The organism is Paenibacillus thiaminolyticus (genome assembly GCF_003591545.1).
GTDB classification, from domain to species: domain Bacteria; phylum Bacillota; class Bacilli; order Paenibacillales; family Paenibacillaceae; genus Paenibacillus_B; species Paenibacillus_B thiaminolyticus_A.
The window spans coordinates 1-57,671 of the sequence record NZ_QYZD01000019.1 but is presented as its reverse complement, the minus strand read 5'-3'; the positions used below and the strand labels follow the sequence as shown (position 1 = coordinate 57,671).

Below are 57,671 nucleotides of genomic sequence, written 5' to 3'. Positions count from 1 at the left end.
GAATGAGGGCGCAGAAGTCATCTCCGCTTCGATCCCTTCCGGGCTGAGCGCAGGCAATTATGTAGCGCCCACCCTTATTCTGAACGCCAACAATCATATGACGGTGGCCCAAGAGGAAATATTCGGCCCCGTGCTCACCGTCATTCCCTTCTCCACCGAGGAGGAAGCGCTCAGAATGGCCAATGATTCCAAATACGGGCTGGCCGGTTATGTATGGACGAACGATATGAAGCGCGGACACCGGATGGCACAGCAGCTGGAGTGCGGGATGGTCTGGGTCAACTCCCAAAATGTGCGGGATTTGCGCACGCCGTTCGGCGGGACCAAAGCAAGCGGAATCGGCAGGGAAGGGGGCCACTACGGGTTCGACTTCTATACGGAAACCCAGATCATTCACGTCGCGCTTGATGAACAGCATATCCCTGCTTTCGGCAAGAAGGCAGCCAGATAGTTATCTGACAGGTAGATTGCCTGATCGGAATGAAGCCAAGGAGGTCATTCTATGCCAGCCAAGACAGGTCAACAATATATTGACCGTATTGATGCAGCGAAATCCAATGTCTGGATCGACGGACAGCAAGTCCAAGGAAAAGTGTCCGAGCACCCGGCGTTCCGGGGGGTGATGAGAAGTCAGGCCGCTCTGTATGATATGCAATTCGACCCTGGCAAGATTGAGATCATGACCTGCGTATCGCCAACAACAGGGGAGCGGGTAGGAACATCCTTCCTCCAGCCAAGCACCAGAGAAGATCTGGAGAAACGAAGAAACATGATACAGGAGTGGGCCAGGTTCAATGGCGGAATGATGGGACGCTCTCCTGACTACATCAATTCAGGGATGATGGCCTATGGCGCGGCAGCAGATATATTCGGTGCACAAGATACGATGTATGCCGACAATATGCGGCAATATTTTGAATACATTCGTGAAAACGATCTGTCGCTTACCCATACGTTAATTCAGCCGCAAGTGAACCGGGGAGTTCAGACTCATCAGTTGTCCGATCCTTATATCGCGGCTCGAATCGTAAGGAAGAATGACGATGGCGTAGTGATTCGCGGCGCCCGTCTGCTTGCGACCCAGGGCGGGATTACGGATGAAATTATGGTATTTCCGTCAACGGTATTGAAGCAATCGGAAGAGGAGAATCCGTATGCGTTTGCATTCTCGATTCCGAACAACACGCCGGGATTGAAATTTATATGCCGGGAATCGTTCGATTACGGCAAATCACCTTTTGATCACCCGCTCGGTTCACGTTTTGAAGAAATGGACGCGATCGTTGTCTTTGATGATGTGACGGTGCTATGGAATCGAATCTTTGCCCTGGGCAATACCGATATTTGCAACCGCGCATATGCGGACAGCAACGCCGCGGTTCATATGACTCACCAGGTCGTCTCGAAGAACGTAGCGAAAACAGAATTCATTCTTGGCATCCTTCAGCTGATGGTGGAGACTATTAATATCGGCCAATACCAGCATGTGCAGGAGAAAATGGCGGAAGTCATTATTGCCTTGGAAACATTAAAAGCGTTCGTAACCGCTTCGGAGGCCAACGCCAAGCTCGATCGTTGGGGCGTGATGACCCCTGACTTTGGGCCTCTTAATGCCGCGCGGAACTATTTTCCGAGGATGTACCCTCGTTTTTCAGAGATTATGCAGCTTCTTGGCGCAAGCGGGCTCATGGCGCTTCCGAACGAGGCGGATTTTCGATCTGTGCTTCGGCCGGATCTGGACAAATACTTGCAGGCTGCGAATCAGGACGCATACCATCGCGTCAAGCTGTACCGGCTGGCATGGGACGTGTGCATGAGCGCCTTTGGAAGCCGCCAAACCTTGTATGAACGGTACTTCTTCGGCGATCCGGTAAGAATGGCCGGAGCGTTATACAATGGCTACGATAAGCAGGAATATGTCGATCGGGTCAAGGAGTTTCTGGAGCGTTCCGAGCAGCTTGTTACTCATTAATCCATTCAGGTGAGGAGGCGATAGATTTGGATTTCTCCATTATTCGAATCGGAAATGTGATTATGAATGTTACGGATCTGGAACAGTCGCGGAAATTTTATGTGGATGCCTTGGGCTTCATTGAAACGGAAAGCGACGAAAACAACTTATATCTCCGCGGTCTGGAAGAGCATAACCATCACTGCTTGCATCTGGTCAAAGCGGACAAGCCGGGAATCGTCGCTCTAGGCTACAAAGTCATGCGGGAAAGCGACCTGGAAGCACTGGAAAGGCTATTTGCGTCCCGGGACCTTCCGACCCGATGGATACCGCCAGGGACGCTGCATGCGATGGGCCGGGCTTTGCATGTGCAGGATGTCAGCGGACTTCCGCTGCAGTTCTACGCGGAGATGGATAAGGTGGAAAGATTGCTGCAACGGTATGATCTTTATACGGGGGCGCGAATCCAGCGCATTGACCATGTCAATTGCTTTGTTCCCGATGTGGCCCGGGCCTATGATTTTTTCGTCAATGAACTGGGCTTCGCCTGCTCCGAATATACGGCGCTCGAAGATGACAGTTTGTACGCAGCTTGGCTGCACCGCAAGCAGAATGTACATGATCAAGCCTTCATGAATGGACCGGGTCCAAGACTGCATCATGTTGGCTTCTGGCTTCCGGATCCGTTGGCGTTGATTCATGCGTGCGATGTGCTGGCATCGCTTGGTTATCAGGGCAGCATTGAGCGCGGACCCGGCAGGCATGGATTATCTAATGCCTTCTTCCTCTATTTGCGAGATCCCGATGGCATCCGGATTGAACTGTATAATGGAGATTATTTAACAAGCGATCCTGATCTGGGGCCTATTAAATGGGACATCCACGATCCGAGACGGCAGACGTTCTGGGGAAGCGCGACACCGGAATCCTGGTTCAATGAAGGAACCCCATTCGTCGATATCCGGACCGGCGAGCATGCTGAGCTGCTGACGGCGGCGCTGCCTTCCCGGCAGCCGCAGCATCTGATCTAAGGATAGTCAGGTGACGAAGATGAAGAGAAGACTGTTCATTAACGGTGCATGGGTGGACACGCAGCATTACAGTATGCTGCGTTCTCCCTATTCAGGCGAAGTGATTGCGGAGATTCCCGTCGCCGGGGAAGAAGACATCGAGCAGGCTATCCAAGCTGCTTATGAAGCCGGAATCGTCATGGCCAGGATGCCTGCACATCAGCGCGCGGCAATACTTGACCGCTTGTCAAGCTTGATCGAAGCACGCGCGGGCGAGGCAGCCCGGCTTCTCGCGCTCGAGGTGGCCAAGCCGATCAGGACCGCCATGCTTGAAGTGGAGCGTACGATTGAGACGTATCGGTTCGCGGCGGAAGAGGCGAAGCGGATACACGGGGAAACACTGCCGCTGGACGCATCGAAGAGCGGCGAGGGGAGATTGGCCTATACGCTGCGAGAACCTCTTGGAGTGATAGGGGCGATCACCCCGTTCAACTTCCCCATGAATCTGGTCGCTCATAAAGTAGGCCCGGCGATCGCAGCGGGCAATGCGATCGTGCTCAAGCCTGCATCGCAATCGCCCCTGTCGAGCCTGTTCATCGCCGAGTTGCTGCAGGAGGCCGGACTGCCGGCCGCTTTGAACGTCGTGACCGGGAGCGGCCGCCTTATTGGCGAGCAATCGTGACAGACGACAGGATTCGGATGATTACGTTCACCGGCAGTCCGGCGGTTGGCATCGGGATTCGCAATCAGGCCGGTCTCAAGCGCGTAACCCTGGAGCTTGGCTCCAATTCGGCGCTTATTGTCGACAAAGGCGTTCGGATAGACGATATGATCGAGCGTTCGTCACAGGCGCTTTTGCTTATCAGGGCCAAGTATGTATTTCGTTGCAGCGTGTGTATGTCCATGAAGAGGTGCATGATGAATTTGTGGACAAATTCATTCAGCGAACGCGGCAGCTGCAGATTGGCGATCCGCTTGATCCTGCTACGGATGTATCGGCCGTGATCTCGCCTGAAGATGTCCGGCGATTGCTGGATTGGATTGAAGAAGCAAGGCAGGCCGGAGCGACGATTGCGGCTGGCGGCTATGCCGACGGCAATGTGCTGCATCCGACGGTGATTCTGGAGGCGGGGTCTAAGCTGAAGGTCTCTTGCCAGGAAGTGTTCGGACCGATTGTCGTGATCAATCAGGTGAAGTCGGTTGACGAGGCGATTCAACAGGTGAATGAATCCCGCTTCGGCCTGCAAGCCGGCATATATACGGAACATGTGCATACAGCGCTGCATTCTGCTGACCAACTGCATGTCGGCGGCGTCATGATTAACGACATCCCGAGCTTCCGCGTTGATCATATGCCGTATGGCGGCGTGAAGGAGAGCGGGATCGGTCGTGAAGGAATTAAATATGCCATAGAAGAGATGACAGAAATGAAGCTTGTCGTCTGGAAGAAGTAAAGTAAACTTACGCAACAGGGGACGGATTTAACAGGGTAAGCTGAAGGAAAGTCTCCAAATCCGAAGTAGAGTCTCCAAGGCCGAACGAGAAAGGGGGTGTCCCACAAGTAGTCTTTCACTACAGTGAGACAGCCCCCCTGATTCTCAACGCTCGACTCGCCGAAAAACTGCAAAAATGCACCTTTCCTTTATGACGTGTACTCTGCCTACAGGGAATCCTGCAAAACGGCCTCAATTTCAGACTATCAAATAGAGAAAAGACAAAAATCGATGAAAATAATGTACTATTGCAGTAATTTTGTAAAATAACGGCTTAAAGAGCAGGAATTGCTGTACTGGCGCAGCATTTCACTGCCTCATTCGCTCCACGGCTTTGCCTCATCCATCTTCCAGCGCTTTGCCTCATACCACTTTATACCACCCCTATTCTCTGTTGACCCGTTACCCCCAATCATGATGCAATGCCTATGAGACACCCTCTTTTGATTGGCCGAGCCAGGCTATGTTGCATATCTTGCGTGAATATTATTATGCTTGTAGGTGCCGACTTCGCTAAATTCCGCTAGTTCCAGCGACAGCGCCAAATATCGTTGGTCGAACAGCGGGGCAAAATGGGTCTTGATCGCATCGAACAGCGCGTCGCATGTGTTTCTCTTGACCTGTTCCGAACGGCCGGAGCCAATTTTTAAGGTGATGTGAACGAAGGCGTCATCTTCCGCGCCATCGGCAACGAGGTAATCATGCAGCTCGATCGCCCGCGAACGAATCCCTCCGATAGGGAAACTATCGCGCCGTGCGAGGAGCACATGGTGGATCGTTTGTAATAGGGATGGAATATTGGCTACCTCTTTAATGTTACTCGTATATTCCACGATAATGTGCGGCATACGCTACCTCCTCCAAGCGTTGTCCATCGGGATCAGGCCCGTATATGAAAAACATCATCGCCTGCTATCGTATTCACTAGCCGGCCAATGCCTTCGATCTCGGTCACCACTTCATCCCCAATCTCGGTGTTGACCAAGCCCTCGGGGGTGCCGGTCAGGATGATATCGCCTTGCTTCAGCGTCATGAAGCTGCTCAAATATTCGATAAGTGCAGGAATTCTGAAGATCATGTCGGCGGTAGAGCCTTCTTGGGTCAAGGTGCCGTTCACGTAGGTGCGAAGAGTCAAATTCATCGGATCGGGCACATCGCCTGCATCAACGAGCCAAGGGCCGATTGGGGTGCATGTATCCCGGTTCTTAACCCTCAGATTCGGCCGATAATAGTTCTCCAGATAATCGCGGATGGCATAATCATTGGCTACCGTATATCCAGCTACATAATCGTAGGCTTCTTCTTGCTTCACGGCGCGTGCAGTGCGGCCGATCACGACGGCAAGTTCGCACTCATAGTGCATATAAGCGGCGTCAGCGGGACGGCGAGTATGCCCGCGATGACCGATTAATGTGTTGGGTCCCTTCAGGAACACAAGCGGTTCAGCCGGAGCGGCAAAGGAGAGTTCTCTGGCATGATCCGCATAATTCAAGCCGAGCGCGAATATCGTACGGGGCTGCAGCGGTGGAAGCCATACGACGTCAGACTTGCTAACTTCTCGTCCGTCATCAAGCTTCAGCCGTCCGTCCATGTCTATCGCGTGATGAATCGATCCTGAATAAGCGACGCGCGCATGTCTCATATCGCTTCTCCTCCTTCGGCTCTCCCCTGCTCAGGCACAACGGGATTGTCCAGGCAGCCGATTCCATCGATTGCAATCCGAACATCATCTCCCGCTGCAGCGAGCGGCGGGTTCTCGGGAATGCCGACATGCAGCATATCCCCTGCGTTCAACGTCATAAAATCCGTAACCTCCGCAAGCAAGCGGGGGATATGGCGAATCAGATGGGCCGTCCTATGTTCTTGCTTCAGTACTCCATTCACATATACGCGGATCTTCAGATTATGCGGGTCGCCGATCGCTTCCGGCTTCATTACCCAAGGACCTGCGGGGCAGAAGCCATCTCGCGACAGGTGGCGGATAGCGGGCCGGAACAGATGCTGATGCGGGATCTGGACATCATTCACGATCGTGTAGCCTGCCACATAATCAAGCGCTTCGGATTCGCTTACCCGGGTTGCGGTGCGGCCGATGACGACGCCTAACGCGGCGCCGATGGCTACCTGTTCGGCATCTGCGGGAAGAGGAATGGCCGAGCCGTACCCGATGTTTGTGTTCGCGGGCTTTATATACAGGACCGGGCCGATAGGGGGCGCGTTATAAGGCGATTCATTCACCGCATTCCCCAGTGCTTCAAGCACTCCCTTGTAATTGAGCAGCGTTCCGTAAATCATGCCAGTTACGGGAGTATCCAACGCCAGCTTGGAGGAGTGAATGCGCTTACCATTTTGTTCGACCGTATTATTCTCCGGATATACCAATGCCTCCGCCCACTGTTGCATGCCGCATAGCTTAATCATTGCATTGACCATGTGCTTCTCCTCAGTTCTATTCGTAATCGTTTTCATATATCATATCATATATGATTTATAGAGAGCAATATGGTTTCATTGTTCTGCAGGTGAATATGCCCCCTAAACACAACACCGCCCCGAGGCTTACTGCCCCGGGGCGGCTTCTGATTACGATTCAGCTAATGGCACGGAAGCGCCGGCGCTTGCTTGATGAGCGGCCGCCGCCTTGCCGCGGAACGGGCGGGTCAAAGAATAGACGGCCACGGCCAGCGCTATCAGAACGATGGAGCAGCCGACCCAGGCGTTGTAGGTGACGGCGCTCTTCTCGATCACAATCCCGCCGACGACCGAGCCGGTCGCGATGCCCATATGCAGCACCGAGGAGCTGAGGCTCAGCTGGATGTCTGCGGTATCGGGCGCGCACTGCATCAGGTAGCTCTGCTGCCCCGGAGTCAGCGCCCAGCTCAGCGCGCTCCACATCATGACCACGGCCATGAACAGGTAGAACGGCAGATGGGCCGCGAAGGGCAGGATGAACATGATGCAGGCGAAGCTGGCTACGACGGTCAGGATGGAGCGCTTCGTGCCCCATTTGTCCGCGATCCAGCCCCCGATTCCCCCGCCGGCGACGGCGGCGATGCCGAACAGGAAGTAGGCGACGCTCGTCATCTCCGGACTCAATTGATAGGTTGCCTGGAGGTATGGCGTCAAGTACGCATACAAGGTCAGATGGCCGGTCAGCATGAAATAGGCCAGCAGATGCCCGCTTACCAGCTTGGCGTTCTTCAGCGAGGCGAACTGGGCGCGAAGCGGCGCCGCCGGCGACGGCGCGACAGGCTGCAGCGAGAAGAAAATCGCAATCATGGCGACGACCGTGAGCAGCGCGACGAACAGGAACGGCGCTCTCCAGCCGTAAGCATGACCGATAACCATGCCGATCGGGACGCCCAGCACGAGCGAGCCGCTGACGCCCATATAGATAATTCCGATCGCCCGGCCCTTATACTCGGGCTTCACCAGCTTCGACGCGATTGTGACCGAGAGGACGATAATGAGCGATCCGCTGGCGGCGGACAGCGCCCGCGCGGCCATCAACGCCCCGTAATCGGAACTGAACGCGACGATCAGATTAGACAGCAGAAAGACGAGCAAAAAGATTAAGTACAGCTTCTTCCGTTCGAACCGCGCGGTCACGTTCATCAATATCGGCGCGGATACGGCGAAGGCGACGGAGAAGATCGTGATTAACTGGCCTGCGGCACTGACCGTAATGCCCAGGTCGGTTGCGATCTGGTCAAGCAGCCCTCCGATAATCAGCTCCACCGTACCGACGACGAAGGCGGCGACCGCCAACATGTATACCCGGAAATTCAAAGGAAACAACTCCAATCTACAGGATTAAAAAAGTTACTACCATTATAGTAACCTTGAAGGAGGAACACAACAATTAATTTTTTTCCACAGGCGGACTTATGCGCCTGTCGCCGGAGGCGTCAATGATACTGCGCACACCCATGGCTTCAAATCGCAAAAAAAGCCGACGAAGAAATTATTGCAGGTAGACGTGCAGGGCTCCTTTTTTGGTCCATGGAAAAGCAAACTGACATACTGAGAAAACAAATGACCGCTCAGGACGTCACAATACACATTTTTATAATTAAAGGACAATGCTTGTTTCATCTCTTTTCAATCTTTCAAATTATGTATCATCTACGAGAAAGGAGACCCCAACATGAAAATTTCCGAGTCGCTTTGTAACCGCCTTGCAAAGATCCTAGGTGGAAAGGGAATGTCCGATGGGAAGAGTTGTACCATTATGGTCGAGCGAAAATTAAATGCAAGAATCCTTGGGAGAAGATATGAGACGGAGCATGAAATCACGATTCAATCGCTGAAAAATGGAACAACGCTTAATACCGGGGAAATTACACTGCTCCAATCGGAAGTCCAGCGCTTTATCAATGCCGCTCGCAAAGGGGCTTCAAAATCACCGCTATACACAACCACTGGTTATTTGACAAGCCACGCTTAATGTACCTGCATCTTGAAACAATCGAGAACCCTGTTGCTTTTGCCAGAAAATTAAGAGCGGCTTTAAATGTCTTAAAAAGATAGTTTTATAACTAACGCACGAAAAACGAGCCGTTAAAAGAATCTCACGGCTCTTTTGTGATAAAATCCGAGATCATTTCCCGCACTGATCCAATAACTACGTATAAATGCTTTTTCATATATGCCTCCTATCTCGCAAAGCCGCGTCACTACAGCGTTATTGCAAAACGTGTCCATCGTTGCCTAACCGTTACGAAGTTTCTTCGAAAATTCAAAAATAGCGCAGGCCTGACCCCGATCCAGTACCGGAACGCGGTTCGGGAAGGATGACCGGCGATAGACGACCAGCTTCCAGCTACCCATAGCGGAAGCTTTTTTTGAAGGCAGACTCCGATTCAGCGGTTGACCAACATGTATATACATGATATCATTTCCCTGTAATTTGTATATACAAGTTTTGCTGAGAGAAGAGATTGTAAGCGTTACTAGGGGGATAGATGAGATGATGTGAGTGAAAAATGGAAGACAGAGTGAGGCAAGGGAAGTGAAATGATTCACGTAAGATCGCGGAAGCGATAACGATGAAAAAACGATGCTCCAAATTGGACAGTTGGATATTTTTGCAGCAATATATATACCGCATCATAGAGTTTTGGAGGAGCTAGCGATGGCAATAAAGAGAAAGTCCGTGGAACAGATTATTGAGGCTGTTGGAGGCTCGGACAATATTTCAGATGTTATACACTGTATTACCAGACTGCGATTTTCCTTGAAGGATGAGGGGAAAGTCAATAAAGAAGCGCTCGACCGGAATGACTTAGTGAAAGGCAGCTTTTCCACGAATGGTCAGTTCCAAGTTGTCATTGGCCAGGGAATCGTGGATAAAGTGCATAAGGAATTGGTGCACATCGCAGGAATGGCCGGGACTTCCGCACCCGCTCCGGCACAGGGGACAGCCCAAGCCGGCGAAGCGAGAAAAATAAATCCGCTGCAACGATTCGTAAAGGTGCTGGGAGATATTTTTATTCCGCTCCTTCCCGCCATTGTCACATCCGGTTTGCTGCTTGGACTCAATAATTTGCTGGTGGGACCGGGTATTTTTTACGCGGAAAAGTCGTTGATTGAAGTTTATCCGGCCTGGGAAGGATTCGCCGACATTGTCAGCTTGATTGCAAGCACGGCATTTACCTTTTTGCCGGGACTGATTGGATGGTCTGCAGTGAAGCGCTTCGGCGGAAGCCCGCTGCTCGGGATTGTGCTGGGGTTGATGCTCATTCACCCGAGTCTCGCCCCTGCCAGCGATGCGTTAAGCAGCGGAGACATTCCTCGCTGGGATCTGTTTGGATTGTCTATCAATAAAATCGGTTATCAGGGTCAAGTCATTCCTGTCTTGCTCTCATCCTATTTGCTTGCCCGAATTGAACTCTTGTTACGAAAACGCATTCCTGATTCGATTCAATTGCTGCTGGTGGCGCCCATTGCGCTGCTCGTTACCGGATTTATTACATTTGCGGTTATCGGGCCGGTTACGTTTCAGATCGGCAACGCCATTAGCGATGCCGTCGTCGCGATGTTCCATCACTTCGGCTGGCTGGCAGGGTTTATCTATGCCGGAATCGGCGCATTGCTTGTCATGACGGGGATGCACCATACGTTCCTGGCGCTTGATTTGCAGTTGATTTCGAGTATCGGCACAACCTACCTGTGGCCGGTGATTGTCATGTCCAATATCGCGCAAGGAGCGGCGGCGCTTGCGATGATGTTCGCCAGCAAAGACGACAAATTGCGAGGGACGGCGCTCACCTCGGGCATTTCCGCCTTCCTGGGCGTGACGGAACCTGCGATGTTCGGCGTGAATATACGCTTTAAGTTTCCTTTTATCAGCGCTATGATCGGCGCGGCTTGTGCGGGCATGCTGGTCGCCTGGAAGCATATCACGGCTTCTTCGATCGGAATTGGCGGCATTCCGGCATTTTTGTCTATCTTCACTGACTATTGGGGCATTTATTTTATAGCTATGGGCATCGCCGTTGCCGTCCCGTTTGTGCTGACCCTTCTGTTTGCCAAAGTAAAAGGAACCGGAAAGTAAGAGTCAGGCAAGAATGGGCGTGTGCGCGGGCATTCATGCAGGCATTGGAGCGGATTTACAGTAGAGGAGTGTAACGATGCAAGAACCTTGGTGGAAAAGAGCGGCCGTCTATCAAATCTATCCGAAAAGTTTTCTGGATACGACAGGCAACGGTCTTGGAGATATTAACGGGATTATCGCCAAATTGGATTATCTTCACGAGTTGGGCGTGGATGTGATCTGGTTAACCCCGATTTATGCGTCGCCTGAAAAAGATAATGGCTATGATATCAGCGATTATTACGCGATTAACCCGCAATATGGAACGATGGAGGACTTCGACAAGCTATTAGACGAAGCTCACCGCAGGGGAATTAAGGTGATCATGGACATTGTAGTGAACCATACCTCGACGGAGCATTCGTGGTTTCAACAGTCAGGCTCCTCCCTCGATAATCCATACCGGGATTACTATATATGGAGAGAACCGACTAACGGGCAGGAACCGCCGAACAATTGGCAGTCGAAATTCGGTGGAAGCGCGTGGAAATACGATGACAAGACGAAGCAGTATTATTTGCATCTTTTTGACGTCACTCAGGCGGATCTCAACTGGGAAAACACGGACGTGCGTCAGGAAGTGTATCAAATGATGAATTTTTGGCTCGCCAAAGGAGTCGACGGCTTCCGTTTGGATGTCGTTAATCTGCTTTCGAAAGATCAGAATTTTCCGAATGACAGCGGCGAGCATGCGCAGGCGGACGGCCGCAAATTTTATACGGATGGACCTCGCATTCATGAGTATTTACATGAAATGAACCGGGAAGTATTTGCCCGGCACGACACGATGACGGTTGGGGAGATGTCTTCCACCTCGATCGAGGAATGCATCAAGTATACGAATCCCGAGCGGCAGGAATTAAATATGACCTTTAACTTTCACCATCTCAAGGTCGATTATCCGGGTGGCGAGAAATGGGCGAAAGCCGATTTTGATTTTATCAAATTGAAGCAAATCTTGTCGGAATGGCAACTTCGCATGCATGATGGCGGAGGCTGGAATGCGTTGTTCTGGTGTAATCATGATCAGCCGCGCATTGTATCGCGATTCGGCGACAGCGGCAAGCATCGGGTGGAAGCCGCGAAAATGCTGGGAACAACGATTCATATGATGCAAGGGACGCCTTTTATATACCAGGGCGAAGAAATCGGGATGACGAATCCGGAATTCAATCATCTTGCGGATTATCGTGATGTCGAATCGCTAAATATGTATAACATGCTGCGCGAACAGGGAAAAAGCCATGACATGATTATGGACATATTAAAGCAGAAATCACGGGATAATTCGAGAACGCCGATGCAATGGAATCGCAGCGCCCACGGGGGATTCACGAACGGCACGCCTTGGATTCAAGCGGCTCCGAATTATCCGGAGATTAACGTGGAGGCTGCGTTACAAGATCGGGAATCGATTTTTTATCATTATCAAAAACTAATACAACTGCGCAAACAATATGACATTATCACCTATGGAGATTATCGGCTGCTGCTTGCGGAGCATGAACAGGTATTCGCTTATGCGCGACAGTGGCAAAATGAGACGATTCTCGTCGTCAACAACTTTTACCGCGAACCGGTTACGCTCACAGCCGACGAGATTGGAATGTCACCTAAGTACGGGAAAGGCGGCATTTTACTATCCAATTATGCCGACTCACCGGAAGATTTCCGGGCTCTTCAACTGCGGTCTTACGAATCCATCGTTTATTATTGGAGAGGGGAGTAAGGCCAACCCGAAGCAAGCTTCGGCTTAGACAGGACGGCAACCGCTCTCCCAAGCGTCATCCGTTGCTTAATGGAATAAAAGGATATATGCTTATAATGTTGACTATGCTATTGGAGAAATGGTGAGAATGGAATGAGAAACAATAAATTTTCCGGGATTTATCATGATCTCGCCACAAAAATTCAGTCCGGCGAAATAAAATCCAATAGTTTGCTGCCTTCGGAGCATGAATTAGCCAAGATGTACGATGCTTCTCGCGAGACGATTCGCAAGGCGTTGAACCAATTGTCGCAGAACGGCTATATCCACAAGGTAAGAGGAAAAGGCTCTGTCGTCCTGGATATCGAGAAATTCAATTTTCCAATCTCGGGGTTGGTCAGCTTCAAGGAAATCGCTAACCGTTCAAGGAAGGAATGGCGTACGATTGTCCATGAACTGGTCCTTGCCAGGCCGGATAGCTTTATTCAGAAGGAGCTTAAAATCAGCAATAAAGTGGAAGTATGGAAAATTGTCCGATCGAGAGAAATCGCCGGCGAGCGAATTATTTTAGATATCGATTACGTCAATAAAGAATTTGTCCCCACGATTACGAAGGATATTGTGGAGCACTCGCTTTACGCGTATTTCGAGTCGCAACTGGGACTTGTCATCAGCTTCGCCAAAAAAGAAATCACGGTGGAGCAAGCGACCGAGGCCGATCGCGAATACATGGATTTAGGTGAACATACGTATGTCGTTGTCGTCAGGAATCATGTCTATTTGAATGATGCCGCCTTGTTACAGTATACCGAGTCGCGGCATCGGCCCGATAAATTCAGATTTGTCGATTTCGCCAGACGCGAACATATCGGTATGCCGTTCAAGTGATGAGCAGCGAGTTCCAAGCATGTAGGGGTTGTCCGATAAGTAGTTTTTTAGCTACACGGAGACAACCCCACTTGCTTCTCACAACTCGACCTGCCAAAAAAACTGCGAAATTACAGTTTTCCCTTGTGAAGTTTCCTCCGTGGAAGGAATTCCTGCAATACCGCAGGAATTTCAGCTATACCAATGGATTCAAAGCAAAAATCAGTGAGAATGATGCGTTTTTGCAGCAATGGCATCAGATCGCTGCTGAAATCGTGTAAATTCCTGCACATATGCAGGATTCGCAGCCTCCCCCTCTTCCGCGGCTCGTCCCGCGGCCGTCTCCACACCCCACATTCGTCGCATCTCCCTGTTGTCCCCGCCTCTGCCATTCGCCGCTGTTCCGTCTTGCCCCTCCTCATTTTTCAGCCCTTTTATTAGTTTGATAACGAAGCTGGCAACAAGTATTCGGACCGGATTATAAGGTCAGCCCGCTTAGGTTCGGACAGGGAGGAAGTTGGTTATGCATACATTCAAAATCAAACGGATCTATGAGCAGGCAGACAGCCGCGATGGCATCCGCGTACTGGTGGATCGGATCTGGCCCCGAGGAATGTCGAAAGAAAACGCGCATCTGACGGCGTGGATGAAAGACATTGCTCCTAGCACTGAGCTGCGCAAATGGTTCAACCATATTCCTGCGAAATTCCCGGAATTCCAGCGCCGGTATGAAGCCGAATTGACGAGGGCAGCGATGCAGGACGATATCCGGCAATTGATCTCCTGGGCTGAGGAGAGCGATGTGACGCTGCTGTATGCCGCCAAAGACGAGCAGTATAATCAGGCTATCGTCCTGCAGCGGTTTTTGACGAAAACATGCCGGGGGTAACTGACAGCCACGTCCGGCAGGCGTCGCGGCCGGGTGTCCCGGCTGCATTGCGGGGATTCCACCCAGCCTCGAACCAACGCACATTCGATTTTGCCCTCCGCCCTTATCCATGCCTCATACTGTAAAATTCCGCCGGCCTACTCCGCGATCCGTATACAGCACCTTGATCATCAGCCCCATTGAGGCGGCGATGAGCAGCGACGGAATCCAGAAAATCGTTGGCGACACTCCTTCGATCAGGAGCGGCAGGAAATATCCGATCAAGGAAGCGGTCTGCGAGATGAACACATAGAGACTGGCGCCGAAGCCCGCCCGATGGATGAACATGCGCTGCACATAGCCCATTCCGACGCCGTACAGCACCGAGACGAAGAAGGAATAGAGCGGCTGCACCAGGAAAAAGACAGGCAGCGATCCGCTCATGCTGTACGTCAAATACGTCATCAGCGCGAATGCGCTGCCGAGCAGCAGAATCCGCTTGCTGCCGTATTTGGCCGCCCAGTAGCCGGCCATCGTCATGAATAGCAGCTCGAAGACGGCCTGCGTGCTCCAGATGTAGGACATGAGCCGGGGATCGCCGAACAGCTCGTGCACGACGAGCGGGAGATACAAGCCCCGGATCGCGTCCGCGCAGGAGAGCAGCAGGATGGCGAACAGCATGATGAGCGAGAATGGCTCCCCCGTGCTGGACTGCTTCGCCGTCAGCGGCGAGGCTGTAATCTCGCGGTAGAACAGCAGCAGCAGGAATAGGGCGGCATAGCCGGCCAGATTGCCCCACAGGACGCCCTGGAACGTAGCGGCCAGATACAGATTGGCGCCAAGCAGCAGGCCGGTGAAGAAGCCGACGCTGTACGTGGCGCGCAGCCAGATCTGTGCAATCTCCACGACGTCGGGCGCAAGGCGCGTGAAGTGATTGCGCGCCATAGCGAACAATTGGCCCATAATCATGCCCGAAGGCGCGGTAGCGAGCGCCATCCCGGTGAGGGCCGTGGCATAGCCGTCCGCATTCATATAGATGAGCAGGCCGCCGATGCACAGCAGGGACGCGATCATCGGAATCGTCTTCTTCCGCTTGATGCGGTCGCTCACGATGCCGACCGTAATCGTCAGCACCATATTGAGGAAGAGCGAGATGGCGAAGATCGAGACGATTTCGATCTTGCCTAACTGCACCGATTCCTGCAGATAAACAGCGTTCATCGGAGCGAGAATCCCGGTTCCGATTCCGTACCAGAAGAGGGTGAGCACGAGCAGCCAAGCCCCCGGAATTTTGACAAATACGTGGAAATCATGCCATATACGCATGGGAGAGAAACTCCTTCCTGGAAGCGCTTTTAAGGTAGTTCAACATTTTGAGAGTTTACCTACCATTATGCGGTCGATCTTGGGCGAACGACAAGGATATATTTTACAGGTCTATACATGCTTTCGGTGTTATTGGGATTCGCCTCAACGCCTCATATGTGATATACTGGAAATATAAACCGATTAAGATCCCGACTTTTGAATTAAACATCATAGATGAACGACAACGGCGAAGCACGCGTTGTCCGCATCTCCTTATAGCCAGGAGCTGTGGATAGCGCGTGCTTTTTTACATGTTTGGATTCGCATGGAAAGAGCACTCAAATATGATACAATGAGGAGGAAATCAGGTGAGAGCCGCTAATATACAGCAGACGGAAAGACTTAACCCCAAAAATGATTTTTTGTTCAAGCGCCTTTTTGGCGAGGAGGAAGGTAAAAAACTCCTTATTAGCTTACTCTGCTGACCGAGTCGCTTCACTATGGCGAACCTTATGACCGCATGCAGCGCTCTATTGGAATCAATATTCTCGACCACTACTATCTTCCGCTGAAGAAATATCACAGCACCTTTCATTTATATGAAGACGACGAGCGCCATTATATGCTGACAGATATATTGGAGCTCCATTTTATCGAATGCCGAAATTCCGGCAGTTGCCCTTTGACCTCCATGATCCGCTGCATCGCTGGCTGCGGTTTTTGGAACAGAAGGCCACTGCCGAACAATTGGAGGAGTTGATGATGTTGGATAAGGTATTCAAGGAAGCCGAGGATCGTCTAGCCCGCCTGGCTAGCGACGCAGAGACGCGCCGGCGCTATGCCTTGCGGGAAAAGGCCTCGCATGATCACGCCAGCCTCTTGCAGGATGCGCGTACGGCCGGGTTTCAGGAAGGGATTGACCAGGGGATTGAGCAAGGTTTTGAACAAGGAATATATCAAACGGCACTAAACATGCTGAGGGAAGGGCTGGAGACGACATTCATTAGCCGCATCACCGGGCTTGATGCCGCACAGCTTGAACGTGTGAAGGAAACGATGCTGCTTGAGCCTGAGTCGAACGGAACATCTTTGAATTGATCATCAGGCAGCTTGGAGATTTTCAATGGCAGCGCATACCTTTTTACGATATGATAGGAATGCCGCTTGTCGGCGGGAATAAGAAGGAACAGGAGACTGGGTGATAACGTGGTGTCAATTAAAGATGTGGCAAGGCATGCGAACGTATCGGTGACCGTCGTGTCGAAGACATTGAACGGATATTCCGATGTTAGTGAGGAAACGAAGAAGAAAGTGATGAAGGCCGTGGAGGAATTGAACTATTCCCCGAATATGGTGGCCAAAAATTTAAAGCAAAAGGTAACGAAATCGATTGCGCTGATCTTCTCCAACTTCGAGCGCTCCAGCGGCAAGGATGGCGTCATTTTTCAAATTATGAGCGGCATCTACGAAGCGGCGATGAACTATAAGTATGAGGTCGTCATCTATACGCGCAGTCTATCGGAGCAGCAGGACAAGTCATATTGGCAATTTTGCAAGGAGCATAAGCTGTCCGGCGCAATCATTACCGGTCTGAAGACGACGGACCCCTATTTCCTCGAAATTGTGGACAGCAACTTCCCTTGTGTCGTCATCGATGCGGATATCGTGGGAGAGTATACGGGCTCGATAATGACGGACAACGTGAAGGCGGCCCGGCATGCGGTACAGCATTTGATCGATTGCGGGCACCGGCGGATCGGCATGATCAACGGCCACGACTTCGCTGTCGTCAGCAAGCAGCGGCACGAAGGATATGGCCTGGCGCTGGAGGCCAATGGAATTCCGTACGATCCGGCGTTGGTTGTCCATGCGGATTATTCGGAGAGTATCGCTTACGACATTGCCGGCAGTTACGTGAAGGATAACCCGGAGATGACGGCGGTTTTCTGCGCGAGCGACTTGATGGCCATCGGATTCATGAAGCGCTGCCGCGAATTGGGCATCCGCATTCCGGAAGATCTGTCCGTAATCGGCTTCGATGATATTGTGCTGTCGGACTATACAACACCGCGGCTGTCGACGATACGCCAAAATTTCAAAGGCAGTGCGATGGCGGCCTTCGATCATGCCGTGCAAATTATCGAACACAAGGAGCAAGGAAAGCATATCACGATTTCATTTGAGCGAATTGACAGAGAATCGGTCAGGATGCTATAATCGACCCGAAAGCGCTTTCTGCAAGCCTTATTATTTTCCACGAAATCGAAAACGATTTCGATTTTTTTACCTGCTATCGAAAACGATTTCGGTTCCGGCTTGACAACGAGATAAATAGAGATTACAACGAGGAGAGAAGACAATGCTTGCGTACGACAACACATCGCGACCGGACTTGACGCAATGGAGCTTCACCGAGACAGAATTCAACCCGCTGGCTCAAGGCAAGTGCGAATCGATTATGTCGCTTGGGAATGGATATATGGGGCTTCGTTCCGCGACGGAGGAAGCATACATCGGCCAGACCCGCAACCTGTTCGTCAACGGAACGTTCAACCGGTTCGACGAGTTCGAGGTGACCGAGCTGCCGAATGCGGCGGATGTCACCCGGCTCGACATTTATATCGATGGCGAGCGCTTTAGCCTCGACACAGGCAAGACGGCGGAATACGCCCGCAGTCTGAATATGCGCGACGCCGAACTGACCCGATCGTTCGTTTGGGAGAACCGGGCAGGCAAGCGGGTGCGCTTTGCCTTTTACCGCTTCGTCTCGCTCGATAATTTGCATCTTATCGGCATGAAGGTGGAGGTGACGCCGCTTGATGCGGATATCTCGTTCCGCGCCGTATCCGGCATCGATGCCCAGCTTGGCAATTCGGGCAGCCAGCATTTCCATGAAGGGGAGAAACGCATCTTCGATAAGACGGTGATGCAGCTGAGCCAGACGACGACGGAATCCAAGGTGGACTTCGTCATCCATGCCGCCCACCGCTTCAGCCTGGATGGACAGCCGCTCCCAATCGAGCCCAGGATGGAGATCGAACGCCGCAAAATGGCGATGCAGTACGGATGCGGTATCAAGGCCGGCCAGACCTTCGAGCTGCAGAAGCTGGCGAGCGTGCATACGAGCAGAGATGCCGAGCATGCCATGGACTATGATTTGTCCGTCATGCGTGAGCAAGCCCGCGAAGAGATCCGGCTGGCGCTTGACGCAGGGTATGATGCCTTGTTCGAGCGCCATCGGCAAGCCTGGGCGGAGGTGTGGAACAAGTACCGCTTCCGGATTGAATCGAAGCATGACTTCGACCTGCTGGCGCTCCGCTTCGCCGTCTATCATCTCGTTGTCATGACTCCGGCTCATGACAACCGGATGGGAATCGGAGCGAAGGGGCTGAGCGGCGAAGGGTATAAGGGGCACTCGTTCTGGGACACGGAGATCTTCATTTTGCCGTTCTACATTTACAGCCGTCCGGACGTGGCGCGCAAGCTGCTGGAATATCGATATCAAGGGCTGGAAGGCGCCCGGCGCAAAGCGAAGGAGAACGGCTACGAAGGCGCGATGTATCCATGGGAGGCCGCTTGGCCAACCGACGGGGAGGTGACGCCAGTATGGGGCGCCGTGGACATCGTGACCGGGAAGCAGACGAAGATATGGTCCGGCTTCATCGAGCAGCATATCACCTCGGATATCGCATATGCCGTCTGGCATTATGTTCAGGCGACCGGCGATCGGGACTTCATGGATCGCTGCGGCTACGAGATGATTTTGGATACGGCGAAGTTCTGGGCCAGCCGTCTGGAGTGGAATGAAGCCTTCGACCGCTACGAGATTAATGAAGTGATCGGGCCGGATGAGTACAAGGAGCATGTCGATAACAACGCTTTTACGAACTATATGGCCCACTTCAATATGGAACTGGCGATACAATATTACGAGCTTTTGCAGCGGGAGCAGCCTGAATTATTCCGGCGTCTGAATGAGCAACTCGATCTGGAACGCGCCTATGCGGACTGGAAGCATAAGATCGGGGGAATTTATTTGCCGCAGCCGAACGAAGACGGCGTCATTCCGCAGGACGATACGTATTTGCAGAAGCAATTGATCGATTTGACGAAGTATAAGGCGCAGCAGAAGGTCGGGACGCTGTTCGAAGATTACAATCTGGATCAGGTCAACGAGATTCAGGTCTCGAAGCAAGCGGATATCATGATGCTCTTTTACTTGCTGGAAAATAGATTTTCCGCACATTTGAAGCGTACCAATTACAATTATTATGAGCCGAAGACGCTGCACGACTCTTCGCTGTCGTATTCCACGCACTGCATTCTGGCCAACGACTTCGATGACAGCCAGCTTGCCTATGAGCTGTTCCGCAAGGCGGCCGAGATTGACCTGGGCACCCATATGCATTCCTCCGATGCGGGCATCCATTCCGCTTCGCTGGGCGGGGTATGGCAATGCGTCGTGATGGGCTTCGCCGGCATTCGGATGTTGGACGGCCAGCTGCATCTGAATCCGAAGCTGCCGCAGGATTGGGAGCGCTTAACCTTCCCGCTGTATTGGAAAAATGCGCGCCTGGAGGTGGACATTACGCATGATGCGCTGCGGATCTCCACCGACGCGAATGAGGAATTGACCCTGATCATCCGCGGTACAGCAACGAGCTTCGTGAACCAGCTTGAACTTCATTTCTAAGGTTGCATCATCAATATATACCTTGTCATGACTAGGGAGGTCACAGAAAATGAAAAAATGGTCTGCAGCTCTCGTACTTACTTTGATTGTCAGCCTGTTAGCAAGCGCCTGCTCGTCAGGCGGGGGCAGCTCCACCCAGGGAGCGGACGGAGGCAAGGCCGCGGATGTCGTTGAGCTGAAGTTCACGACCTGGGGCGAACTGAACAGCGATTCGGTGGAAGCGAAGCTGGCCGAGGAATTCAACAACACCCATCCGAACATCAAGGTTACGTTCGAGCCGGTTCCGGGTGACGGCTATGCCACCAAGCTAACGACCTCGCTGGCTTCGGGGCAAGCGCCGGACGTATTCCTGATCGGGGAAGGCGATTACTTTAAATATGTGGATAAAGGCGTCGTTGAGCCGCTGGACGAGTACATTCAAGCTGACAGCGCATTCAATACGGATATCTTCCAGCCGGATTTGTTGAGTATGGGGAACATCAACGGTAAGCTCTATTATTTGCCGAAGGATTTCAATCCGCTGGCGCTCTGGTACAACAAGCGTATGTTCGACGAAGCGAACATCCCTTATCCGACGAACGACTGGACATGGGATGACATGATCAACACCGCGAAGCAATTAACGCAAAAAGACGATAAAGGCAAAATCAAAGAATTCGGCTTCAATGCGACGAAATGGGAATATCCGATTTACATCTATCTGTGGCTGCATGGGGCGGATATCGGCAACGAGGATGGAACGAAGGCGGAAGGCTACATGAACAGCGCCAAGACGATTGCCGCGATGGAGAGCTATATCGCTCTATCCAAGGGCGATGACCGCGTGTCGCCAACGCCGCAGGATACCGAGACCATGGGCGGAGACTCCTCTATGTTCATGACGGACAAGCTGGCGATGATGATTACCGGCCGCTGGGTGAAGTCCGATCTGGACAAATCGGATGTGCAGTATGGCTCGGCCTTGATTCCGACAGGTCCTGACGGGGAGCGAGCAAGCATCATTGCTGCGGCGGGCTGGGCGATGAACGCCAACGGCAAGCATAAGAAGGAAGCGTATGAGCTGATGAAATGGCTGTCCGGAACGGAAGCGCAAAAGGCGCGCTCGGAAGGCGGCAAGGTTCTTCCGGCGACCGTCAAGGAATTGGATGAAGTGAAGAAAACAGAAGTGGTGGATAAGCCAGTCATTGAAATGATGGATTTCGCCAAAAAGCCAATCTCGATGCGATCAGCCAACGCGCCTATCTTCACGGAGCAGTTCAACAAAGCCGTCGAACGCATTTTACTCGGCGACGCGACAGTTAAGGATGCGCTAGATCAGGCCGCCAAGGAAGTGGACAGTAAAATCAGCAAATAATCAACGCAGGTGGGGCTTGGAGAACGATGCCTCACCTTCCCTTTCGTGAGTAAGCAATGATAACGAACATTCATGAAAAAGACTGCGCTTATTCATTAACGGAAATGGCCACTCCCGGCAGCGCGCCCATTTCTGATCGCCAAGGAGGTCGCTATGCGCAATTTACGCTCGGAGAAGGCAGGGTATTTATTCATTCTTCCCTGGTTTTTAGGTTTGCTCCTGTTTACACTGGGGCCGATGTTATTTTCGTTCGTCCTCTCGTTCAGCAAGTGGGATATCATTACCGGGATCCAATCGATTGAATTTGTCGGGCTTGATAATTTCAAAGCGATCTTCCAGGATGAGCTGTTCTATCAGTCTTTAAAAGTCACCTTTATCTTTGCGCTCGTCTCGGTGCCGTTATATCAGATCATGTCGCTGCTGATTGCGATGCTGCTCAATATGAGAGCGCGCGGGATGAAGTTTTTCCGCTTGATCTTTTTTATGCCATCGGTCATTCCGGCGGTGGCGGTATCGATGATGTGGATTATGATCTTCAACCCTGAGTACGGGATCTTGAACCGCGCGCTGGCCTGGTTCGGCATCGAGGGACCAGCCTGGCTGCAGGATCCGAAGTATGCCCTTGGCGCCCTTATCGTGATGGGCATCTGGGGAATCGGTAATACGATCATCATTTATTTGTCCGGCTTGCAGGGGGTGCCCGAGGAATTGTATGAAGCGGCCGAGCTGGATGGGGCCGGGCGGCTCCGCCGGTTCGCCAGCGTCACGATTCCGATGATTTCTCCGACGATCTTCTTCAACCTGATTATGGGCATCATCGGCGGGTTCCAATACTTTACCCAGGCCTTCGTGATGACGAACGGCGGTCCGCTGAACTCGACGCTGTTCTATAACTTGTATCTGTATAACAAAGCATTCGTCAGCTATGAGATGGGATACGCCTCCGCCTTATCGTGGATCTTGTTTGCCATCATTCTCATATTTACATTGATTGTTATCCGAAGCTCTTCCATGTGGGTGTACTACCATGGCGACGACGAGCGGGATTAAGGAGGGGAATAAGAATATGCAAGCCTTACGCCACAAAACCGACATCTCACGTCTTCTATCCTTAGTTCTGCTCATCGTCGGTGCGGCGATCGTACTGGTGCCGCTTCTTTGGACGATATCTACTTCCTTGAAGACGCCTGCCGAAGTGTTTATGGATTCGTTTTTGCCGAAGCAATGGAAATGGGACAATTATGCCAGCGCGGTTAGCGCCATTCCCTTTTTCCTGTTCTTGACAAACACGCTAATCATTTTGGTTCCCGTCATGATCGGAACGGTCTTTTCCGCGGCGTTATGCGCCTATGGATTCGCCCGCTTCCGGTTCAAGGGGAAGAAGATTCTCTTCCTCATTCTGCTGACGACGATGATGCTGCCGGGTCAAGTAACAATGATCCCGATGTTCATCCTGTTCAAAGAGCTGGGCTGGGTCGATACCTTCCTGCCGCTCATCATCCCGGCCTTTTTCGGCGGGGGGGCCTTCAACATCTTCTTAATCCGCCAGTTCATGCGCGGCATCCCGCGGGATTTGGATGAGGCTGCTTTTGTGGATGGGGCCAATCGTTGGACGATCTTCACGCGCGTGATGCTGCCGCTGTGCAAGCCGCCGCTGATCGCAGTCTCCATTTTCACCTTTATGGGAGTATGGAACGACTTTCAGGGGCCGTTGATTTACTTGAATACGACGGAAAAATATACATTGGCGCTAGGCTTATCCATGTTCAAGGGCTTGTATAACGTCGAGTGGAATATGCTGATGGCCGCGACCGTGCTCATTATGCTGCCGGCCCTGATTGTATTTTTCTTCGCGCAGAAATATTTCATCGAAGGCATCTCCCTCTCTTCTGCGATGAAGGGATGATGCTGCATCCTATGGAGAACCGAGGCGAACGAATATGACAAAAAGCGTGGGCAACCAGCGTCCTTTTCCGATCTATGTGACCGCTGGCGAATATATGAAAGCGATCGGAACGCAGGACGGGCATTTTCCCGACTTCGGCCATCATGTCGCGAATGAGATGGGCGGCGTCTGGCTGCATCCGATTAAGCTGCTGGACGGCTTCTGGCTGCGCGTGACGGATACGCGGCGCGGCATTGCCGTATGGACCAAGGCGGATGAATTCATCACTCATCCGTGGGGGAACGAGTTCCGCTACGATCATGGCCTCGGCCATATCCCGGTATCGATTCGCCGGGTCCAGTTCGCGCCGGAGCAGGAAAAAGGCCTCGTCGTCAGCTATGAAATCTGCAATTACGCCAGTGAAGACACCGCCCTGGAACTGGAGTGGGTCGCGCGTTCCGATCTGCGGCCGGTCTGGTTCTCGGACGAGATCGGCATTCATGACGGGGAACAGGACGAATGGCAGCAAGTGTCGGCTTCCGCCTGTCTGGCCAAGGACTGCGATCATGACTGGTACGTCATGGTCGGCACCGATTGGACAAAGCCGGAGGTCCGCTTCGAACGCGGACTTATCGGTCCGGAATGGACGAGCGGGAACGGCGCAGGCGTGTCGATGACGACTGATGTCGTCCTCAAGCCGGACGAGCGGCTGCGCTTCCAGGTATATGTCGCGGGCTCATACGCATCGCGGGCGGAGTGCGAGGCGACGTACGAACGATTGGTAACGTCGCACGCGGAGCTGCTGGCGGCCAAGCAGCGCCTGTACGCGCGCATCGAGGGACAGGCGCAGCTGCAGATTGAGGGCGAGTCCCGCCTCAATGATATTTTTGCGTGGACGAAATGGAACAATCAATGGCTTGTGCAGCGCGTCGACGGTATCGGCAGAGGGTTGACGGCGGGATCGCCCCATTATCCGTGGTGGTTCGGGTGCGACAACTCCTACGCCCTGCAGGGCGTCGCCGCGATCGGAGACTTCGAGCTGGTGCGGGACACGCTGAAGCTGATCCGAGACACTTCGCTGGAGACGAACGGCAATGGGCGCATCATCCATGAGGTGACGACGATGGGGGCGGTGTCCAATCCGGGCAATACGCAGGAGACCGCGCATTATATCGCGCTCATCTGGGACGTGTTCCGCTGGCTCGGGGACAAGCAATGGCTGGCGGAGCATTATGCGTTATGCGCGCTGGGGATGGCATGGCTGCTTGGCGAGATGGATCCGGACGGCGACGGGTTCCCTTCCGGCTACGGCATCATCGAGATCGCCGGCTTGAATATGGAACTGATCGATTCGGCCGTATATACGGCACAGGCGGCAGCGGCCTTGGCCGCGATGAGCCGGGTGCTCGGCTACGAAGCGGAAGCGGATCGCTATGCGGCCAAGGCGGAGCAATTGGCGGAAGCGATCAACCGGGTCTATTGGTGCGAGCAGGAAGGACTGTATGCCGATGCGGTGGCGCCGAAGAAGGATGTCGAGCCGAAGGCCGACTTCATGGTGGCGATGGCGGCCAAGCACAGTGTCGAACATTACCGTGACTATGTGGACAAGCTGCTTCAGGCGGCCGGGGATGACCAGGAAGACAGAGGCTGGCTGCTGAACAAGAACTGGGTCATCGTGACGCCGATGGAAGCAGGCATAGCCGACCGGGAGAAGGGGAAGCTGGCCCTTGAGCGCATGCGGACCCCCGAATTCATCGGACCTTACGGAACCTACTTGTCCGGGATGTACCGGCAGGGCACGATGACGATCTCGACCGGGGCGCATGCCGTGGCGGAAGCGGCGTACGGCAATCCGGACGCGGCGCTCGATCTGCTGGAGCGCATGATGAACACGTTTTCGCTGGCCCTGCCGGGCTCGATGAGCGAGATGTCGCCGGATTACGGCTGCGCGGTGCAGGCATGGACCATTTATGCGCTGGCCGTGCCGATAGTGAAGCATCTGATCGGCATTCAGCCGGATGCCCACCGGAACGAGGTGCGGATCGCACCGGATCTGCCGCAGGCATGGCAGGGCAAGCGTGTTGCCTTGAAGCGAATCCGCATCGGCGCGGCGTGGCTCGATGTAGAGCTTCGCCAAGAGGCGGGCGAACTGCAGGCCAGCGTGAACAATGAGCAGGGACTGAGCGTGACCGTGGAATGGAATGGCAAGGCGATCACGTCCACGGAGCGCATGATTCGCGTTACGCTCTAACGGGACGCCCCGCCAGTCGGGACAGCTATGCATGCGCTTACGCAACGAAGCTCCGCGACAGGCTGTTTGTGCAAATATTTCGGAAGATAATTATAGTACCGATCCGAATCATTTGTTATGGTAGAGATACTTCAACCGAAGTTCCTTACCAATTGACAACGCAGATAGCCTGCAAAGAGGTGTTGACGCAATGAGTATAAAGGCAATCTTGCTCGGGGCAGGTATCCGGGGCGCGGAGGTATATGCCAAGCATGCGCTGCAGTACCCGGAAGAACTGGAATTCGTCGCCGTCGCGGAGCCGGATGTGGAGAAACGAGAGGCGTTTGCGCGCTTGCATCATATCGATGCCGGACAAACGTATGGAGATTGGCGGGGAGTGTTCGAACGGCCGCGCTTTGCCGATGCGGTATTGATTTGCATGCAGGATCGAATGCACTACGAAGCCGCAATGGCAGCTCTGGAGCAAGGTTACCATGTGCTGCTGGAGAAGCCGATGTCGCCTTCTCCGACCGAATGCATTGAGATTGAAGCTGCCGCCCGCCGCAATCAGCGGGTGCTGACCATATGCTATGTTCTCCGGTATACGCCGTTCTGGTCCGGAATACGTCAAGTCATTGAGCAGGGCGGTATCGGGAAGGTCGTGAACATCCAGCTGCGCGAAAATATCGGCTTCGGCCATATGGCGCACAGCTATGTGCGGGGCCCATGGCGCAATACGGCGGAGTCGAGCCCGCTTGTGCTGGCTAAGTCATGCCACGATCTGGACATCATCCTGTGGCTGATGAACCAGGATTGCAGACGGCTGACGTCATTCGGTTCCCTCTTTCATTTCAAAAAGGAGAATATGCCGGAGGGCGCGACCGAATATTGTACGGACGGCTGCATTCACGCGGACAATTGCTGCTATTCCGATTTGCGTTTTTATTTGGGAGAAGGACGCCGCCGCGCGCTGCACTTTACGCAGGACGGATCGGACGAGAGCATCCGGGAGAGGATCCGGAGCACGCCTTTTGGCCGCTGCGTCTACCAATGCGACAACGACGTTGTCGACCATCAAGTCATCAACATGGAGTTCGCGAACGGAGCGACCGCTTCGTTCACGCTCTCGGCCTTCACGCATGACAGCACGCGCACCGTCCATATCTCGGGAACGCGCGGAGAGATTCGGGGCAATATGACCGATCAGTCGTTCACCGTCTACGACTTCGTCAGCGGGACGGAGCGGAATGTTCGGGTTCATGATGAAGGCAGTGAAGGCTGCACTCAGTTGATGCGGGAATTCTGCCAGCTTGCCGCCGAACCGGACAACCCCCATGCACTAGAATCACTGCGCGGCTCCCTACAGAGCCATATGATGGCGTTCGCGGCGGAGGAGTCCCGGTTAAGTCAGGGCATGCCGATCGAGATTCAGGAGATGATCATGCGTTATCGGTTATCCTCCGCCAAAGCGTTGGCTTCCGCGGGGGTATAACGGCACAACCATATGCGGCCTGCACGGAGCCGCACCAGGGAAGAAGGAATGGACTGCGGCAGCGCTGTTGCGCTTGCTCCGGCCGATTCCTTCTTCTCTTTTTACTCATACAGCCCCAGTTCCTCATAGACTCGAATGGTTACGACTCCGTCCTCCGGCAATTGCCGGTCGCGCTGGAACCGCTTGACCGCATAGGTTGTATCGGCGCGGAATTTCCCGTTGCACACGCCCTTGAAGTAGCCGGCGCTTTTCAACCGGGACTGGACCAGCTGCACATCTCCGCCCACGTCACCTTCGGCTACGACTCTCGGATCATGCTTCAACCCGCCCAACACATGCCCATGAATCGTCACCTTCGTACCGACAGGAACGAGATCGAACAGCTCGATGACATCCCGATTGCGCATCCGGACACAGCCATGACTCAGATGCTGCCCGATGGAATAAGGCTTGTTCGTCCCATGAATGCCGTAATATCCCCAAGGGACATTTAATCCGAGCCAGCGGGGACCGAAGGAAGGGCCCCAATCCTTGCCTTTATATATGATTTTGTATTCTCCGACGGGAGTAGGGGTTGACGGGTTGCCGACGGCGACGGTATAGGTCTTGAATTTTTCACCCTGTGCCCGTACGATCAGCTTATGACGATCCGGATAAATGTCTATCGAATACAAGCCTTGGTCGGCGACGATCGGAAGCGGATCCTCCGGCTGGGAGGCGTAAGCAGAGATATGATGTATCCCCGGAGTCAGACTCAGCAGGAAGACCGCCATGGCAATCATAAGGGCACGGTATGAATAGCTTGGAATAGAATGCTTCATTTCTGCCTCCATCACATCAACGAAACCAAGTAGTTGGAGGTAGTGTATCCAGATGCTTTATTTTCATTCAACGGTGAGCCAGCCATTCCATAGGCAGGAGGTCTACTATCGACCCGAATCCAATTGCTGCACCGACGCATCCAAGCCTGTTCGCCGTGGACGAGTTCGATCGCACTCTGCGCCAGAATTCGCCTCGGGTCGTCATGTGGCTCGACACGTCCGACCTGACGCCGGAAGAGACGGTCCGTGAGATTGAGAGGCGGGCATGGACAGAAGCGATCATCCGGACGTAAGATACATGGAGTGAAGATTGCTGGCTGCAAGGAGGAGACATTATGGAACAATGGGAATACAAGACGCTTAAAATCAAAACCGGAGGTTTTCTGGGAGGAAAGGTTGACGAACAGGAATTCGAGGAGGAACTGAATCGGCTCGGACTGGACGGATGGGAGCTGGTGTCCTGCTTCGATACGAGTATGCAGGGCCAATCCCGGGAGGTGATCGCGGTCTGCAAGCGGAGGAAGGGGAGATGACCCGTGTTCAAGAGCGGTAAGCTCGCGGTTCGGAGGCTCCTGGCTGCCGATGCCCCCTTCCTCGTCCGTTGGCTGTCCGATCCGGAGGTGCTTCGCTATTACGAAGGCCGGGATCGTCCGCATGACATGGAGATGGTAAGAAAGCATTTCTATGAGGAGCGGGAGGAGATAACACCGTGCCTCATTCTGTACGAGGGAGAGGCAATCGGCTATCTCCAGTTCTACCCGCTGTCGCATGAGGATCAAGCCCAATTCGGCATCAAGCCCACGATGAACCGTGTGTTCGGCATGGATCAATTTATCGGGGAGACCGCCTATTGGGGCAAGGGCATCGGCACGAAGCTGATTAAGACGATGGTGAATTACTTGATCGCGCAACATCAAGCGGTCCGGATCATGATGGATCCGCAGACGTGGAATGAGCGCGCGCTCCATGTGTATGAGAAATGCGGCTTCCGCAAGCTGGCCCTGCTGCCGAAGCATGAATATCATGAGGGCGAGATGCGCGATTGCTGGCTTATTGCATATGATATGCAGGACGGCGCGCGCCCCCCAATGCAGAAGAGCAAGCCGGAAGACATCGAGTATATCGACACGTTTACGGACGCCAGGAAGCCGGCCGGCGTGAGAACAAGACATGAGGTTCATACCGAGGGGCTGTGGCATCAGACGTTCCACTGCTGGCTATGGATGCAGGAGCAGAATACGGCCTATCTTCTGTTGCAGCGGAGACATGTACATAAGAAGGATTATCCTAGCATGCTGGATATTACGTCGGCAGGTCATCTGGAAGCGGGGGAGACGCCGCAGGACGGCGTGCGAGAGCTGCGCGAAGAGCTGGGCATCGAACCGGAACCGGGGAAGCTGGTCTATGCCGGCGTTATTGCCGACTCCATCATGCAGCCGGACATGATCGATAATGAGTTCTGCCATGTCTATTTCTATCGACATGATGGAGCAATCTCCGATTTTCGCCTGCAGGAAGATGAGGTCGAGTCCATCGTCCGGGTCGAAGCGGAAGCATTCCGCAAGCTTTGCCTTGGCGAAGCGGACTTCGCTGCCGCAGAGGAGTTCAGTCGGGGACATGACGAACGCGGTACGGGGATAAATCTGACAATGACCAATATCGTCCCCCATGAGCCGGCTTATTTTACGTTTGTTCTGCATCATTTGCAGAGCCTAATCGACTAGATATCGTCATCTATACCCGACAGAGCGGGAAGAGGCTCGCTGCTCTCATGGCAGATCGTTCATATGACGGTCTGTTTTTTATGGAGCTGTGCTATTGTCTTGGTTCCGTCTGACCGTACCGAGATCGGGCAAACGTTCCGCAAACCAACTTTACATCTATAAATGTTATTTTCCGTTTGCCAGCTGCAGGACGGAAGCTCCATAGGGAAAAGGGGACATTTAATGTAAATAATTTCATATATTTACAAGTGGAAAAAATGTGTTATGGTAAGAGTGTATTTACCTGAAAAAGGGGATGATTGGAGTAATGAAGAGGTTGGTAACGATGTTATCCGTCGTTGCTTTATGCATTGCCTCGCTCTCCACGATTGCTTCCGCTAACAGTAAATACACCTGGCCCGTACCCGACTCCACGCGAATTACCCAAGGCTTCAACAGCAGCACGCACAAAGGAATCGACATTGGGGCGAAGACGGCCGGCGTAGCTGGCAATCGGATCGTCGCCTACTATGACGGTACCGTATCCCGATCAGGCTGGTCCGACAGCTATGGCTGGGTCGTCTATGTTCATCATGTCATCAACAGCGCCAACTATCAATCCCGCTACGCTCATATGAATAAGACGCCTGCCGTGTCTACCAACCAGAAGGTAGGAAAAGGGGCCATCTCGGGTATATGGGCAAGACGGGAGATGCGACGGGAGTCCATCTTCATTTCGAGACAAGAAAATGCACGGGCGCCTGCAAAACAGACAACTCCTCCAATCCGGTCAACCCAACACGAATTTCTTTCCTGAACATGCGGGCAAAGTTCCAAAATCGATTGTGCTTGGAGAGACAGATCCGGAGCATGTCGATGATATACTGGATGACATCTTCTACAGCGTGGAGGAGATTCTGGACATGACCGCTAATGAGCGGTTATCGAAGGGAATTCCGTTAGAATAGCGATACTCTAGGGGAACATATTACAGACAGAGGAGTTAACCGATGAAAAAAACTGTGCTGGCACTCATCTCCGTCATCTTGTTGTTAACAGCATGCACGTCGCCTTCTTCTCCGGGGAAAGAAGGCAAGAAGGTAACGGTTCAGACGGTCCTGCAGGTGATGGAGGAGACCGCGCCCCCGTCGTTGACGAAGGAGACGATGGAACACAGTTCCGCTATCCCGCTTTTTCTATGGCTGCGCGATGCGGAGACATGGACGAACAGACTGCTTCGCTACTCGCAGCGCCTGACCTTGAGTGAAGAGGACAAAACAGCTTTTCTGACTGCCGTGGGCCGCTATTACAGCGAAGAGCAGGCCAAGCGCTTGTTCGATTCGTATTTTCAAGCGGGCTCTGAAGGAAACTATTCCTTCAAAGAGCAGGAATCGTTCGGCGTTCTGTCCTCGATTCATTTCGGTCTGAAGTCGAGCAAGACAGAGGCGGATGGGCGCTATCGGATTCACATCTCCGGACAGTATAGCGACAGCCTGGAAGAACTGATAGAGGTACAGGTTGAGGAAACGGTAATGATTTTGGCGGATAAGCTTCTTATCGATCAAGTGGAAGCCGTCCGTCCCTGACGAGTGAATGAACGGGCAGACCCAGTGCCATGCGGCGCTGGGTTTGTTGTCTTTGGACAGAACTACTATAATAATAGACATAATCTAGCAGGTGAGAAAGGAGACATGTTGCTAATGAAGGAGGACATCGATTTCATCACAAGGCAGTTGGACCTGTTTCTCGCGCATGTCCATCCGGTGTTGTTCCAGTCGGTAGCCGAAGGGGTTCCCGCGGAGATGAGAGACGGCAACATTAACGAGGATGGCTTGGTATGCTGGAAATGCATCCCTTCGACCATTACCGAAGAGGAGATCGGGGAACTTGAGAACGAATTCTCCATCTCCTTTCCGCCAATGATGAGAGCTCTATTCCGTACATATCATTATGTGGATTTGCATTTTAACAATGTTGAGGATGAGACGGGGCACAGGGGAGATTGCCAGTTCATTGAGCTGCCCCCGATGTCCTCCCAGGACAGGCTGACCCGCTATCGGGATATTATTCAGGCATGGGAACCGCTGCTCGCGGCCGGCTACCTTCCCTTCACGGAAGCGGAAGACAGTCAGGGGCCGGTCTGCTTCGATTTGACCCGGATCGATGACAGCGGGGATTACCCTGTCGTCTGGTTTTTCCACGACCATTTGCATGAACTGGGAGCGGAACAGAGCCGGATCCGGGAACAGGTGCAGCCTTGGGAGAGAGAACTGTTCAGTTCCTTCCGGGAAATGATAGAGACGCTGTGCGGCCTGCAGCCGCCGCATAGGGACTAAGGATGCTTCATCGGGAGGGAGTATAACGAAGATATCGATCAGGAGTTGAGAGTGCCGCTCGACAATCTGGAGAGATCGGATGATGATCAATTCCAACAGCGTCAGGACGTGCTTCCTGCGCTCCCGATGCTTATCGCGAGCCTTAGGATGGATATACGGGTGGGGCGGGTTGCCGCTCCATTTGTTGTTGTGATGAGGATGGATCCCCACTGTTCAGGAATGGGCATATGTGCTGCGTCCTTCTATCAGTATCCCCACTGTTCAGGAACGAGCATATGTACTACGTCCTTCCAGGCAGGATCCCGACTGTTCAGGAACGAGCATATGTATTACGTCCTTCCAGGCAGGCTCCCCACTGTTCAGGAATGGGCATATGTGCTGCGTCCTTCTAGCCAGTATCCCCGCTGTTCAGGAAAGAGCAAATGTGCTGTGCCCGTATATCCAGTATCCCCACTGTTCAGGAATGAGAATATGTACTGCGTCCTTACAGGCGCTATCCCCACTATTCAGGAATGAGCAAATGTGCTGTGCCCGTATATCCAGTATCCCCGCTATTCAGGAATGGGCATCTGTGCTGCATCCTTACAGGCAAAATCCCCACTAGTCAGGGAATGAGCATATGTTGTCCTCCTTACAAGGATTCTCCCAACCACACAGACATTAGGTACAGCGCGTTAGCTTCATTGTTGATAGGTTGCCCGTTGCGACGTCAGTAGGGCAAGGGAGCTTGAACAACGCTAGTGAGGAGAAATATGTGGTTGAAAATAAAAAGGATCGGTCCTGACTCAATGGGAGAGTGGTGCAAAGGGCAGACGAGGGTATCTTGGCTCGGAGGGAGAATGGAGGCCGCGAATGTGGAAGTACGAACCTGAGCCATCGGGAGATTGACGTAAAGAAGGGAGGCATGGATTGCCTTGCGCTTTTCTGCCCTAGGCTAGCTCCTTTTGTTCATAATGGTTCCAAAGACTTGGTTATTTAGTCATGCTTTATCTGGAATCCGTGCTGCTACACCTGCGTCAATAGGAACAATTTGCGAACAGAGGATATTCAAGGTGTATCCAATCCTGTATAGTATGTATTTGGAAAAATACATAATACCATGTTCTGGGAGGTAAGTAAGTTGAAACGATGAATTCATAAAGCGCGGCGGCCCTGATTGCCCTCGTGATGCTCCTTGGCGGAGCCATGCCTCCGGCAGAGGAGGAAGAAGTCCAATAGGTTGATGGCGAGGGAGAGCAAGTTCAGTTGGATACCGGAATCGCTTCATTTAAGCTGGATGAGGGCTTGATTTTCTTGGACGGCAATAATACGAGGGCTTGGAAAAAGCAGATCCAGTCGGTGCCAAGCGGAGAAGAAATCGGCACAGTCATTCCGGATGACGAGGACTCGACCTGGATTGCCATCTTCGAATATACAGATTCCGGATATATCGAAGACAGCGAGAAAGACAATATTCACGCGGATGCTCTTCTTGACAGTTATAAGGAAGGAACGGCAGAAGAGAATAAGGAAAAGGATTCGAGCATGCATCTGTTCGTCGATGATTGGGATGTCAAGCCAACGTATGACGCGGACTGGTTATATATCGATTATCCTCGTATCCGAGCCGGAGCATCTGCAGGCCGAACGGAAGGAACTGGAGAAGCGGGTGCTATCTACCTTCCAGGTTACGGCGGGCAAGCGGTATGAGGACTTCGACAAATCAACGGACAAAAAAGCAGAGTACGGATTGACCGGACTCGTGCTGGGCGGAGCCGGATTGGCGGTGGCCAAGAAGCTTGGATTTCTGGCCCTGTTGAAGAAGTTCTGGATCGTCAATGTCGCGGCGATAGTCGGCGTATGGCGTCTTACTACAGGCAAGAAAAAGAACAGGAAGAACCGGCCGAGGCACAGAACGGGATGCAGAACGAGATGCAGAACGAGTCGGTGCGGGACAACTATACGCCGCCTCCGCCGGCAACGTAATCGAATCAGGATAAAGCATGTCAATCATGACAACTTAAATAGAAGAAGGAGCAATGTCCATGACCTCCATGATGAACTACCCGGCGCAAACCGATCCGGACAGCCATGAGCAAAGCGCAAATCAATTATTCAACAAGGTATGGGAATGGATGGAGAAGACGGATCGCACGCCGGAGGAGACGGATATGATGATCCATGCGGCGCATGCATCGCGGTACCATTGGGGCGTCGTTGGACGTGAGCTCCAGTTCGCCCGCGGGGAGTGGCAGATCTCCCGCGTTTATGCCGTCGCGGGGATAGCGGAAGCGTCCATGTATCATGCGAGACGCTGCATAGATATTTGCCGCAAGTTCAGCTTGGGGGCGTTCGACACCGCCTATGCGTATGAAGCGCTGGCGCGAGCCTCCAGTCTGATGAACAAGGCCGAAGACGCGGCCGGATACAAAATGAGGGCAGAGGAGCTGGCCCGTCATGTAGACGGCGAAGAGGGGCTGAAGCACCTTCTCTCTGATTTGCAGACGATCTAGAATAACGCAAAGAAATACAACGCCCCTGCGTCCGGGCGGCCGGAGAACGTCTCCAGACCGCCCGGACGCAGGGGCGCTGTGCGTGAATCGCGAGATTCGCGGAGCGATTAGATGGCCCAGTTCCCGTTGCGGAACACCGGAACAACGGTGCCATCCTTGAGGATGCCGTCGATGTCCATCTCGGCGGAGCCGATCATGAAGTCAACATGTGTAATGCTGTTGTTGACGCCGTTCGCATCCAGCTCTTCGCGTGACATTTTTTTGCCGCCTTCGATGTTGAAGGCATAGCCGCTGCCGATGGCCAGGTGGTTGGAGGCATTTTCGTCGAACAGCGTATTGTAGAACAAAATATTAGACTCCGAGATCGGCGAATGATGCGGCACAAGCGCCACTTCGCCCAAATAATGCGAGCCTTCGTCTGTATCGACCAGATGCTGTAAAATTTCCTGACCTTGCTCGGCCTCGACTTTGACGATGCGGCCGTTCTCGAACGTGATCTTGAAGTTGTCGATCAGATTGCCGCCGTAGCTGAGCGGCTTCGTGCTGGACACATATCCGTTGACGCCTTCCTTCTGCGGCACGGTGAACACTTCCTCCGTCGGCATGTTCGCCATGAACGGGATCTCCTGCTCGTTTGTGCTGCCTGCGCCTACCCACAGATGCTTTTCCGGAAGCTCGATAGTCAGGTCGGTTCCCGGAGCGCGGTAATGCAGCTTGTGGAAATGGTGGCCGTTCAAAATATCGACCTTTTTATGTAAGGTGGCATTATGCTCTTCCCAGGCTTGCACCGGATCGTCCGCATGGAGACGCACGGAAGCGAAAATCGCGTCCCATAGCTTCTCTACAGCTTTTTCGCGGCCTGCATCCGGGAATACTTTGGCTGCCCAGTCTGCGCTGGCTGCGCCGACGACCGTCCAACTGACCTTGTCCGACTGCACTGCCTTGCGGTAATGGTCCAACGCCTGGCCGGAAGCCTTCTGGAAGCTGCCGATGCGCTTCGGATCGATTCCTTTGAGCAGATCCGGGTTGGATGAGACGATAGCGATGAACGCGGCGCGCTTGTCAACGAAGGTATTCCGCTTCAAAGCCTCGTATTCCGGGTACTCCGTGAACATCTCGTCAGCGGCCTTTTCATATTTCAAGCGGGACAGTTCTTCGTCGATCCAATCGACATGGACGTTGGAAGCGCCAGCTTCATACGCTTCGCGTGCTACCAGGCGGGCCAGCGGCGCGACCTCGGTAGTAGCCGACACATACACTTCCTGTCCCGGCTGCACGTTGACGCCCACCTTGACGATGAGGTTGGCATATTTCTTCAAATTCTGTTCGAATGTTGCTGCAGTCATCGGAATCCTCCTCGATTTGAAAATGGACCTATGTTTCCAATATAACTCATTTCCGCGATGCAATCAAAAGCCGGGGGGATGATAAGCTTCGATCAATTGAGCCATTTGAAAATATCCTCTTCCGCAATCGTCTTCAGGCCATACAGGAACAGAATGTGATCGAAGTTATGCTTGGACAGATAATCGTCTACCGATTCATGGAAAAAACGCAGGTCAATCATATGGATGCTGGAATAGTGCTGCGCGAGCAGCGGAACGAACGCGTTGGCATACGAATCTTTGAATATGACGATGCTGCGGCCGGTCCCGGCTCCCGTCTCTATCGTCGTCCATGCGTGGTTGCCGTTGAAGAACACCTTATACTGATCGCGGACGGACAGCGCCTCCATATGATAGAAGGAATCCGAGCATGCGGAGCCATCGGAATAGCAGACCTTATAGGGCGGGAGGGACTGTTCCAGCAGTTCCAGCTTGTCTGGGAGAAGATGGCGGTTGTTCGCCTTTGTGTAATAGGTTCCGTAAAAGCTGCTGCTGATAACGCGGGATGGCACGCTCTCCAGCGGAACCGGCTCGAAGCCGGCCGCGCGGGCGAATTCCGCATACCCATAATAAGCGCCGCGCATCGTCCAATGATGGTCGGTTCGGAAGAAGACCGAATCAGACTTGTGCCGCTTCAGTGCATCCAACACGGACACGGGCGTCACGGCACTGCCCATTGCATCATACGTGCCGCGAATGAATTCCGCGGTATCATAGCTCGTCGCCTCGGCGTATGCCGGAAGCTTGTCGGCGTGTATGGCCTGCGAGTAAGGGACAAGCAGCATATGCATCGGGGTGCCGGCATGCCGGGCAGCGAACCGGCGGATCTCGTTCAAGTTCGCTTCGTACTGTGCCCCGGGCGTCTGGAAGCGCTCGAATAAATAATCGTCTTTGCCGAAAAAGACTTGGCGGTTCTCCGTCTTGCCACTCAGGCGCTCCAGATCCGACTTGATGCCGACCCAAGCGTCTCGGGCCGCGAATTGATCTGCGAAATAATTCCCTAGCTGCTCCGTATAGCGCCCATCCCAGAGCTTCGCGGCGGAGAAGGAAGGGAACTGCTGCAGCACCCGGTTCTCGAACTCGGATAGCTTGCGGTCCGGCTGCGCGATGCTCCACAGGCTCAGCGCGGCGATATAGGCGACAAAGCCGGCCGTTAGCCAGGCGGCGCGTCTGTTGGTCATGTTCCATTCTCCTTCCTGAAATGATCGGGGTACGCCTCGCTACTAGAACCGGAAATAGAGAAAGGGATTATACGTTCCGTCAATCAAATAAGCGGTACTGGCGAACAGCATTCCGGCTAACAGCCCGTAATCGGCAAACGAGACGGCAGCTTGGAGTGCAGGCCTGCGCTGCAGCAGGGCGCTTACCCGGGCGGCGAGAGGCGTCGCGCTGATGACAAGGATGATCAGCAGCAAGCCGTAATTCCGCAGATTGTACATATCCGTTCCGCTGAGGAAACCGCTGTCCCCGAGCCCGAGCATCTTCCCCATATAGTTCGTGATCGAGGCGATATCGTCGAGTCCGAACAGCACCCAGCCGAACAGGGCCGCCGCGATCAGGTAGGCATGCCGGACGGGCCGCCACAGCCGTTCCAGCCATGAGCCCAGGAACAGCTTTTCCAATCCGATCAGCAGTCCGAAATAGAGTCCCCATAAGATAAAATTCCAGCTCGCGCCATGCCATAGCCCGGTCAGGAACCAGACGACGAACAGATTTAATACGAGCCTCGGCTTGCTGGTGCGGCTTCCGCCCAACGGGAAATAAACATAGTCCCGGAACCAGGAGCCAAGCGTCATATGCCAGCGGCGCCAAAATTCCGAAGCGCTCGCGGAAATGTACGGATAGTTGAAGTTCTCCGGAAAGCGGAAGCCGAGCATGCTTCCCAGTCCGATGGCCATATCGGAATACCCGCTGAAGTCGAAATAAATCTGGAACGCAAAAGCTATGATGCCTATCCATGCGCCCGCCGTCGTCAGATCATCGACTCCGCTGCGGCTCATATCCCACAGCATGCCGATATTGTTGGCAAGCAGCACCTTTTTGCCCAGTCCGATAATAAAGCGCCTTACCCCGTATCCGATCTGCTCCAGCGTGATGCTTCGCTCGGACAGCTGCTTCTCCACCTCGTCGTAGCGCACGATAGGCCCGGCGACAAGCTGGGGGAACATCGACACGAAGGCGGCAAAATCGATAAAGCTCCGCTGCGCCTTGCAGCGGCCGCGGTAGACGTCAATCGTGTAGGACATTGTCTGGAACGTATAGAATGAGATGCCGATCGGAAGCGGCAGGTCAAGCGGGGCAATGGTTGTCCCGAATGCGCCGTTCAGCGAATCAATCAGGAAATCGGCATATTTGAAAAAGCAAAGCACGCCCACATTCACCCCGAGGGAGAAGATGAGCGTGAGGCGCTGCAGCGCTGTTCTGCCCCGGAACCGTTCGATCAGCAGCCCGTTCACGTAGTCGGTGACCGCAGAGAACAGCAGCAGCACAATATATACCGGCTCGCCCCAAGCATAGAACAGGAGGCTGATCAGCAATAGGGCCGCGTTCTTCCCCCGCCGGGGAGACGCATAGTAAAGCAGCAGCGCTGCGGGGAGAAACGTAAACAGAAAGACGACCGAGCTAAATACCACTGGCTGTTCCTCCCCTCCAAGTCTGCCGATACGCGCAAGGCGGGAACATTACTTGCCGTCCGGCTTCAGCGCTGCCATGAATGCTTTCTCGACATCTTCCGCTTTTTCCGAAATGATCAACGCCAAATAAGTTCCTTCCTGCTTGATAATCCGATTTTTGACAATCTCGTACTGATCGGGAAGGTAGGTGCTCCATAGATTTTCCTGCGTCGCGCCTTCCTCTTCCAACGCTTTTTTCAGGTCTGCGATATATTTCTCGTCTGCTGCTTTGAGCACGATGATTTCGTCTGCTTTGACGTTGAGCATCGCCTTCAGCATCCGTCCCTCGGCCAATTGGGCAGGATCGATATGAAGCTTTCCGGCCATATCCGCATCGGCTTTCAGATCAATCTCCTCAGCCATTGGAGGGAACTCCGCGCTTTCCTTTAATTTCGCCATAATATCGGCCACAGGCACTTGAACGGCCTCTTCTTTTTTCGTGGTGCATCCGGCGACAGCAATCGCCAGTATGATCATAACCGCTAGCCATTTTCTCATTCTTGATCCCCTCTTTCTTCTAAGGTCGTATTGATGTTTTCGTATATGCAAAATTGTAGACGGGCAAAGCAGAGAATAGGTTGCAGCATCCACAAATTGGATCGACGCTGGTCAGCCTAATTCTTCGCCCAGCGAGGTCGTCACGATATTTCCGAGGAACGTGGCGAAGAGAATGAGCGGGAAGAGCAGCAGCACGATTGCGGCATAGGTAAGTGCTTTTATTTTGTCATTCATTCGTGGAAACATGTGCATTCCTCCAAAGTTATTACTTTTGTTTGCAGGAACAGCATACTACAATCGGAAATGCAGTCATAGTGAGGAATATCGTGTCTGTGACCATACGAATAAGCTTGGCGTCCGCGATCGCTAGTCGGCTGCGAATGTCGGGCGCGAGGCCGGACTGCTGGGGGGCGGCTCGGGGGGAACGCCATCCCGGCGGCGAGTTCCAAGCGGTGAATAGGACAAGAAGCCGGGGATTTCCCGGCTTCTTGCTGTAAGTCCATCTATTGTCCGTTCCGCTCGCAAGAGAAGAGAGGACGGTTCTTATCGCATTAAGGGGCAACGGAACGGAGCACTGTGCAGTCGCCTTCCAGCGTGTACGCGCCGAGGTTCGCCGGGAGAAGGAAGCATTCTCCGGCCGCCAGCGTCAGCTCTTGATCGGCCCAGCGCAGCGTGCCCGTGCCTTCGCATACGACGAGGATGACGAAGCTGTCCGTCGTCGTGGACAGGCTCCACGGCTGCTTGACGATGCCTTTTTCTACCCGGAAGTATGGCGATTCCGCCAGCGTCAGCCATTCATTCGGCTTCGCGTTGTCGGTCTTCATCCGGGTCGCGCCAGCGCCTTCATAGGCGATGACATTCAAGGAATCCTCGATGTGCAGCTCGCGCGGCTTGCCGTCGAGGCCCGGACGGTTATAGTCATACAGGCGGTATGTCGTGTCGGAGTTCTGCTGCACCTCGGCGACGACGACGCCGGCGCACAGCGCATGCACCGTGCCGGCCGGGATGTAGAAGGAATCGCCGGCTTGGACGGGAACCTCCTGCAGCGCCTCCATGATGCGGCCTTCCGCGATTGCTGCCGCCAGCGCCTCGCGGTCGATTCCATCCTTCAGGCCATAGATGATCTTGGCCCCTGGCTTGGCATCGAGCACATACCACATCTCGGTCTTGCCCAGCTCGCCTGTCGGCAGCCCTTCATAATCGTCGGTCGGATGCACCTGCACCGACAGATCGTCGTTGCAATCGAGCAGCTTGATCAGCAACGGGAAGCGGCCGTTTTTCTCGGAGAAGCCCTTCACGCCGAACCATTCCTTGCCGTATTGCTCGCGCACTTGATCGAGGCCTTGGCCGGCCAGCTCGCCGTTGATGACCTTCGTCGTTCCGTTCGGATGGTCTCCGATCATCCAGCCTTCGCCGATATGCCCTTCCGGCAGATCCAGGCCGAATTGGGTCAGGGCGCGGCCGCCCCAAACGCGTTCCTTGAACTCAGGTTGAAACTTCAGTGGGTATGGTGTTGTCATGATGTCTCTCACTCCCGTTATCTCTATTTGGTGGTCGTATGGAAAAATTCAAGCCACTCGCCGTCCGGCCCCTTGAAGAAAAAGTAGCGGCTGCCGTTCGGCAAAGTGACGATTTCCTGATCAATAAGCTCGACGGAGCCGAGCGACTGAATGCGGGCGAATTCGGCATCGATATCGTCAACGGTGAAGGCGATATGATGAACGAGTCCTTCGGCCGGGAGCGCATCACGGTAGCCTTCGATTAACTCGATCTCGGGTTCATCCGCGCCCGGGAAGCCGAGAAAAGCGAGGCGAAGGACGCCGTTCGTATGGGTCAGCGTATCTGTCAGCTTCATGCCGAGTACTTCTTCATAGAAGCGGATCGACGTCTCTAGCTGTGTGACCATAATACCAGTATGCTCAATCTTGCGGACGGCCATCTCGGTCATCTCCTTGCGGCGGTTCCCCGCGTCGCCGCGCCTGAACCGCCCTGTCTTCTATGTTTACTGCTCCGCGCTTCGGGAGCGTGCCTTCTCGACCGCGATGACGTAAGGCGCCTCCGGCCGCTGGAGCATGCGGTAGACGACCGCCTGGCCTCTGGCGGCGGGCAGCGCCTCCGCCCAGGCGCGGACGGCGTCCGCTTCGCGGTCGCCCCCGGCATGGCCCGGGTACACGACGGCGGTCAGCACCCCGCCCGGACGCAGCAGCGTCAGGGCGTCCTCCAGCGCCGTCAGCGTCGTGGACGGCTCCGTCATGACGCGCTTGTCCGCGTCAACCGTCGGCAGATAGCCGAGGTTGAACATGACGGCTGCCGTCGTTCCGTGCCATGCCGGGGGCAGCGCTCGGGTCATCGCTGCATGGCTGTGCTGCAGCAGCTCGACCTGCGCGCCGCCGTCCGTGCCGAAGGCATCGTCCAGGCGGCGGCGGGTCAGCTCGAGCGCCGCCGCCTGGATATCGAAGGCCGCGACCGACCCGCGCGGCCCGACGAGCCGGGCGAGGAAGAGCGTGTCTACGCCGGTGCCCATCGTCGCGTCCACGGCGCGGTCGCCCGGCTGCACGCGCTCCTTCACGGCCTGCTGCGCGAAGCTGAGTACGGAGAGGAAGCCCATGTTAACTCTCCCTCCACAGCTTGCCCTGCCACGTATCGCGGCGGCGCAGCTCGGCATCGATCGCGTTCAGCACTTCCCACTTGCGCAGGCTCCACGTCGGCCCAATCAAGAGGTCGCGCGGGGCATCGCCCGTCACGCGGTGCACGATCATCTCGGGCGGCAGAATCTCCAGCGTGTCGACGATGAGCTTCACGTATTCGTCCATCTCCAGGAAGCGGAGCATACCCGCCTCATATTGCTTCACCATCGGCGTCTTGCGCATGAGATGGAGCAGATGGAGCTTGATGCCCTGCACATCCATGCGGGCGACCGCTGCGGCCGTCTCCATCATCATCTCATGCGTTTCCTGCGGAAGTCCATATATGATATGGGTGCAGATGCGGATATTGTGCTTGCGCAGCTTCGCGACCGCCTCCTCATAGCAAGCGGTGTCATGCGCCCGGTTAATGAGCGTCGAGGTCGATTCGTGAATCGTCTGCAGGCCCATCTCCAGCCAGAGATACGTGCGCTCGTTCAGCTCGGCCAAATACTCGACGACATCGTCCGGCAAGCAGTCGGGACGAGTGGCGATGGACAGGCCGACCACCCCCGGCTGCTCCAGGATGACCTCGAAATACTCGCGCAACGTGTCGACCGGCGCATACGTATTCGTGTAGGCCTGGAAGTAGCCGATATAGCTTGCATTCGGCCATTTCTCATGCTGGCGGTCGCGAATCGTGTTGAATTGGGTAACGAGATCGTTGCGGCGGGAGCCCGCGAAATCGCCGGAGCCCCGCGAGCTGCAGAAGGTGCAGCCCCCGATGGCGATGCGTCCGTCCCGGTTCGGGCAGGTGAAGCCGGCATCCAGCATCACCTTGAAGACTTTGCCCCCGAACTGGCGGCGCATCTCGGCGTTCCATGTATGGAACCGCTTGTCTCCCCAATCGAGGGGGACAGGCGGCCGTTCGAGCTTCGGATATTTCAATGATGACAAGCCCTTTCCTCATCTAAGTCGGCCTCGGAGGGAAGCGGCGGCTTCCGGCAGTCCGTGGCGGCCGGTTGCGCCTGCAACCCGCCGCCAGCCTGCCGCAGCGCGCTTGGCGAGCGGCAGGCGGCCGTGGTTTTATTGTAGCAGATCTCGCTTGAAAAGCGAAGATAGGGCACCGCCCGCGGGGGAAGCGGAAGAGGGACGGAGGGGAGCCGAGAGGCTGATAATTTCGTGTTAATGTTTGAACGATAAGGCGTCCTGCTGATGTTCAGGGAAGCGCAAGGCCGGGCGGTGGCAGGCGGCTCTTTACAATTGCGTGCCGGTCATGCAGAATAGAGGATTAGAGCATACTGAGGTTGGAGGAAAACAGATGCGTTTACGAGGTAAAAAAGGGGCTCCGGAGCTGCTGGAGCAATCGAAGATTGCGATCCTGGACCCTCAATCGGCACGAGGCCGCTGGCATGATATTTTCGGCAACGGCCGTCCGATCCATGTGGAGCTGGGCATGGGCAAAGGCCAGTTCATCAGCGCAATGAGCCGTCGGCACCCGGATGTGAACTTCATCGGCATCGATATGTACGATGAATTAATCGCGCGCGCCTGCGAGAAGGCCGAGACGATCCGCGGCGAGCTGGGCGTGGACACCGATGCGAACTTGAGGCTGGTGCGGGCGAACATTGAATACTTGGAATCGATATTTGCGGAGGGCGAGATCGAGCGCATTTTTCTGAATTTCAGCGATCCGTGGCCGAAGAAGCGCCATGCGCGCCGGCGCTTGACTCATCCCCGATTTATCGAGAAATATAAGCACGTTCTGAATGAACGCGGAGAGATCCACCAGAAGACAGACTCGGTGACGCTGTTCGAATACTCCTTGAATTCCTACGCCGAGGTCGGTCTTCAGATGCGGAATATCTCGCTCGACCTGCACCGGGGCGGTCCCCATCCGGATCATGTCATGACGGAATATGAGGAGAAGTTCTCGGGCAAAGGCATGAACATTCATCGCGTGGAAGTTCTGGTGGGGCGCGAGGCTTACGAGCAGTACCGGGCTTCGCTGCCGTATGGCAAGGGAGGACAGCCTGTCCCGCAGCAATAAGGAGTCAGGTTAGCCGACGGCTTGGGCGATGCCCGGAAGCCGGCGGCTTTGTCATGTCCGGCCCCAGCACAAAGCCCGGTCCTGGACGCGAGTTCAGACCCGGGCGGGGAATAAGTGTATTCAATTAAGAAATGACAAGTCAGGCTGAGGAGCTGCCGGTGGGCGGCTGCTCGTATAGCATCCTCAATATGGCGTCGGCGCACGCCTTCGGATGATACCGCGAGGCGTTCAGCTCGAATTCGCGCCGGCGCGAGGCGACCTCCTCATAGTGATAGGCCAGCTTGTTCATCCAGTTCGTTATCGTATGGGCGCTCTCGATCGGTTCACCGTATCCTTTTTCTGCAAAATAATGCAAATTCACTTCTTCTTGGCCTGGCAACGGTTCGTAGAACAGCATCGGAATGCCCTTCGCCATCGCTTCGGTGCAGGTCATTCCGCCCGGCTTCGTGATGAGCAGGTCGGATACGTCCATCAGTTGATCGATTTGTTGCGTGTAGCCGATGAGACGGATGTTCTCATGGCGGAATCTCGGGGTGTCCAGCAGGCGCTGGCGGAGCTTCTCATTGTCGCCGATGCAGAACAGGAACTGGATGTCATTGCGCCAACGGGTCAGAAGTTCGCTGGAGCAGCTCGGGTCAATGAGTCCCCAACCGCCGCCCATGACGAGGACGGTCGGGATCTCCTTCAGGCCGAAGCGCCGGCGGATGGCCGCCTTCGTCTTCCGGTCATGCGTCTCCCAGAACTTCGGATGAACGGGGATGCCGGTCACCTGGATGCGTTCGGCCGGAACGCCATGGGATTCCAGCTTCGCCTGCACTTCGGGTGTCGATACGAGATAACGGCATACCCCGGGGCTGACCCAGGTAGCATGCGCATCATAATCGGTGATGACCGTGCAGAGCGGCACATTCAGGCCCAGCCGGCGCAGCCGCGAGATGACGGCATTCGGAATCGGATGCGTGCATACGATCATATCCGGCCTCAGCTGGCGCATGACCGTCATCGCCTGCGTATAGAAGACGCGATGAAGCGCCATCGTGGTCAGCCGGTTCAATGATTTGTTATATTGGGTCCTGTACATGAAGCCGACCAGTCTAGGCTGCACGGTGACGGTCTTGCGGTAAGCCTCGATAATGAGCGGAGCCGTCCGCGGATTCAAAAAGCTGCCCAGCTCAATCACGCGCGTCTGCACATGCGGGGACAGCTTCCGGAGACTGACGGCCAGGGCGTGCGCGGCCTGAGTGTGCCCGGCTCCGAAGCGCTCCGACAGGACGAGAATCCGCTTCTTGCCTTCGTTATCGTGCGTAAAAGCGAAGCCTGCCGGTACGGACCATGTGACAGGTTCCTCCATGTTGGTCACCCTTCTATCCTAAGTAGTGTTACTGCTTGGTTGACGAACCCGCCTCCATTATGTCCAGAAGGAAACCGTGCCTATGGCCGCCCCGGTTCCGAGCAAGGCCCCGGCCAGGCAATCAGAAGGATAATGAAGGCCAAGATACATCCGGGACATCGCCACGATCAAGGCGACGGGAAGCAGTGCCCAGGTTAGAATCGGAAAAGCCATCATAATCGGCATAACGATCGAAAAGATGGCCGTCGTATGTCCCGACGGGAATGAATGGTCGATGAGCGGCTTGCGAAATGTTCGTATACCGGGCAGCGCCAGATGGGGGCGAACCCGCGGGTACCATTTTTTAATAAGGAAAACAGGAATATGGCTTACAGCCAGCGCAACCAGACACTGCCAGCCAATCCGGCTCCAAGGGTCAGGCGCGAACAGGCCGAGGATAAGCGAGAATGCGATCGTGAATGTCGCTCCTCCGAGATGAGTCATTGTATAGAGCACCAAGTTCATCCAGTGATGATGAAGACGCTGATTAATCCACAGAAACAACTGCCGTTCACGGTATCCAAGCCACGCGATAACACGGGTCAACATGTTACCCCTCCGTTATGCGATAGATTTTGATGCAATCGTAACAACTTTACATTAACAGAAGATAAGGAATTTGTGAATTTTTGATGTGCCCTTCCCTGGGACTGACAAACATACTTAATCATATTTATATTTGTGCATGATTTCAATCTCATTTGGGAAGACGCGTACAGACCAACGGCGAAGCTTGACGAAAGATGTTCCATCCTCCCGTTCCGTCTTTTCTGTCCGTAGGACGTTTCTCCTGATTGCGGCGGCAGCGCCTGACGGATGTTTCACTTTCGAACGCTAAGGGTAACATGGTGATAGTTGCATGTCAGCCTTGGCAGGTTGATTTTGGACAGCAACCTTTGCGCGGGCGGTTACGTTATTATATGATGGAGGCGTATGCCCATGCGGTCCAAGGGAAGGCGGAATGCCTCTATGGTCGGGTTCGTTATCTTTTTTTGACGAAATGGGGGTCCAAAGCCATAATTTCTTAGCATTTGGACGAAAATAAAGAAAATACCCCGTTAGAGCCCGAACGCCTGCCATTTCATGTTCATTCTTGCATGAAAATGAAGCAAATAACGTATGAAAGCCAATAATAGGCTTTTGACAAACGGATGCAAACGTTAGAAAATCGGGATCGACCGTTTTCTGCCGGGGTAAACATGACAGAGGCATGCCATGAAAAACAAAGAAAAGGCGTGCTTACAGAAAAAGTGAAATATCATCAGGGGTTAAAAGGGGGACACCAACATGGTGGATAAGTTATTTATCGGCTTGCAGGTGTTGTTGGCCGCGCTCGGGGTGTATCAATTCACCTTGTCGCTGTTCGGCATTTACCGAGAAAAGAAACGACAAGCCTACGACCCGCAGAAATCGTTCGCCGTCATTGTGGCCGCACATAACGAGGAAGCGGTAATTGGAGCGCTGGTCGAGAACTTGAAGCAGCTTGACTATCCGGAGGAAATGTATGACATCTTTGTCATTTGCGATAACTGTACCGACAACACGGCGGACATCGTAAGAGAGCATGGCGTGACGGCATGCGAGCGCCACAATCCTCATCAGCGAGGCAAAGGCTATGCCATTGAATGGATGCTGAATAATCTGTGGGAGATGCCGCGCCAATACGATGCGGTCGTCATGCTCGACGCGGACAATCTGGTCAGCATGGACTTCCTGCTCGAAATGAACAATGATCTCTGCTCCGGCGCGCGCGTCATCCAGGGCTATATCGATACAAAGAACCCGCATGACTCGTGGATTACGGCCGCTTATGGGGTCACTTACTGGTACTGCAACCGGCTGTGGCAGCTGTCCCGCAAAAATCTGAAGCTGGCGAACTTCCTCGGCGGAACCGGTATGTGCTTCGAGAGCCAGCTGCTGAAGGATATGGGCTGGGGCGCGACAAGCCTGGTCGAGGACCTGGAATTCACGGCGCGCTGCGTCATGAACGGCATCAATCCGGTGTTGAATTACAATGCGCGCGTATTCGACGAGAAGCCGTTGACGTTCAAGGCGTCGGCACGCCAGCGTCTTCGCTGGATGCAGGGCCACTTTACGGTGGCGCGCCGCTATTTCTTCCCGCTGCTCTGGAAGAGCATCAAGGAGCGCAATATGGCGAAGTTCGATATGGCGCTCTATACGATTACGGTATACACTGTGCTGCTGACGTTTCTTATGACCGCTTTCTTGTGGGTGGATGCGGCGATTTTCAACGGGCCGAATGTAGCTACGTTCTTTGAATATTTGCCGTCATGGGTGACGGTGGTGTCGTTGGTGCTGACGTGCAGCGTGTTCGTGCTGGCGCTCGTACTGGAGGGTGTCAAGTCATGGCGCATCTACGCGTCGCTCATTACGTTCCCTATTTATCTGCTGTCCTGGTGGCCGATTACGTTCTATGCATTCTTCACGCAGAACAACAAAGTATGGAGCCATACCGAGCATACGCGGGTCGTGCGCTTGGAGGAAATGCAGGGCAAGCAGGTATCCTGATTCGGGATTATCCTGGAGCGGAAAGAATGTCTTGACAATGAATCCGCAAGAGTGATATAGTAATTGAGTGTTCAAATTGCATATGATTTTGATTAAGCAGGAGCGCCCGCTTCTCACCTGTCCGACGTAGGTTGGCTGGTTCTGACGATTTGCCGCGTTGGCAGTGTTTCACATGATGATAATTATCTATGTGAGGGATGTGGGCTCTTGAGCCCGCATCCCTTTTTGCATACAATAGAAGTTTGCAAGAGCGAAGTGGGAATTCGATTATGGAGGTGGCACACCATTAGCAAAGATCATTTGGTTAACGAGGAGATTCGTGCGAAGGAAGTTCGACTAGTCGGCCCGGAAGGCGAGCAGATCGGCATCAAGCCGTACCGCGAAGCGCTGCAGATGGCTTACGATGCGAACATGGACCTAGTGAATGTGGCTCCGCAGGCGAAGCCGCCCGTATGCCGGATTATGGACTACGGCAAGTTCCGCTATGAGCAGCAGAAGAAAGAGAAAGAAGCGCGCAAGAATCAGAAGACGGTCGATATCAAGGAAGTCTGGTTCCGCGCGAACATTGACGAGCATGATTTCCAGACGAAGCTGCGCAACGTCTTGAAGTTCCTGCGTGAAGGCGATAAGGTTAAATGCTCGGTCCGCTTCCGCGGCCGTGAGATTGCTCACGCCGCTATCGGCAAGAAGGTTCTTGACCGTGTTCTCGTCGAGGCGAACGAACTGTGCATCGTAGAACGCGTTCCGAAGCTGGAAGGCCGCAGCATGATTATGATTTTGGCGCCGAAGAGCACCTAAGCGACCTGCCGCGCTGGAGAAGGCGGCGGGATGGATGAACACCGAACTTGAGGAGGATAATTGATTATGCCTAAGATGAAAACGCATAGCAGCTTGAAGGGCCGCTTCAAAATTACGGGTACTGGTAAAGTGCGTCGCTACAAAGCGTACCGCAACCATTTGCTTTCCCATAAATCGCAACGCCAAAAGCGCAACCTGGCAACAAGCCCAGTGATGGCAGCAGGCGACGTTAACCGCATGAAGCAGCAATTGAAAAACTTGAAATAAGCAATTCGGAGACATCGAATCGGGAGGTTAATACGAAATGGCACGAGTAAAAGGCGGATTTACGACACGTCGTCGTCATAAGAAAGTATTGAAACTGGCAAAGGGATACTTCGGTTCCAAACACCGCATCTTCAAAACAGCGAACGAGCAAGTGATGAAATCGTTGCTGTATGCATACCGCGATCGCCGTCAACGGAAACGTGACTTCCGTAAGCTGTGGATCGCCCGCATCAACGCGGCTGCTCGCATGAACGGACTGTCCTACAGCAAAATGATGCACGGCTTGAAGCTGGCAGGCGTGGACATCAACCGCAAAATGCTGGCTGACATGGCAGTTAACGATGCCAATGCATTCAGCTCTCTTGCAGCGGTAGCCAAAGAAAAAGTAAACGCGTAAGCTGGATTCATATAAAGCGCCGCATCGCCGGGAACGGTAGTGCGGCGTTCGTTATAAGACAAGCCCTGGTTGCGAGCAACCGGGGCTTTTTGCCATGGAGCTATTCCCAATATTTGCGGGTCGACAGCTGGCTGGCGAGCTGCTTGCTTCCCGCCCGTCTCTTCTTCCGCAGCTCTGCCCGCTCCTGCGCCGATTCGTGAAGCAGCTTCTCTTCCTCGGAGTCGGGGATGACAGGCGGCACGATCAACGGCGTGCCATGCTCATCCACCGCCACGAATGTCAGGAAGGAGGTCGCCGCGATGGCGCGCTCGCCGGAGAACAGATTCTCCGAGACGACCTTGACGAATACTTCCATGCTTGTTCGTCCCGTCCAGGTGACATACGATTCCAGACAGACGGAATCGGACTGTAGTATCGGACGCAGGAAATCAACCGAATCGGTCGAAGCGGTTATGACGTTGTACCGGCAATGCCGCACGGCCGAGATGGAGGCCAATTCGTCGATGGCGCTCATCAGCTTGCCGCCGAAGAGGGAATCATGGTTATTGACATCGTTCGGAAATACGCGGCTCGTCTTGAACACGCGGGATTCACGGCATAGCTTAGGGGCAAGTCCGGATTGATGAACATCCGTATCAGCTTTCTTCACACTCAATCGTCCTTTCCATGCAACAGCTCTTCCGCACGAATGCGGGGCAGCCTGGACGGCTGCCGCTTCTCATCCTACTTATTGTACTCCAGAGCGGGGGATAAGCCAACTCAATGCCAAGGCAAACACCCGTATCCCGAGGCGGATCAGAGCCCTAGGTCTGGTCTGGCGCGACAAGAGAAAATGCGGCGGCATGCCATGGAGGATTGCCTTCGGTTTCGGTTTTCATCGGCGCGTATTTTCGATACAATAGAGAGATGCGACTTCGAGAAAAGAGGGAATGTAATGATCGATTTATCCAAAGCGGAAATCCAGCAAATGGTTGTCCATCAGGTCGGAAGCAAAGCCCGCGAAGAGGGGGTTCGCGTCTCTCACGCGCTGTATGACGTGCCGAGCGACGAAGTGAAGGCGACGCTGATGAAGTACTTCATTTCCGGCTTCAAATTCGACGCCTTCTACCGCTTCCATCATGAGGCCGAGCTGCCGTTGAATGAGGTATACACCTACGTGAGCCGCATGTTTCAGCAGGCGAACTCCTTTCACGAGCAGTCCGTTCATTTGCTGAATCATCTGTACGAGCAATCCTCCCATCCGCAGATTAAGCCGGGGGAACTGTATGTCGTTCATTTGAACAACATTTTGTACAACAACTTCAGCATCGACGCCATCGGTATCATGAAATCGGAGCATAAGGATATCTTTTTGCAGGTGCAGGAGAGCAATCCGGAAGAGCTTCAGGTCAGCATCCAGGAAGGAACGAACATACGCAAGCTAGACAAGGGCTGTCTCATTCTCAACGTGCGCGCGGAAGCGGGCTATTCTGTCGGCATCGTCGATACTTCGGCAGGCAAGAACAACGAAGCGGCCCGCTATTGGCAGGAAGATTTTTTGAATGTGCGGCTGCTGGAGGACGAGCATTATTTGACGGATAAATATATCGAAATGTGCACGCATTTCTACGAGGATGTCATCGCCGCCTCGGCGGAGGAACCGCCGGAAAAGAAAGAAAAGCTGGAGTTCATTCACCATACGATGGAGTACTTCGCCAAGCACGAGCAGTTCGAGGAGGAAGCCTTTGCCGAGGAGGTTATCGTGCAGCCGGAGATCGTGCCGATCTTCAAGGCGTACAAGGAGACCTACGAGGAAGCGAATGAGCTGCCTCCGCTGAATGAATTTCCGATCTCCCAGGCTGCCTTGAAAAAGGCGAAGCGAACGTATAAAAATAATATCCGGACCGATACGGGAGTCGAGCTGAAGCTGAAGAGCGACAGCTTCGCTTACGTGGAGAAGGGCTTCGATGAAGAGCGGGGCATGCATTACTATAAAGTTTTCTATAACGAGGAAGAGTAGATTCGCGGCTGGTGACAGCGCAAGATGAAGAGCAGATTAAGAGCTTGCGAGACCCAGATTTGAGAAGGAAGGGCCATCATACAGACGGGAAGGGGCTGGTTAGAATACCTTGTATGGAATCAAACGTGAAGGAGGGATTCGCATGCATGGTGTTACGAAAGCTCAGGCTTCCAAGCTTGTCGGGAAACGGATATATGCGCTGCACAAAAACGGCTCTGTCGTGTCCGGCAAACTGATTCGCATTTCCGGCAACCGGCTTATAATGGCGCAACCGAAGGGCAAGAAAGTAAGAACGAAAGCAATCATTCCGTTAGTTCTGTTCGACCTTTTGGCTATTGGCACGGCCCCATTCGCTTTTGGGGGATTCCCTTACGGGGGATACGGAGGTTACGGAGGATACGGGTTTGGAGGCTATCCGTACGGTCGCTTCTGGTAATCGAATCCGGCCAACCAACCATCACATCCAAGACGAGCGGGCCACATGAGGATATGGGAGCGGAGAGCCTGGGGGGACCCCAGGCTTTCATGCTGCCGCCGGACGGATTGGAAGCGTCTCAGCGCCTGTCCAGCGGCTTCTCCATCTCGTGGCAGGAGATCAGCTGAATATACTGTTTGATTCTGTAGCCATGCCGTTCATAGAAGCGCTGCGCGGCCCCGTTGCCTTGATCTACATAGACGCGGGAGAGGCGGCAGCGCTGCATGCGCCCGTACCGTTCCGCCCGTTCCAGAAGTGCGGAGCCGCATCCTTTGCCTTGGGCGGCGCTGCTGACGGCGAGCAGATCAATCAGCAGGATGTCGTTCTTGGCTAGGACCAGTATGAAGCCGACGGCCTGATTTCTGCGGTTCGTTGCGACATAGGTGACGCCGTTCCGAAGCCGAACCGGAATATCCTTCAGCACCTGGCTCTCTTCCCAGGCGAGGTTGGAATGGGGGACTAATTCCTCCAAAATAAGGCGTCGGATGATGCGGTCATCGGAAGCGGGACGCCGAAGCCGGATGTTCATGCCCGATTCCTCCTTTGCTGCATCGCGAATGATGTATTATATGTGCCGCCCTCGTTTCCGGTGCCGATTTCGAATCCCTTCCGAGCCCTCGCAGAACTACGAATGAAGCAACGGTTCAAAAACGTTATAGTACGGAAAAAAGCCGAGGTTTCTGCCGATTTTAGGGATTTTATCAAGCTGTGCTGTCATTTTGCCGGATGACCGCTTTCCAAAATTTTTTGATCCCGCCTCTTGACTCCTGCATATCGTAGGAATATAATGTTTCTAAACATTTGAAAGACATTGACCATATTTTAGAACGGCAATGAAGAGGACGAAGCATAAGGGCCCTTATGAACAGAGAGCGCATGGAAGTCTTGCTGAGACCGGCGCCATAATCCCTTATAGGCGAGCTCACCTCGGAGCTGTTCTTCTGAACGGATATCAGGCCATGGCCGGATATGTCAGTAGGGGGAATCGTCAGGCGCGCGTTAGGCGTCCAGAGTATGCGCTGTCCGTACCCGTCATGGATAACGGTATCGGCGTATACTTGCAGAGATTTCACATCGCGAGATGTGGAATGAACATGGGTGGTACCACGGAAGCACAACCTTTCGTCCCTTAGGCAGCTGGCAAGCTGCGGGGGCGGAAGGTTTTTTTGTTGTATTACAAGCCTGGCCAGGCACAACACACCATGACAACCAAGCCCGATTGGAAATCGACAAGGATGCGTAAGGAGGATGGCAAATGAGCACACATCAAGCGACAATGCGCTCAACCGATGAATTAAAAGAAAAATGGATGAAGCCTGAAGTGATTACAGGCTCCGAAATTTTGCTTCGCAGCTTGTTGTTGGAAGGTGTGGAGTGCGTATTCGGCTATCCGGGCGGTGCCGTGCTCTACATCTACGACGCGATGCACGGCCGCGAGGATTTCCATCATGTCCTGACCCGGCATGAGCAAGGCGCCATTCACGCCGCCGACGGTTATGCGCGGGCAAGCGGCAAGGTCGGCGTCTGCATCGCGACATCGGGTCCCGGTGCAACGAACCTGGTCACAGGCATCGCTACGGCATATATGGATTCGGTTCCGCTCGTCGTCATTACCGGCAATGTAGCGACGACGTTTATCGGAACAGACGCCTTCCAGGAGGCGGATATTACCGGCATCACGATGCCGATTACGAAGCACAGCTATCTGGTGCGGAATGTGGAGGACCTGCCGCGGGTCATTCATGAAGCGTTCCACATCGCGAATACAGGCCGCAAGGGGCCGGTGCTTATCGATATTCCGAAGGACGTATCCGCAGCCACAACCTTGTTCCAGCCGGTGACGGAAGTGAATATTCGCGGGTATCACCCGACCGTCCAGCCGAACAAGTATCAGGTGGATAAGATGCTGAAGGCCATCGCGGAAGCGGAGGCGCCCGTCATTCTGGCCGGAGCCGGCGTCATCCATTCCGGCGCGCATGAGGAATTGCTTGAGTTCGTAACCAAGACGAAGATTCCGGTGACGACGACTTTGCTCGGACTCGGCGGCTTCCCGAGCGGGAACGAATTGTGGATGGGCATGCCCGGCATGCATGGAACGTACACGTCGAACATGGCGATACAGCAAGCGGACCTGCTAATCAATATCGGCGCCCGCTTCGATGACCGCGTAACGATGAAGCTGAATGGATTCGCTCCGAAGGCGAAGATTGTGCATATTGACATCGACCCGGCCGAGATTGGCAAAAATGTGCCGACAGACATTCCGATTGTGGGCGATATTAAGTCGACACTTCAATTGGCTAATGCTACGGCGGTTCACAACGATAAAGCAGATGCGTGGCGCGAGCAGGTACAGAAATGGAAGGCGGAGAAGCCGCTGGCGTTCATCGACTCCGATGCGGAGCTGAAGCCGCAATGGGTCATCCAGATGATCAATGATACGACCCAAGGCAATGCGATCGTGACGACGGACGTCGGCCAGCATCAGATGTGGACAGCTCAGTACTATCGCTTCAACCACCCGCGCTCCTGGATTACATCCGGCGGCCTCGGCACGATGGGCTTCGGCTTCCCGTCCGCGATCGGCGCGCAGATGGCGTGCCCGGATCGGACCGTCGTCTCGATCAATGGCGACGGGGGGATGCAGATGTGCGCGCAGGAGCTCGCCATTTGCGCCATCCACAACATCCCGGTCAAGGTGGCCATCATCAACAACCGGGTGCTCGGCATGGTGCGTCAATGGCAGGAGCTCATCTACGATAACCGGTACAGCCATATCGATTTGGCAGGCAGTCCGGATTTCGTCAAGCTGGCGGAAGCATACGGCGTGCGCGGCTTCCGGGCCACGACGAAGGAAGAAGCGGAGCAAGCCTGGACGGAGGCGTTGAATACGCCTGGGCCGGCCGTCGTCGAATTCGTCGTACGCAAGTACGAGAACGTCTACCCGATGGTAACCCAGGGCTGCACCATTGACCAAATGATAATGGGGGATTGCGAATGAAACCGATGAAGCACACCATCGCCGTCATCGTCAACGATCAGCCTGGCGTATTGCAGCGCGTGTCCGGCTTGTTCGGCCGTCGCGGATTCAACATTGACAGCATTACGGTAGGAGCCTCGGAGGAAGAAGGCCTCTCCCGCATGGTCATCGTGACGACGGGCGACGAGCATACGCTGGAGCAAGTAGAGAAGCAGTTGTATAAGATTATCGATGTTATCAAAGTTGTCGATTTGAGCTCTCAACCGATGGTGTCCCGCGAACTGGCCTTGATCAAGGTCAAGGCGGAGCCGCGGGAGCGTCCGGAGATTCTCGGCATCGTCGAGACGTTCCGCGCGACGGTGGTCGATATCGGACCGGGCACGATCATCGTTCAAGTCGTGGGCGAGTCCCAGAAAATCGAAGCGATGGTCGAGCTGCTGAGGCCTTACGGCATCCGCGAGATCAGCCGCACCGGCGTGACGGCGATGGTTCGCGGGCAGACGACAGACGGGAAGTAACCGGTACCGCTGTGCAGCATCGGGCCGGCCATGCGCCGGCCCCGGACATTCCCCGAATGAGGGGGTCTCTCAGGGGATAAGTCAGGCAGAACCGGAACGAGCAATTGTCCCTTGAAATACCCTCATTCATTCGGGGTTGATTATTATCTCACTTTATTAATAGGAAGAAAGAGGAGGACTCATACTAATGGCAGTTACTATGTATTACGAACAAGACGCAGATCAAAGTGTATTGCAGGGCAAGACGATTGCAGTTATCGGCTACGGCAGCCAAGGGCATGCTCAAGCGCAAAACCTGCGCGACAGCGGACTTCAGGTTGTCATCGGGCTTCGTGAAGGCAAATCGGCCGACAAAGCGCGCAACGACGGCTTCGAAGTGTTGAGCGTTGGCGAGGCGACCAGCCGCGCGGATCTCGTGCAAATCCTCATGCCGGATGAGACGCAGGCGGCCGTATACCATGCGGAAATCGCGCCGAATCTGAAAAAAGGCGCTGCCTTGATGTTCTCCCACGGCTTCAACGTACACTTTGGCCAAATCGTCGCGCCGAAGGAGAATGACGTGCTCCTCGTGGCTCCGAAGTCGCCAGGACATCTCGTTCGCCGCACGTATGTCGAAGGCTTCGGCGTACCGGGCCTCATCGCGATCGAGCAAGATGCGACAGGCAATGCGAAGGCTATCGGTCTGGCCTATGCCAAAGGCATTGGCTGCACACGCGCAGGCGTAATCGAGACTTCCTTCAAGGAAGAGACCGAGACGGACCTGTTTGGCGAGCAAGCGGTATTGTGCGGCGGCGTCAGCGCGCTGATCAAAGCCGGCTTCGAGACGCTCGTTGAAGCGGGCTATTCCCCGGAGATGGCGTACTTCGAGTGCTTGCATGAAATGAAGCTCATCGTCGATCTGATCTATGAAGGAGGTTTTGCGACGATGCGCGATTCCATCAGCAACACGGCGGAATACGGTGACTATGTAACCGGACCTCGCATCGTGACCGACGAGACGAAGAAAGCGATGAAGGAAGTATTGTCCGATATTCAGCAGGGCAAATTCGCGCGCGACTTCATCCTGGAGAATAAAGCGGATCGTCCGTTCCTGACAGCGACCCGCCGCAACGAAGCGAACCATCCGATCGAAGTGGTCGGTGGCCAGCTTCGCGAGATGATGCACTGGATCAAGAAGTAATCATGTGAATTGCGCCAGCCGGGCCGGACATGCGGCAGGCCGCGGACTATATAGGCTGGAAGGCGATATCGCACAGCGCCCGCCCGTCGTCAAGGCGGGGTGGGGCGCTGTTCTTTTATGTGCATACACTGGAATAGTAATATGGCGAGAGACTAACGGAGGTGCAGCGATGCGTAAAATTTATATTTTTGACACGACGTTAAGAGACGGGGAGCAATCTCCGGGCGTGAACTTGAATACGAAGGAGAAGCTCGAGATCGCCTACCAATTGGAGCGCCTCGGTGTCGACCGCATCGAAGCGGGGTTTCCTGCGGCATCTCCGGGTGATTCGGCCGCGGTGGGAGCCGTCGCCGCCGCAGTGAAGAATGCGACGATCATCGGGCTGTCGCGGGCGCGGACGCAGGACATCGATGCGGCCTACAAAGCATTGAAGAACGCGCAGGATCCGTGTCTGCACCTGTTCCTTGCTTCTTCGCCGATTCACCGCAAGCATAAGCTGCGCATGGAGAAGGAGCAGGTGCTGGAGACGGCCGAGGCGGCGATTCGTTACGCGAAGAAATATTTCCCGAAGGTAGAGTTCTCACCGGAGGACGCCGGGCGGACCGAGCTCGACTTCCTCTGCCAAGTGACCGAGATGGCGATTCGCGCCGGCGCGACGGTCGTCAACATTCCGGATACAGTCGGTTATTTGACGCCGTATGAGTACGGCAACATCTTCAAGACGCTGAAGGAGAATGTTCCGGGCATCGAGAAGATTCAGCTTAGCGCGCATTGCCATGACGATCTCGGCATGGCGACGGCGAATGCCCTCGCGGCGGTGCTGAATGGGGCCGAACAGATCGAAGGCACGATCAACGGCATCGGCGAGCGTGCGGGCAATACGGCCCTGGAAGAGGTGGCCTTGGCGCTCGAGACGCGGCAAGACTTCTATCAGGCGAAGACGTCGCTTGTCCTGAGCGAGATTGCGCGCACGAGCCGCCTGGTCAGCAAGCTGACGGGGATGATCGTGCCGGGGAACAAGGCGATCGTCGGCGCCAATGCGTTCGCCCATGAATCGGGCATTCACCAGGATGGCATGCTGAAGGAGAAGACGACATACGAGA

At 54.1% G+C, this 57,671-nt stretch carries 53 protein-coding genes and 4 pseudogenes (1 of these 57 running past the window's edge); 38 read left to right on the top strand and 19 right to left on the bottom strand.

Features of this window, described 5'->3' with window-relative positions:
- From hpaE to DQX05_RS19330, 4 genes and pseudogenes are all read left to right on the top strand, one after another.
- A protein-coding gene (gene hpaE / locus DQX05_RS19345) for a 5-carboxymethyl-2-hydroxymuconate semialdehyde dehydrogenase (protein WP_119795122.1) crosses the window boundary here: on the top strand, positions 1–451 show its end. It extends 1,049 nt beyond the left edge of the window; 451 of the gene's 1,500 nt are visible here — the last part of the coding sequence; its start codon lies off the left edge, out of view; its stop codon occupies positions 449–451.
- Positions 452–502: 51 nt separating this feature from the next.
- Positions 503–1,972: a 4-hydroxyphenylacetate 3-monooxygenase, oxygenase component gene (gene hpaB / locus DQX05_RS19340; RefSeq protein ID WP_119795121.1), complete on the top strand. Its 1,470-nt coding sequence runs from the start codon at positions 503–505 to the stop codon at positions 1,970–1,972.
- 26 nt (positions 1,973–1,998) lie between these two features.
- Positions 1,999–2,982: a 3,4-dihydroxyphenylacetate 2,3-dioxygenase gene (hpaD, locus tag DQX05_RS19335; protein WP_119795120.1), complete on the top strand. Its 984-nt coding sequence runs from the start codon at positions 1,999–2,001 to the stop codon at positions 2,980–2,982.
- Positions 2,983–3,001: 19 nt separating this feature from the next.
- Positions 3,002–4,415: pseudogene (locus DQX05_RS19330) on the top strand (aldehyde dehydrogenase family protein).
- Positions 4,416–4,915: 500 nt separating this feature from the next.
- Here DQX05_RS19330 and DQX05_RS19325 read toward each other — a convergent pair.
- The 4 genes from DQX05_RS19325 to DQX05_RS19310 form a co-directional block, all read right to left on the bottom strand.
- A complete protein-coding gene (locus DQX05_RS19325; RefSeq protein ID WP_119795119.1) occupies positions 4,916–5,302 on the bottom strand; it encodes a 5-carboxymethyl-2-hydroxymuconate Delta-isomerase in 387 nt (128 codons plus the stop codon).
- A 32-nt stretch (positions 5,303–5,334) separates the two neighbouring features.
- Complete coding sequence (locus DQX05_RS19320; RefSeq protein ID WP_119795118.1) at positions 5,335–6,096, bottom strand: fumarylacetoacetate hydrolase family protein; 762 nt, start codon at positions 6,094–6,096, stop codon at positions 5,335–5,337.
- Positions 6,093–6,887, bottom strand: coding sequence for a fumarylacetoacetate hydrolase family protein (locus DQX05_RS19315; RefSeq protein WP_119795117.1), 795 nt, complete (start codon positions 6,885–6,887; stop codon positions 6,093–6,095). Before DQX05_RS19315 ends, DQX05_RS19320 begins: the two co-directional genes overlap by 4 nt.
- A 150-nt stretch (positions 6,888–7,037) precedes the next feature.
- Positions 7,038–8,225, bottom strand: a complete 1,188-nt coding sequence (locus DQX05_RS19310) for an MFS transporter (RefSeq protein ID WP_119795166.1) — start codon at positions 8,223–8,225, stop codon at positions 7,038–7,040.
- A 376-nt stretch (positions 8,226–8,601) separates the two neighbouring features.
- On the opposite strand from DQX05_RS19310, the pseudogene DQX05_RS19305 reads away from it, so the two are divergent.
- The 5 genes and pseudogenes from DQX05_RS19305 to DQX05_RS19280 all read left to right on the top strand — a co-directional run bounded on the left by DQX05_RS19305 (position 8,602) and on the right by DQX05_RS19280 (position 14,513).
- Positions 8,602–8,984 (top strand): annotated as a pseudogene (locus tag DQX05_RS19305) (DUF1259 domain-containing protein).
- Positions 8,985–9,588: 604 nt separating this feature from the next.
- The gene (gene treP / locus DQX05_RS19300; protein WP_119795116.1) at positions 9,589–11,010 is read left to right on the top strand and encodes a PTS system trehalose-specific EIIBC component; all 1,422 of its coding nucleotides are present in this window, start codon (positions 9,589–9,591) and stop codon (positions 11,008–11,010) included.
- Positions 11,011–11,086: 76 nt separating this feature from the next.
- The gene (gene treC, locus DQX05_RS19295) at positions 11,087–12,778 is read left to right on the top strand and encodes an alpha,alpha-phosphotrehalase (protein WP_119795115.1); all 1,692 of its coding nucleotides are present in this window, start codon (positions 11,087–11,089) and stop codon (positions 12,776–12,778) included.
- Between the two features lie 132 nt (positions 12,779–12,910).
- On the top strand, positions 12,911–13,645 hold the full coding sequence (gene treR / locus DQX05_RS19290; protein WP_119795114.1) for a trehalose operon repressor: 735 nt from the start codon (positions 12,911–12,913) through the stop codon (positions 13,643–13,645).
- A 502-nt stretch (positions 13,646–14,147) separates the two neighbouring features.
- Complete coding sequence (locus DQX05_RS19280; protein WP_119795112.1) at positions 14,148–14,513, top strand: DUF488 domain-containing protein; 366 nt, start codon at positions 14,148–14,150, stop codon at positions 14,511–14,513.
- Between the two features lie 114 nt (positions 14,514–14,627).
- Here the strand turns inward: DQX05_RS19280 and DQX05_RS19275 are convergent, their stop codons facing one another.
- Positions 14,628–15,818 carry an MFS transporter gene (locus DQX05_RS19275; protein ID WP_119795111.1) on the bottom strand — a complete coding sequence of 397 codons (1,191 nt, stop codon included), beginning with the start codon at positions 15,816–15,818 and terminating at the stop codon, positions 14,628–14,630.
- 350 nt (positions 15,819–16,168) lie between these two features.
- On the opposite strand from DQX05_RS19275, the gene DQX05_RS33245 reads away from it, so the two are divergent.
- The 9 genes and pseudogenes from DQX05_RS33245 to DQX05_RS19225 all read left to right on the top strand — a co-directional run bounded on the left by DQX05_RS33245 (position 16,169) and on the right by DQX05_RS19225 (position 27,454).
- Positions 16,169–16,285: a PD-(D/E)XK nuclease family transposase gene (locus DQX05_RS33245; protein WP_119795110.1), complete on the top strand. Its 117-nt coding sequence runs from the start codon at positions 16,169–16,171 to the stop codon at positions 16,283–16,285.
- A gap of 35 nt (positions 16,286–16,320) precedes the next feature.
- Positions 16,321–16,898, top strand: a pseudogene (locus DQX05_RS19260) (Rpn family recombination-promoting nuclease/putative transposase).
- Positions 16,899–17,006: 108 nt separating this feature from the next.
- Positions 17,007–18,017, top strand: coding sequence for a LacI family DNA-binding transcriptional regulator (locus DQX05_RS19255; RefSeq protein WP_119795107.1), 1,011 nt, complete (start codon positions 17,007–17,009; stop codon positions 18,015–18,017).
- A gap of 142 nt (positions 18,018–18,159) precedes the next feature.
- A complete protein-coding gene (locus tag DQX05_RS19250) occupies positions 18,160–20,493 on the top strand; it encodes a glycoside hydrolase family 65 protein (RefSeq protein WP_119795106.1) in 2,334 nt (777 codons plus the stop codon).
- Positions 20,494–20,542: 49 nt separating this feature from the next.
- Positions 20,543–21,847, top strand: coding sequence for an ABC transporter substrate-binding protein (locus DQX05_RS19245; protein ID WP_119795105.1), 1,305 nt, complete (start codon positions 20,543–20,545; stop codon positions 21,845–21,847).
- 153 nt (positions 21,848–22,000) lie between these two features.
- Entirely contained in the window at positions 22,001–22,897 is an 897-nt protein-coding gene (locus tag DQX05_RS19240) for a carbohydrate ABC transporter permease (RefSeq protein WP_119795104.1), read from the top strand.
- Positions 22,898–22,913: 16 nt separating this feature from the next.
- Positions 22,914–23,753, top strand: a complete 840-nt coding sequence (locus tag DQX05_RS19235; protein WP_119795165.1) for a carbohydrate ABC transporter permease — start codon at positions 22,914–22,916, stop codon at positions 23,751–23,753.
- Between the two features lie 34 nt (positions 23,754–23,787).
- The gene (locus tag DQX05_RS19230; protein ID WP_119795103.1) at positions 23,788–25,983 is read left to right on the top strand and encodes an alpha-L-rhamnosidase-related protein; all 2,196 of its coding nucleotides are present in this window, start codon (positions 23,788–23,790) and stop codon (positions 25,981–25,983) included.
- A 190-nt stretch (positions 25,984–26,173) separates the two neighbouring features.
- Entirely contained in the window at positions 26,174–27,454 is a 1,281-nt protein-coding gene (locus DQX05_RS19225) for a Gfo/Idh/MocA family protein (RefSeq protein ID WP_119795102.1), read from the top strand.
- 101 nt (positions 27,455–27,555) lie between these two features.
- Here DQX05_RS19225 and DQX05_RS19220 read toward each other — a convergent pair whose 3' ends face one another.
- Complete coding sequence (locus DQX05_RS19220; protein ID WP_119795164.1) at positions 27,556–28,236, bottom strand: L,D-transpeptidase family protein; 681 nt, start codon at positions 28,234–28,236, stop codon at positions 27,556–27,558.
- A gap of 194 nt (positions 28,237–28,430) precedes the next feature.
- On the opposite strand from DQX05_RS19220, the gene DQX05_RS30940 reads away from it, so the two are divergent.
- From DQX05_RS30940 to DQX05_RS19180, 9 genes and pseudogenes are all read left to right on the top strand, one after another.
- The gene (locus DQX05_RS30940) at positions 28,431–28,568 is read left to right on the top strand and encodes a hypothetical protein (protein WP_182914820.1); all 138 of its coding nucleotides are present in this window, start codon (positions 28,431–28,433) and stop codon (positions 28,566–28,568) included.
- Positions 28,569–28,610: 42 nt separating this feature from the next.
- On the top strand, positions 28,611–28,808 hold the full coding sequence (locus DQX05_RS19215) for a DUF4177 domain-containing protein (protein ID WP_119795101.1): 198 nt from the start codon (positions 28,611–28,613) through the stop codon (positions 28,806–28,808).
- A gap of 3 nt (positions 28,809–28,811) precedes the next feature.
- Positions 28,812–29,999 (top strand): GNAT family N-acetyltransferase, encoded by a 1,188-nt coding sequence (locus DQX05_RS32885; protein ID WP_310735682.1) that lies wholly within the window; start codon positions 28,812–28,814, stop codon positions 29,997–29,999.
- A 307-nt stretch (positions 30,000–30,306) separates the two neighbouring features.
- Complete coding sequence (locus tag DQX05_RS19200) at positions 30,307–30,795, top strand: M23 family metallopeptidase (protein WP_182914819.1); 489 nt, start codon at positions 30,307–30,309, stop codon at positions 30,793–30,795.
- A gap of 193 nt (positions 30,796–30,988) precedes the next feature.
- Positions 30,989–31,564, top strand: coding sequence for a hypothetical protein (locus DQX05_RS19195; RefSeq protein WP_119795099.1), 576 nt, complete (start codon positions 30,989–30,991; stop codon positions 31,562–31,564).
- A gap of 114 nt (positions 31,565–31,678) precedes the next feature.
- Complete coding sequence (locus DQX05_RS19190; RefSeq protein ID WP_119795098.1) at positions 31,679–32,314, top strand: SMI1/KNR4 family protein; 636 nt, start codon at positions 31,679–31,681, stop codon at positions 32,312–32,314.
- Positions 32,315–33,559: 1,245 nt separating this feature from the next.
- Positions 33,560–34,088: pseudogene (locus DQX05_RS32335) on the top strand (DUF2167 domain-containing protein); the annotation flags it as partial.
- A gap of 65 nt (positions 34,089–34,153) precedes the next feature.
- Positions 34,154–34,279, top strand: coding sequence for a hypothetical protein (locus DQX05_RS32330; RefSeq protein WP_259392123.1), 126 nt, complete (start codon positions 34,154–34,156; stop codon positions 34,277–34,279).
- A 59-nt stretch (positions 34,280–34,338) separates the two neighbouring features.
- Positions 34,339–34,806, top strand: a complete 468-nt coding sequence (locus DQX05_RS19180; protein ID WP_119795097.1) for a hypothetical protein — start codon at positions 34,339–34,341, stop codon at positions 34,804–34,806.
- A 107-nt stretch (positions 34,807–34,913) separates the two neighbouring features.
- Here the strand turns inward: DQX05_RS19180 and DQX05_RS19175 are convergent, their stop codons facing one another.
- From DQX05_RS19175 to mnmL, 9 genes are all read right to left on the bottom strand, one after another.
- A complete protein-coding gene (locus DQX05_RS19175; protein ID WP_119795096.1) occupies positions 34,914–36,152 on the bottom strand; it encodes an aminopeptidase in 1,239 nt (412 codons plus the stop codon).
- A 92-nt stretch (positions 36,153–36,244) separates the two neighbouring features.
- Complete coding sequence (locus tag DQX05_RS19170) at positions 36,245–37,372, bottom strand: DHHW family protein (protein WP_119795095.1); 1,128 nt, start codon at positions 37,370–37,372, stop codon at positions 36,245–36,247.
- 42 nt (positions 37,373–37,414) lie between these two features.
- Positions 37,415–38,824: an MBOAT family O-acyltransferase gene (locus DQX05_RS19165; protein WP_119795094.1), complete on the bottom strand. Its 1,410-nt coding sequence runs from the start codon at positions 38,822–38,824 to the stop codon at positions 37,415–37,417.
- A gap of 48 nt (positions 38,825–38,872) precedes the next feature.
- Positions 38,873–39,361, bottom strand: a complete 489-nt coding sequence (locus DQX05_RS19160; protein WP_119795093.1) for a DUF4358 domain-containing protein — start codon at positions 39,359–39,361, stop codon at positions 38,873–38,875.
- 111 nt (positions 39,362–39,472) lie between these two features.
- Positions 39,473–39,607, bottom strand: coding sequence for a hypothetical protein (locus DQX05_RS32325; RefSeq protein WP_259392110.1), 135 nt, complete (start codon positions 39,605–39,607; stop codon positions 39,473–39,475).
- Between the two features lie 305 nt (positions 39,608–39,912).
- Positions 39,913–40,881, bottom strand: coding sequence for a type I phosphomannose isomerase catalytic subunit (locus DQX05_RS19155; protein WP_119795092.1), 969 nt, complete (start codon positions 40,879–40,881; stop codon positions 39,913–39,915).
- Between the two features lie 23 nt (positions 40,882–40,904).
- On the bottom strand, positions 40,905–41,300 hold the full coding sequence (locus tag DQX05_RS19150) for a VOC family protein (protein ID WP_119795091.1): 396 nt from the start codon (positions 41,298–41,300) through the stop codon (positions 40,905–40,907).
- 63 nt (positions 41,301–41,363) lie between these two features.
- Positions 41,364–41,969 (bottom strand): tRNA 5-(aminomethyl)-2-thiouridylate-methyltransferase MnmM, encoded by a 606-nt coding sequence (gene mnmM, locus DQX05_RS19145; protein ID WP_119795090.1) that lies wholly within the window; start codon positions 41,967–41,969, stop codon positions 41,364–41,366.
- Position 41,970: 1 nt separating this feature from the next.
- Positions 41,971–42,933, bottom strand: a complete 963-nt coding sequence (mnmL, locus tag DQX05_RS19140; RefSeq protein WP_119795162.1) for a tRNA modification radical SAM protein MnmL/YtqA — start codon at positions 42,931–42,933, stop codon at positions 41,971–41,973.
- A gap of 373 nt (positions 42,934–43,306) precedes the next feature.
- Between mnmL and trmB the strand changes: the two genes are divergently transcribed.
- Positions 43,307–44,035, top strand: coding sequence for a tRNA (guanosine(46)-N7)-methyltransferase TrmB (gene trmB, locus DQX05_RS19135; RefSeq protein WP_119795089.1), 729 nt, complete (start codon positions 43,307–43,309; stop codon positions 44,033–44,035).
- Between the two features lie 139 nt (positions 44,036–44,174).
- Here trmB and DQX05_RS19130 read toward each other — a convergent pair whose 3' ends face one another.
- Entirely contained in the window at positions 44,175–45,386 is a 1,212-nt protein-coding gene (locus DQX05_RS19130; RefSeq protein ID WP_259392109.1) for an MGDG synthase family glycosyltransferase, read from the bottom strand.
- 57 nt (positions 45,387–45,443) lie between these two features.
- Positions 45,444–45,971: a phosphatase PAP2 family protein gene (locus tag DQX05_RS19125; protein WP_397335738.1), complete on the bottom strand. Its 528-nt coding sequence runs from the start codon at positions 45,969–45,971 to the stop codon at positions 45,444–45,446.
- A 741-nt stretch (positions 45,972–46,712) separates the two neighbouring features.
- Here DQX05_RS19125 and DQX05_RS19120 point away from each other — a divergent pair.
- The 4 genes from DQX05_RS19120 (at position 46,713) to rplT (ending at position 49,416) form a co-directional block, all read left to right on the top strand.
- The gene (locus tag DQX05_RS19120) at positions 46,713–47,954 is read left to right on the top strand and encodes a glycosyltransferase family 2 protein (RefSeq protein WP_119795087.1); all 1,242 of its coding nucleotides are present in this window, start codon (positions 46,713–46,715) and stop codon (positions 47,952–47,954) included.
- A 300-nt stretch (positions 47,955–48,254) separates the two neighbouring features.
- Positions 48,255–48,752, top strand: a complete 498-nt coding sequence (gene infC, locus DQX05_RS19115; RefSeq protein WP_115057834.1) for a translation initiation factor IF-3 — start codon at positions 48,255–48,257, stop codon at positions 48,750–48,752.
- A 66-nt stretch (positions 48,753–48,818) separates the two neighbouring features.
- Entirely contained in the window at positions 48,819–49,019 is a 201-nt protein-coding gene (rpmI, locus tag DQX05_RS19110) for a 50S ribosomal protein L35 (RefSeq protein ID WP_006677982.1), read from the top strand.
- 37 nt (positions 49,020–49,056) lie between these two features.
- A complete protein-coding gene (gene rplT / locus DQX05_RS19105; RefSeq protein WP_006284825.1) occupies positions 49,057–49,416 on the top strand; it encodes a 50S ribosomal protein L20 in 360 nt (119 codons plus the stop codon).
- A gap of 100 nt (positions 49,417–49,516) precedes the next feature.
- Here rplT and DQX05_RS19100 read toward each other — a convergent pair whose 3' ends face one another.
- Entirely contained in the window at positions 49,517–50,065 is a 549-nt protein-coding gene (locus DQX05_RS19100; RefSeq protein WP_119795086.1) for an acyl-CoA thioesterase, read from the bottom strand.
- A 285-nt stretch (positions 50,066–50,350) separates the two neighbouring features.
- Between DQX05_RS19100 and DQX05_RS19095 the strand changes: the two genes are divergently transcribed.
- Together DQX05_RS19095 and DQX05_RS19090 are read left to right on the top strand one after the other, a co-directional pair.
- Positions 50,351–51,415, top strand: a complete 1,065-nt coding sequence (locus DQX05_RS19095; RefSeq protein WP_119795085.1) for a nucleoid-associated protein — start codon at positions 50,351–50,353, stop codon at positions 51,413–51,415.
- Positions 51,416–51,557: 142 nt separating this feature from the next.
- Entirely contained in the window at positions 51,558–51,851 is a 294-nt protein-coding gene (locus DQX05_RS19090) for a 50S ribosomal protein L33 (RefSeq protein WP_119795084.1), read from the top strand.
- A gap of 118 nt (positions 51,852–51,969) precedes the next feature.
- Here the strand turns inward: DQX05_RS19090 and DQX05_RS19085 are convergent, their stop codons facing one another.
- A complete protein-coding gene (locus tag DQX05_RS19085) occupies positions 51,970–52,419 on the bottom strand; it encodes a GNAT family N-acetyltransferase (protein ID WP_119795083.1) in 450 nt (149 codons plus the stop codon).
- Between the two features lie 726 nt (positions 52,420–53,145).
- On the opposite strand from DQX05_RS19085, the gene ilvB reads away from it, so the two are divergent.
- The 4 genes from ilvB to DQX05_RS19065 all read left to right on the top strand — a co-directional run.
- Entirely contained in the window at positions 53,146–54,891 is a 1,746-nt protein-coding gene (ilvB, locus tag DQX05_RS19080; protein ID WP_119795082.1) for a biosynthetic-type acetolactate synthase large subunit, read from the top strand.
- Entirely contained in the window at positions 54,888–55,388 is a 501-nt protein-coding gene (ilvN, locus tag DQX05_RS19075) for an acetolactate synthase small subunit (protein ID WP_119795081.1), read from the top strand. The genes ilvB and ilvN overlap by 4 nt, the downstream gene beginning before the upstream one ends.
- A 187-nt stretch (positions 55,389–55,575) precedes the next feature.
- Entirely contained in the window at positions 55,576–56,568 is a 993-nt protein-coding gene (ilvC, locus tag DQX05_RS19070) for a ketol-acid reductoisomerase (protein WP_119795080.1), read from the top strand.
- 169 nt (positions 56,569–56,737) lie between these two features.
- On the top strand, positions 56,738–57,671 hold a 934-nt coding region (locus DQX05_RS19065), incomplete at its 3' end, for a 2-isopropylmalate synthase (RefSeq protein ID WP_147385207.1).

Bases quoted from the DNA above. Each gene is read 5' to 3' on its own strand.
- DQX05_RS19225 (WP_119795102.1), top strand. From the start codon at position 26,174: ATGAGTATAAAGGCAATCTTGCTCGGGGCAGGTATCCGGGGCGCGGAG.
- DQX05_RS19275 (WP_119795111.1), bottom strand. From the start codon at position 15,818: ATGCGTATATGGCATGATTTCCACGTATTTGTCAAAATTCCGGGGGCT.
- DQX05_RS19280 (WP_119795112.1), top strand. From the start codon at position 14,148: ATGCATACATTCAAAATCAAACGGATCTATGAGCAGGCAGACAGCCGC.
- rpmI (WP_006677982.1), top strand. From the start codon at position 48,819: ATGCCTAAGATGAAAACGCATAGCAGCTTGAAGGGCCGCTTCAAAATT.
- ilvN (WP_119795081.1), top strand. From the start codon at position 54,888: ATGAAACCGATGAAGCACACCATCGCCGTCATCGTCAACGATCAGCCT.
- DQX05_RS19120 (WP_119795087.1), top strand. From the start codon at position 46,713: ATGGTGGATAAGTTATTTATCGGCTTGCAGGTGTTGTTGGCCGCGCTC.
- DQX05_RS19325 (WP_119795119.1), bottom strand. From the start codon at position 5,302: ATGCCGCACATTATCGTGGAATATACGAGTAACATTAAAGAGGTAGCC.
- DQX05_RS19170 (WP_119795095.1), bottom strand. From the start codon at position 37,372: ATGACCAACAGACGCGCCGCCTGGCTAACGGCCGGCTTTGTCGCCTAT.
- DQX05_RS19315 (WP_119795117.1), bottom strand. From the start codon at position 6,887: ATGGTCAATGCAATGATTAAGCTATGCGGCATGCAACAGTGGGCGGAG.
- treP (WP_119795116.1), top strand. From the start codon at position 9,589: ATGGCAATAAAGAGAAAGTCCGTGGAACAGATTATTGAGGCTGTTGGA.
- DQX05_RS19085 (WP_119795083.1), bottom strand. From the start codon at position 52,419: ATGAACATCCGGCTTCGGCGTCCCGCTTCCGATGACCGCATCATCCGA.
- DQX05_RS19310 (WP_119795166.1), bottom strand. From the start codon at position 8,225: ATGTTGGCGGTCGCCGCCTTCGTCGTCGGTACGGTGGAGCTGATTATC.
- ilvB (WP_119795082.1), top strand. From the start codon at position 53,146: ATGAGCACACATCAAGCGACAATGCGCTCAACCGATGAATTAAAAGAA.
- treC (WP_119795115.1), top strand. From the start codon at position 11,087: ATGCAAGAACCTTGGTGGAAAAGAGCGGCCGTCTATCAAATCTATCCG.
- DQX05_RS19215 (WP_119795101.1), top strand. From the start codon at position 28,611: ATGGAACAATGGGAATACAAGACGCTTAAAATCAAAACCGGAGGTTTT.
- DQX05_RS19130 (WP_259392109.1), bottom strand. From the start codon at position 45,386: ATGGAGGAACCTGTCACATGGTCCGTACCGGCAGGCTTCGCTTTTACG.
- DQX05_RS19250 (WP_119795106.1), top strand. From the start codon at position 18,160: ATGCTTGCGTACGACAACACATCGCGACCGGACTTGACGCAATGGAGC.
- DQX05_RS19245 (WP_119795105.1), top strand. From the start codon at position 20,543: ATGAAAAAATGGTCTGCAGCTCTCGTACTTACTTTGATTGTCAGCCTG.
- DQX05_RS19320 (WP_119795118.1), bottom strand. From the start codon at position 6,096: ATGAGACATGCGCGCGTCGCTTATTCAGGATCGATTCATCACGCGATA.
- DQX05_RS19150 (WP_119795091.1), bottom strand. From the start codon at position 41,300: ATGGCCGTCCGCAAGATTGAGCATACTGGTATTATGGTCACACAGCTA.
- treR (WP_119795114.1), top strand. From the start codon at position 12,911: ATGAGAAACAATAAATTTTCCGGGATTTATCATGATCTCGCCACAAAA.
- DQX05_RS19220 (WP_119795164.1), bottom strand. From the start codon at position 28,236: ATGATTGCCATGGCGGTCTTCCTGCTGAGTCTGACTCCGGGGATACAT.
- DQX05_RS19180 (WP_119795097.1), top strand. From the start codon at position 34,339: ATGACCTCCATGATGAACTACCCGGCGCAAACCGATCCGGACAGCCAT.
- DQX05_RS19230 (WP_119795103.1), top strand. From the start codon at position 23,788: ATGACAAAAAGCGTGGGCAACCAGCGTCCTTTTCCGATCTATGTGACC.
- hpaB (WP_119795121.1), top strand. From the start codon at position 503: ATGCCAGCCAAGACAGGTCAACAATATATTGACCGTATTGATGCAGCG.
- mnmM (WP_119795090.1), bottom strand. From the start codon at position 41,969: ATGGGCTTCCTCTCCGTACTCAGCTTCGCGCAGCAGGCCGTGAAGGAG.
- rplT (WP_006284825.1), top strand. From the start codon at position 49,057: ATGGCACGAGTAAAAGGCGGATTTACGACACGTCGTCGTCATAAGAAA.
- ilvC (WP_119795080.1), top strand. From the start codon at position 55,576: ATGGCAGTTACTATGTATTACGAACAAGACGCAGATCAAAGTGTATTG.
- DQX05_RS32330 (WP_259392123.1), top strand. From the start codon at position 34,154: ATGGCGTCTTACTACAGGCAAGAAAAAGAACAGGAAGAACCGGCCGAG.
- DQX05_RS19240 (WP_119795104.1), top strand. From the start codon at position 22,001: ATGCGCAATTTACGCTCGGAGAAGGCAGGGTATTTATTCATTCTTCCC.
- DQX05_RS19175 (WP_119795096.1), bottom strand. From the start codon at position 36,152: ATGACTGCAGCAACATTCGAACAGAATTTGAAGAAATATGCCAACCTC.
- DQX05_RS19160 (WP_119795093.1), bottom strand. From the start codon at position 39,361: ATGAGAAAATGGCTAGCGGTTATGATCATACTGGCGATTGCTGTCGCC.
- DQX05_RS19095 (WP_119795085.1), top strand. From the start codon at position 50,351: ATGATCGATTTATCCAAAGCGGAAATCCAGCAAATGGTTGTCCATCAG.
- DQX05_RS32325 (WP_259392110.1), bottom strand. From the start codon at position 39,607: ATGTTTCCACGAATGAATGACAAAATAAAAGCACTTACCTATGCCGCA.
- trmB (WP_119795089.1), top strand. From the start codon at position 43,307: ATGCGTTTACGAGGTAAAAAAGGGGCTCCGGAGCTGCTGGAGCAATCG.
- DQX05_RS19235 (WP_119795165.1), top strand. From the start codon at position 22,914: ATGCAAGCCTTACGCCACAAAACCGACATCTCACGTCTTCTATCCTTA.
- DQX05_RS19090 (WP_119795084.1), top strand. From the start codon at position 51,558: ATGCATGGTGTTACGAAAGCTCAGGCTTCCAAGCTTGTCGGGAAACGG.
- DQX05_RS19200 (WP_182914819.1), top strand. From the start codon at position 30,307: ATGAAGAGGTTGGTAACGATGTTATCCGTCGTTGCTTTATGCATTGCC.
- DQX05_RS19190 (WP_119795098.1), top strand. From the start codon at position 31,679: ATGAAGGAGGACATCGATTTCATCACAAGGCAGTTGGACCTGTTTCTC.
- DQX05_RS19195 (WP_119795099.1), top strand. From the start codon at position 30,989: ATGAAAAAAACTGTGCTGGCACTCATCTCCGTCATCTTGTTGTTAACA.
- DQX05_RS19155 (WP_119795092.1), bottom strand. From the start codon at position 40,881: ATGACAACACCATACCCACTGAAGTTTCAACCTGAGTTCAAGGAACGC.